The organism is Bacillus cereus group sp. BfR-BA-01347 (assembly GCF_022663835.1).
Taxonomy (GTDB): domain Bacteria; phylum Bacillota; class Bacilli; order Bacillales; family Bacillaceae_G; genus Bacillus_A; species Bacillus_A thuringiensis_K.
Window position 1 is genome coordinate 1 of the sequence record NZ_JAKUGG010000021.1, and the last position, 57,671, is coordinate 57,671.

Consider the following 57,671-nt stretch of genomic DNA (forward strand, 5'->3'; position numbering starts at 1 on the left):
TGTTAGGCCTGTTGCTCCTGTTGCTCCTGTTGGACCTGCTCCGGTTCCTGCTGGGCCTGTTGGACCTGTTGGGCCTGTTGGGCCTGTTGGACCTGCTCCGGTTCCTGCTGGGCCTGTTGGACCTGTTGGGCCTGTTGCCCCTGGAGTAGCATTGATTAATTGAATTAATAAATTAAAAAGAATTTGTAAAGTTGCAGGGTCGACATTTGAGTCGCAGGATATAGGGATCAGATCTAAAGCGAAGAAGAATTGTGCAAGTGCGCTATAAAATTGTTGCAATAATGTTGACAATTGACCTAAATTAGGAGCTGGAGATTGTAATAAAACTAAAATACTTTGAGTTAATTGTTTCAAAAAATTAACTTCTGGGGAAGGTAATAAGGAATTTAAGAAAATTAAAAATTGATTAAACAAATTGAATAACGCTACTCTGTTTGCATCACTTGGATTTGCAAAAAATGCTGAAATAGCTGATACTAATGAGTTTAGTAAAGTAATTAATTGACTTAATTGTTCCCTAGTAATAGGAACTGACTGTGGATTTTTACAACAATCTGCTGAAAAAACAATCGGATTGCAGTTATTATGATCAAAACAATCATTATGTTTCATTTATTTCCTCCTTATTTAATAATTTTGAGAGAATATTCTTATACTAAGAAACACTCAATTGTAATGGTGTTGAATATTTTTAAATATCCATTTTTCTTAGAATAAAAATAGTTACTAATAATTAAACTATAAAAATTCAGTTTAATTACATTCACAACTCACATAATATAAGTATACGCATCTATTTATCTAGTGCTTAGATTAATTCCCTAATGAAAAAGCGTATTTTTAAAGGAATACGTTATTACTCCTATCAACGTGTTTATTTTGTCAATAAACGAAAAGGCATATTAATTTATAAGTTCAATAATGCCATTCTAGAGTAATACCAAATGAAGTTTTTTGAAAAACTTTAATCTTCACAACCTAGTTGTTTATATCATGAGTTTCTAATAATGCATTTCATTTTCCATTAAGAGCTAATCATTTTGCTTTTGCTGACTAATTATTTCTTTGTAACAACTTATACTCATCTTACATACATTATCTTGAATCCTTACTTGTTAAACCATTTAATTGTTCATGACTCACAAACATCAACAATATATAAATGGTGTACTGATTCATAAAAGAGTACCATATAATGAACTGCACCCCAATTGTTAGACACAGTCTAACAATTGGAGGTGCAGTTTTTCTATGGCTAAATTTACAGCGGATGAAAAAATACAAATCGTTCTACGTTATTTGAACGGAAATGAAAGTTATCGAGAAATGGGTAGATCGCTCGGTATAAGTGACACAATCATTTTGAATTGGGTAAACCAATATAAACAGAATGGTCTGGAAGCTTTTCTAAAACGATGTACAAATTACACACAACAATTTAAACTAGACGTACTAAACTTTATGATTGAAAACGGTATGTCCTTATTTGAGACGGCAGCTATCTTTAATATTCCTGCCCCTTCAACGATTTCTGTTTGGAAAAAACAGCTCGAAACACAAGGAATTGATGCCCTTCAATCTAAGAAAAAGGGGCGTCCATCCATGAAAAAAGATTCAAATAAACAATTAAAACAACCTTTAGCTGAAGGGTCAGTTGAAGCACTTGAAGCACGTATTAAACAGCTTGAGATGGAAAATGAGTACTTAAAAAAGTTAAATGCCTTAGTTCAAAACAAGGAAAAATCACAAAACAAGACAAAGCGCAAGTAGTCTATGAATTAAGGCATAAATATTCGGTGAAGGCACTCATGGAGCTAGCTACTATTCCTCGAAGCACGTATTATGATTTAGTAAAGAAAATGAATCGTCCAGATGTAGATGCCGATTTGAAAGCTGAGATTAAAGCGATTTATGAGGAAAATGAAGGTCGTTATGGTTACCGTCGCATTCGTGATGAATTAACGAATCGTGGTCAGAAAGTGAACCACAAGAAGGTTCAGCGCATTATGAAAGAGCTTGGGTTAAAGTGTGTTGTGCGTATGAAGAAATATAAATCCTATAAAGGAAAAGTCGGTAGAATTGCACCTAATATTTTAGAGCGTAATTTTCATACAGATGCACCGAATCAAAAGTGGGTAACAGACATCACAGAGTTTAAATTGTTTGGAGAAAAACTGTATGTATCACCTGTATTAGATTTGTATAATGGTGAAATTATTACCTATACAATTGGTTCTAGACCGACGTATTCGCTTGTTTCAGACATGTTAGAGAAAGCATTGGAACGTTTACCTGAAACCCACCAGCTACTGATGCATTCGGATCAAGGATGGCATTATCAAATGAGACAGTACGTCCGTACACTTGAATCAAGAGCTATCGTCCAGAGTATGTCTCGAAAAGGCAACTGTTACGACAACGCAGTAATAGAGAATTTCTTTGGGATTATGAAGTCTGAGTTCCTCTACATAAAAGAATTTGAAAATGTAGAGCACTTTAAAATAGAATTAGAAAAATATATAGATTATTATAATACGAAACGGATTAAGGCAAAATTAAAAATGAGCCCGGTACAATACCGGACTCACTTTTATCAAGCTGCCTAATGAAATAACCGTGTCTAACTTTTAGGGGTCACTTCATAATGGTGCTCTTTTTTATTTTTTGTAACAACTTACACTCATCTTACATACATTATCTTGAATCCTTACTTGTTAAACCATTTAATTGTTCATGACTCACAAACATCAACAATATATAAATGGTGTACTGATTCATAGAAGAGTACTATATAATGGTGCTCTTCTTTATTTTTTTATAACGATTTATACTCATCTTACATACATTATCTTGAATCCTTACTTGTTAAACCATTTAATTGTTCATGACTCACAAACATTAACAATATATGAATGGTGTACTGATTCATAAAAGAGTACCCTATAATGAACTGCACCTCCAATTGTTAGACTGTGTCTAACAATTGGAGGTGCAGTTTTTCTATGGCTAAATTTACAGCTGATGAAAAAATGCAAATCGTTCTACGTTATTTGAACGGAAATGAAAGTTATCGAGAAATGGGTAGATCGCTCGGTATAAGTGACACAATCATTTTGAATTGGGTAAACCAATATAAACAGAATGGTCTGGAAGCTTTTCTAAAACGATGTACAAATTACACACAACAATTTAAACTAGACGTACTAAACTTTATGATTGAAAACGGTATGTCCTTATTTGAGACGGCAGCTATCTTTAATATTCCTGCCCCTTCAACGATTTCTGTTTGGAAAAAACAGCTCGAAACACAAGGAATTGATGCCTGCAGTGACCCCTGTCAAGTAGACAGGATTTAAAAAGCGCAACTAAGTAACCTGAGTTCTATATTTATATGGACTCAGATTATTTAATTTCTTTTGAAATCTTTGATGCCTAATTGATTCATCAATCTTTGTATGCACTTATGGTTCAAATGAAGGTTATAGGTGACTTTCAGTCACACTTGCACTCCTCTATATCCATAAATCCCTCTTAGTTTTTTATGACACTTCAATATCTTTTTCTTGGTTTTAGCGTCCTCTAGTTGTTTTTCAGAAGGCACTAAGTGCCGCTTTGTCCACTTATATACCCACTTCTAGTTACACCAGCGATGGCACATAATAGGCTAACCGTATACCCCTTTTCTAACATCTCAAGTATAGCTTCAAACTTTCTCGTTTTGGATATAGCTTGCATACCTCCTTTTACATCCCTAAGAGCTTTTTTAACATTTCATTCTCGGCTTCTAATCGTTTAATCTTAGCTTCTGGATCTTTTGGTTTTGTTCTTCCTATACCTGGCCCTTTCGCTTTTCCACGTTTTTCTTCTAGTCCTTTGATACCTTCAGCTTCAAAGTATTTCACCCAACGACTACAACCGAGTGATGAATACCTAATTCTTTCGCAATGTTTTTATAGCTCATGCCTTCTTTTAAGTATAAATCTATAGCTTTTTTCTTAAATTCTACATCGTAAGTGACTCTAATTTTCCCCATAAAAAAATCCCCTCCATAGTAAACAGGTTAATGCGCTTTCTTTTTCCTGTCTACTATAAGGGGATCATATCAAGATCTCGTCCTCTTTTTGTTTTAGATATGCTCACCATGATCAATATAAGTATCGCCGTATTCGTATGCCGGCGCAGGTGGTCTACCGTGATCAAAATCGGCCACATTAGAAATATAATCTGGTCTTTGTGGTGCAGGTGGTCTACCATGATCAGCTTGTGATGTAAAAGATTCTGTAAAACTTCCAATAGTTAAAACAGCAGCAAAACTAAAAAAACCTATTAGTACTTTTTTCATTTTAACGCACTTCCCTTCTGAAGTAATTCTTTAGCATCATAAGATATATTAAAGTATTGGCTAGCCTTCTCATGATTACCTTCTTGATAAAGTTTTTTCGCTAAAATTCCAGAGTACTCTTCCATAAATCCATAAAGTTTTTGGGATTCAAAGTAATCTAGTCCATCTGCAATCGTTGTTTCTAGATTCTGCTTATAATTTTCATCGTATTGTGCTCGAAGTATTCGTAAATGATGTGTATATTCAACATCAGCTAATTCAAAGCCTTGAGTCAAAAATTCTTGTGCTTTTTCAATTTCATTTACTTTGAAATGTTCTCGAGCCAGTAAGAATACAGTTTTATGATATGGTTTTTCAGATTTATACACATCCATTAAATGTCGAATTGCAGTTGCGGATATACCTTGTTTTGCATAAAGAAAACCTAAGTTGTATTGAATTAAGGTAATTAGTCGAGTACAGTTATGTTTTTTAGCCATATCCAAGCACTTAACAAAAAGCTCTTCTCCTTGTTCAAACTGACTTAAAGTGACACTTGCCAATCCTAGGATTGTATCGCATTCAATTTGATTTATTACATAATCTTCATGTTTTTTGTATATGTCTTTTGCTTTCATAACATGCTTAATTGTTAATAAAGGTTGTTGAAGGTGGTAATATAGTTCACCAAGTTTATAATTAAATTCAGCTTTTTCAATGTCATTAGGAATATACTCTAAAAGTCGTTCAGCTTCTTCAAATTGCTCCATCGCTTCCATATAGTTAGCAATCATAGTGTTATGCACAGCTTTATAGAAATGGTAGTAGTATCTTAAATACTCATCAATAGTTTTTGTTGTAAGTTTTTCAACTGCATCAAAATCACTACGAGTTACATATGATTTATTTATTAACACTTTATAACTATAATCCAATAGAGAATAGTACAATAAGAGATTTTGATCTTGTAAATCTCGATTTTGTTCGACCATTAAGACACTAATCTTTTCATCAACTTCTTCTTTCATTCTTGTCGCCTTTGTTATTTGTTTAGATAGAATAACCTTATACCATTCATTTAATAGTTTAGTAACTTTTTCATTATTCAGAATTATCATATCACAATCTCCTTTATTTAGTTTATATAAAATCAATCATAACAAAGTTTAATTGTAATAAGTTGTAAAAAACAATTTTATAAATAATATTCAGAATATTTAATTTTATTTTTATCAATTGACGTAAAAACATCGGTAAATCGTTAGATTGTAAAGAAAGAATTATCTATATAAAACTAATTGTAATGCTAGTAATGGTATAGCGTGAACCTTATTTGTCGAAAAGTTTTGGTAATTATTTGGTTTATAAGTATTTATTTCCCATTATTTCGGGGTTAATATCTGAATTATGCTAACAAATAAAGGTAAATTAGCATGATATTGTCTTAATTAATATTTTAGGAGGTATGAAAAATGAAAAAGATTAGTAAAGTTTTAAGTGTTGCAGGATTATCTCTTGCTATGTTCGGAGGAGGAACAATTGCAAGCGCAGCTGAGAATAACACAGTTGATTCTACTATAAAAAAAGGTAATGTATTAGATTTAACAGATCAATCGAATGTACAAATAGGTGAGGTACTAACGTTTGGGGAACTTGTTAATCAAATTGCTGCAGATACCAATAAACCTAGAGAAGAAATTTCTCAGCAACTCATGGCTCAGGGGAAAGCTCGTGGACAATCATCTGCTGCAACGCTTTCCGCTACGTACCGAACACTAACAACCAATTTTTCAGTAACACCTTTCTATAGCCCTTCATTAAGGTTTTATTGTGAAACAAATGAATGGGGTGGAAGCTTCAGGGGTATTAAGGAAATAAAACATATTAATATGAATAGAGATGCAAATGGTCTTTCTAAAACGTTCAGTGGTACAGTTCAAGCAAATTTAGAGGATCCTAACAGAATTTTCTATATTGTTAATGGTGATTTTCATAATAATGGCACAACTACTTTTAATGGCAATGTATCCATTACTGTAGGGAAGACAGGAAGTGTAGGTTTTAATGCATCTTATGCGACGAGTCACTATAAATATACTTATAAAGAAGGATATGTATATTTTTAAAGTTGATAAATTTTTAAATGATCGATTACTTCTTAATTACATGTTAAGTTCATTATACATGCTAATTTAATGGAGGTGATCTCTCTGCAACCTAAATATATTCTGTTCATTCAAATTCTAATAGGAATACTAATAATCATGGCACCAATTATTATTACTGGTGAATTATATGATGTTTCAAAGACTATGGGTGATTTGCTAGTTGCTGAATTAATAATAAGAACACTTTCTTTCATAATAGGACTTGTAGTTATTAGCAAGGGGTTTGAAAATTATTCTAAATAGTTATTAGTACGTTATTTTCTAGAAACTTATAAAAAAGGTCTACTCATATTAATCCGTACCCTTTGTAAAGGACATTTTGAAAAAAGTTAGGCAACATCAAGAAGATGATTTCTGTATCCAACAGGAGTCATCTTTTTTAAATTCCATTGATATCTATAATGATTATAATACGTCATATATTTCTTAATCTCTTGTTTCAATTCATTAAAGGACACGCAAGGTTTTATATGAGCTTCATCTTTCAGATGACCAAAAAATGATTCTTGTGGGGCGTTATCCCAACAGTTTCCTCTTCTTGACATGGATTGTCCAAGGGTTAGCTTTTTAACTAGCTTTTGATAGGTAGGGCTTGTGTAGTGGGAGCCTTGATCTGAATGAATATAAGCACCTTCAGTCAATCGAATCCGCGGATTCCTTTTTAGTTTATGGAGAGTTGTCGTTACGAGCTCTAATGTCATCTGTTCTGAAACATGGTAAGCTAAAATTTCATTAGTTGAGCCGTCTAAAATTGTAGATAAATAGGCCCTTTGATTCTTACCGTAAACTAAATAGGTGATATCTGTAAGAAGTGTTTTCCCTGGGGTATTTTGTTTAAATTCCCGATTTAATTGATTCGGTACTATTCGATGTTCTTTTGTAGCTTTAAGCATTCTTTTATAAGGATTCGCTTTGCGAACCGGACAGATAATCTCGTATTTCTTCATAATTCTACGGATACGCTTTAAATTGTAGACAACTTGAAACTGACCCGCCAATGTCATCTTTATCTGACGAGCCCCCTTGTGTCTATTTCTAAATCGAAGTGCTTTTAATATGGTTTCCTTCAAGATTTCATCTCGATCACTCTTTTGTTTCCGTTGTTCTTGAGATGAAACTGAAAAGTAATTATAGTATCCCGAACGGGATACACCAGCTACTTTACACAAATGACTGACCATATTCCTTAAGTTGTATTTCATGATGACAGAACGAATCAAGATGAATTTCTGACTAGGTGGTAGTGTTATTTCCTTCTCATCCTCCCTTCCATAAGTTTGATTTTTTTAGCAATTCGTTTTCCGCCTTTAGTAAGTTTCGTTCGGCTTCTAAACGGGCATACTTTTCTTCTAACGTAAGCTCTCTCTCAAGAGTTCTGCCAGCGTTTTCGATACGTGTATCCCTTAAACCCAATACACCATTTTTTCTATAAGCAGCACGCCATCTACTTCCCGATGACATAACTCGTTTCATTCCAATCATATCTATATCAAAACCACATTCTTCAAAAATATTTCGAGGTAGCTTTCCTTTTTCATTTTCCTCAATAAAAATATGCTTAAATTCCTCTGTATAAGTGATACCTTTCTGACTTACAGATTTTACGTATAGGTTATTTGATAGAATTTGAATTTCTCTTTCTGTAAATAGTTTTTTTGTCATTTTCAACATTCTCCGATCCCAATTTTCCTTTTATTATACAAGAAATACCCTATAGAATAGACTTTTTTCAAGTGTCTATTCTATAGGGTACATTTTATTTAGGCAGTGTTTTTTATTATAGACATATTGAATCAATTATAGAGCTTGCTGGGAATGATGTATTGGTTAAACCTGTTGGTATTTGGCCAGTCACTTGCCCTCCAATGGTGTAGTTTGTTATAAGCATAGGAAATATACTTCCGCCTACATTAACTAATGTCCACTTATTAACACAACCTGGTCCACCAAATCCTCCTAATGACGGCGGCCTATTAATTTGTGTATATGGTTGTGATTCATAATAAGGATAATACATACATTAAACCTCCCCTTCATATACGAATAAGATATCGTATGTATAAGGGCAAATCCCATGCCACAAACCATTTGCCTATTTTGCAAAATGCATCTTTACATCAAATGAACATTATAAACTGAAATCTTCTAATGATTTATCTATCTCATCTTGTTGGATTCCTATATAACGTAATGTAATGGATGGAGCAGAATGATTAAAGATTGTTTGTAGCATTACTACATCTTTTGTCTTTTGGTAGTAATGGTATCCAAAAGTTTTTCTAAGAGTATGCGTTCCAATTTCATCAAGTCCTACTTTTTCAGCAGCAGCGTTCATGATTCGATAAGCTTGAATTCTCGTGATCGGTTTCCCTGTCTTTTTAGAAGCAAATAAGCAATCTGTTTCGTTCATTCCATTTACATACTCATTTATTTTTTCTCTTAACGTTGTATTGATAATGAAACGTTTCTCTTTTCCAGTCTTCTGTTCTTTAATAACAATGTGAGTTCTTTCTTTCACATCATTTACATGTAACTTTAATAAGTCACTAATTCTTAGACCTGTATTGATTCCCATTTCAAATAAAAACAAATCACGATAAGATTGGCGACGTAAAACCTCTTTCACTTCTTCTAATTTTTTCTTATCTCGAATTGGTTGCACAAACTTCATTCCTTACCTCTCCATACATTATGTTACATTATATGTATCTTTATTATACAATATGTTACATAAAATATGGTAGTTATTTTTACAAATAGACAAAAACGTTGATATAACAGCATTTCTATTCATAAATCTAATGTAACAAAATATATGATGTGTTACATTAGATGATTTTTAAATAACTTTTACAATATTTGGTTTGTGTTGAGTTTGTTTTGTTTGTAAATAGCCATTCTTTTTTAGTTCTTACAGTAGCTGATATCGAAATTGCTGGGCTAGAGATTTCTCTTCAAGTAGCATTAGCTCTAAGAGTACTTGAAATACCGATTTGTGATTAATTAGCATATCAAAAGAAAAAGCACCTGAATGGATGCTCTGGTATCAATTATTTATTTGTATTTCAATTACGGTAAATGAAGTTTTCTCCTTCTTCCAATCACCTAATATTGCTGCATCAATTTGTTTTCACATTATTAAGTAACTGGAAGAAGAGCAAAAGCTCTCCTTAATAACGGTATCATTCAACCACTACCATCTGCTGGCTTCGGATTTTATGTGCCGTCATTACGAACCGTTTAGAATTTTAGAAACAACATAGTGAGTTGTGTTTCCCGCCACTTCCCACAATACAAATATAACACGTTAATTCCAAAATAACCGACATATTTCCTGCCAAAAAGCGGTCACGACTCTGCCAACTTTTTTCATAGTTCAAATTTTTTCACTGCATCTGTTAATTCCACTGGTACACCGAATATACTTTTTTTCATTTCTGACATTTTCTTTTTAATAATCCACTCCGGATATTTCAATTCTTCTAGAATATTTCTAAAATAATTTGGATTTAGCTTTAACATATCAGGATTTCTTCCAGTATTCCTTTTGTATTTAATTATTACTTCTAATAGTTCTTCATTTAACATGAATCACAATTACCTCCCCCTTGCATTTTATATTTATGTATATACACCATTCGATACCTTGATACTGCCACTTACCCATATCTTATATTTTGTGTAACTGCACCTGTCGCTGAAGTCCTTGATATTCATAGCTTCATAAAACTTTCTCTTTTGGGTTACACAACACAATAAAAATGAGGAACTGTATACAATTAAAACGTATATTGGGCCAAAATCCTTCACTTTTAAAATGTAGTACAAAAAAATAAAGGCTGCCACATATTATCCATCGCTAATACGTGGCAGCCTTTGCGTATTGGTACTTTTAAAAATTCATATTGATATTTAACCTAGTTATATATGAAATAAAGGAGCTTATTCTTATTTGAAATTAGGCAGACTATTTAGATTGTGATTTAATATTTGTAAGATGAACATCAAACATATCAATTATTTCAAGAAACCTATCAGCCTCACGGAAAACATGGTCTGCTAATAATGGATGAATGATACTCTTTATTTTACATTGCTCAATTAAATCACGTGCCGTTTTCTTAAAATCCCGGAGAGATGTGACTGACACACGATTTTGATCTAAAAACTGATCTAAAAGAGGAACTGTTTGAGATTGTGGTTTCATAGATTCTAAGTCAACTGCTTGATACATCAATTCATCAAAATCATTGCTAAAATTCCGAGCTGTATCTACAAGCTTTCTTTCCGATGGATCAAGAAGATGACCAATAAATTTAGCATGGTCTGCCATAATCCTTAAAAAGAAAACATTCTCTTTAATAATAGCATCAGGAAGTGCATCTAATTTACCTTCATTTAATTCAATTAAACGTTTTCTAAAATAATCAGCTTCCCTACTTGTATGGTCAACTAACAGCGGAAAATTGTTTTGTCCTGGCAATCTACATGTGAGAATTAATCCTAGAATTTTTCGTTTAAATCCCCAAATATTAGTTGCAGCTTGTTGTACTTCTGTATTAAATCTTTTTATTTGCCCAGGATCTGTTTCATTTGTATAGGAATACGCTATTTGTTCGATATGTTCAAACAATCGATAAAATTGATTAGCTTCTTCGATTAGTTGGGTATCCTCACATCTAAACCCCAATCGAAGAAAAAGAGAATGCTCCTTCATGATTCTAGACCAAAAACGAATTTCATTTAATGATCGTTCAACAAACATTACAGACGTAACACCCGTATCAGGGTGTAATGAGGTTTCATCCCTATTCATTCGTAATCCCCCCAGTAAATGCTAACCTAGTTTCATTCTTATGAGTAAATATATATATAAATACCATCAATAAAAATTCATGATGAATAAATGATAAATTTCGTATACATGTAAAATTAACCTAATCTATCATTATTGATAGCCCCAAAAAGCTCACCCCTTATCCATTTATATTTATGGAATAAAAATTAAAAAGAAAAAAGCAATGATTAGATTTTAAACCTAGTCATTGCTTTATCCATTGCATCTTGATTTACTCCTATATATCTTAACGTTACCCGTTCACTTGAATGATTGAATATCTCCATCAGCAAGGCTATATTTTTCGTCTGCATGTACATATGATATCCGAATGTCTTACGTAGTGTATGCGTCCCAATCTCATCTAAACCAAACTCTGCTGCTGTACTGCTAAGTATTTTATACGCCATGCTCCTTCCAATTGGTCGATTCGTTCCTTGCCTACTCTTAATTAGATACTCATAATCTTCCATACCTTCGAGATACCATTTTAACTCTCTTCTTAATGCTGCAGTAATTTGAATACGTTTCTGTTTACCTGTCTTCATTTCACGCATTGAGATATGGCTTCCCTTTAAATCTCCAACCTTCAGTTTTAGAATGTCACTAATGCGTAGGCCTGTGTTAATTCCCATTACAAACAAGATATAATTACGTTCGCTCTTTACTTTTAAATACTCTTTAATTTGTTGTATTTGCTCTGGATCACGTATCGGTTGAACAAAATTCACTATTCATTACCTCCAGTTTCTTCTGTCTCGTAAACTTCTAATCCCAGCGCAAAAGCAAGTTTATAAAACGCTTTAGACTTCCAACGTCGGTAAGTACGCTCTGACATTCCGATTTCGTTATAAACCATGTAATCACACATATCCTCTTCTTCTAAATAACGTTTACAAATAATATCCCTTTGAATACTTCCTGCACGTCCATTTCCTAATCGATTTAGAAACTGATCAATACCTAACGACATACCTTCAAGCCATTCTTCTCGTTTACTTTGTTGAATATTTGCTATAGCAACATCTTCTAACGGTTTTTCGACTGCATGTGTAGGACCATGCTCACGTATTTCATAAGAAGGAGTGACTTTCATTTCTTTACGCATCATCCCAAACTGTCTATGTATACGTACGCTTTCCAACATACCTTCTAATTCCTCTTGTGTTGCTGTTCTATCAATTTTTGGTAAGAAAGATAATTGTTTAGTCATGTAAGACCACTCCTTTTTATTTTTAAATTACTTTTGTCTTAAAGCTCCACGTCTACGTTCATAACGTGGACCACGAATTCCCATTAAATCTTCAATGTCACGAGTGCTTAGTTTTTCTGTTCGTTTTTTCTTGTTTTTCTTCTTAGCTTGTTTTGATTGCTTTTTCCATTTGCGCAATTGATCTCTTAGCACCTTCATTTCCCCATCTCCCTTTTCAAAATAAAAAGGACACCTATCCCTAAAACAGCTTTCATTGCCGCTTTAATGAATTGGTGTCCTCTAGTTTTCTAGCCGGACTATATTCTGTTTGCTTTCACTTTAAAAGAATTATTGTTTTAACTGTTCTATTAAATTACTCTATTCATCGTTCCCTTCCAATTCCTCACTCTCTTCACGTATTTGTCCAATTAATGAAATTACAGAACCAACTGCTTGAACCCAACTTCCTATAATATCTATTAGCTTTCCTTCTTCATTTTCATTAGTTTCGTTGTTTACCTGAGTGTTTGTATCTTTCTCCACATCATTTACATTACCTTCTTTATTAGACTGGTCCTTATTTCTGATATTTTTTAATTCGTCAATACCCCCTATTGCCTGTAATGAATTCCCAATTGATTGTAATAAGTTTCCTATAATATTTAAGGTTTCATCTTTATCGGATGTATCCTCAAATTCATCTGCTAATGCTGTAAGTCCACCCAAAGCCTGTGTCCAATTCCCGGCAATCACTAATTTAATTTGTGTTTCTTCTTTAAAATCGATAATCAATCCAGATATTACAGTGACATTGCCAATTGATTGGATTTCATTACCGATTTTTTCAAGAGACACTTCTTCTTGACCATCAGCCTCTAAAGCATTTCCAACAGCCTGTAATACGTTTCCATAAACATTTAAATCCTTTCTTACATTACTGCTTATAAAATCAAAAGGCGTACTTCCAATAGCGGAAGTAATTGTTCCTATTGCTGCAACCCATGCACCAAATATCTCTTTAAATTGATTCTCCATTTAAAACATATCCCAGCATTAAGTAATTAATATAATCCTATTCAATTACTCATCTCACTGTTAATAATTTTAAATGTCTCTTTGCCATCTCCTTTTTATAATAATGTCTTATAAAAGTATTTTTTAGGAATTATACGTATTTGTTAAACGTACTTCTATATTGCTTTTATACATATTACTGAACCAACTTTATAAACCGACTACATCTTTGAATTTATTAAAATACTCAAGATTCATTATCCGCTCCGCATAATGTAAAATGTTCAAAAAGCTCATATTGATCAGTGAAACATTTTGGACAGATATACATTTGTATCACCACTTTCTTTTAAAATAAAATTTTTATTAAGTTTTATTCCCATATAACTCTTCCGATTCCGTTTATACTCTAACTGTGACTTTAAGTTACATACCACTTCTATTAAAAGGAGGATTTTATTATAAATTAACAAAAGACAACTCAATTGAGCAATCTATATCTAAAAGGAGTAATTATGAAAATTTTGAAATACATATTACTTAGCATTGGTTGGATTGGATTATTCGGAATATGGTGGGCTACATTCTTTCATTAAATGCATCTACCCACTGAATAAAACTCAATATCCCGTTCATACTATAGATAACCCATCTTTAATGTGCTGTAACCAGTTAGATCTTATTTAAGACTAAGCAGTTAGCTTTTGCTAGCTGCTTTGTTTGTTAATCATTCTTTTAAGAGGAACAATTTATTTGCATAATAACTCAAACAAAATCCATACTATATTTAGGTTAGGTCTTAAAATCTAAAACCCTTATTTCAAACTTAGACCTAATATATCGCTCCTCTCCCTTCCCTGGGGCTCAGTAGCTAGCTTTTGCTAGCTGCTTTTTTATTAAAACAAATAAAATTCGATATTCTAACAATACTAATCACAATACAACTTGCTTCTTACCCAAGTTGTATCTACTTGAGCAGTTAACTTTTGTTAGCTGCTCTTATATTGAATAAATTTCTAAAACATGTTTACAATATAGATACACCAAGGTTGAATACGAATGACCATTTCGTTCTTCTTATTCACAGAGCAGTTAGCTTTTGCTAGCTGCTCTTTTAGTTATTAGGAATTTATAAGTAATTCAAATTTTCATTCCCTAGAATAAAATCCAATATTCCGTTAATACTAAGTACAAGCTGCTTTTTCCCCAAAGTAGTCCATTTTTGCAGAGTTTGTGAGAGCAGTTAGCTATGATAACTGCTCTTTTTTAGTTTGTTCGAATAAAATTCTAAATTCTGTCCAATACTATAAATGGGCTGATACAGCTTGAATTCACAGTGACCTCTGTAATTTTCTTTTTCCCTTTCTCTGAGGGCTGAGCAGTTAGCTTTTGCTAGCTGCTCTTTTATATTGAGTTAATAATAAAATTCTGGTCTTATTTCTTTTTTTACACCATATACTTCTAACCTAGACCCAGCTCAAAGTGTTACCTCCTATCTTAAAGAGCACTTATGCATAGTGCTCTTTTTTAGTTTCCTTATTTCTATAAAATGAAATTTTTGTTTAGTTTTCTTTCATTTCCGAATAATATTTTCAGCCCTGTTCATACTATTTTTGTAACTATTAGTTACGAACTATTTCTGTAAACGCAGCGTTTCTTTTGTACAACGAGCAGTTAGTTTTATTAACCAGCTGCTTTGTTGTATTAAATTTCAACCTAAGTACATGCTATTTATGAAATGCTTGATTGATTGTCATTTGAGATGCACTTCAAATTCAAAATTCCCGCTCCTATTTTACATTTAGTTTCCATCATAAAATAAGAAAATCATAAATTATTTTGAATTGATCTCTTGTTATTATTGAAGCTCATCTTTCAAGAGCATTTACAAATAATGCTCTTTTTTGCTATAAAATAAATTCTTTATCTTCCTTTACATATTTTTCAACTAAACTACACACGATACTTCTAAGCCATTCGAACTAGTGGCTTCACTCTTCTTGTAAAAGGATGGGAAGGCGTTTCATCACAATTGGCTAACTCATTCAATCCACAAGCAGGCAAAGTTTCTTTGCCTGCTATTTTTGTATAACTTTCTTAATTTGAGTCATACTATGCAGGAACCTGTTTACCAATACGAGTCAATTTGGTGTTTTGAAATTTCCTCCTTCTAGGACAAGCAAAATTGCTTGTCCTATTTTTGATTAAAGTACTATTTATATCCCTCTCCTCCCTAGTCTTTAAATTTTATTTTTTTAGTATCAAAAATAAGAATTTGTACATTATAAAAATGTTCCACACAATAATGTGGTTACATAAGGAGGAGTTAAAAATGGACAAACGTACTGAGAAAAAAGTTGAAGCAGTGGCACGTAAAGCTGCTGATTTAGAAGTTTCACAAGAATTAACTAATCTTAAAAATCAAATTCAACAGTTACATCAATCTTTATCTCAAGCATCTCAAGGGCAACAGCAAGGAGTACAACAAAATCAACAAATGGGTGGCCAACAAGGAGTACAACAAGCTAATCAGTTAATGCAACAACTTCAACAATTTAGTCAACAATCTCAACAACAAATGCAACAAGCTGATCAACAATTACAGCAAACAATTCAACAAGCTATTCAAACATTAAACCAAGGATTACAGCATCTACAATCTAATCAAACGTTAAGTCAAATAAATCAAGCTATTTCTCAAGCTCAAGCACAAGTTGATCAAGTGAGCCAACAAATGGGTAATCAACAAGGTCAACAAATGGGTAACCAACAAGGTCAGCAAATGGGTAACCAACAAGGTCAGCAACAATTTCACTAAGAATATTTACAGTAATCCCAGCCGTAATAAATTTTCCGCAACTTATATTACAGTAAGCAAACTCCAATTTCTTTTTGTTAGTTATTATTAAAATTAAGTAAATCCTGGATAAAATTTTAAATTCCGTTCACACCATAACTGTAACTTGAAGTTACATATTATTTACTTGTATGCGTGAACTTCTTTTTCAACAAACCGCAATGGAGCAGTTAGCTAATCTGGCTAGCTGCTTTGTTGTGTCAAATGCAGTTTTTGTCCAAGTTTTTCACCATTTGATAAAATAAGCATAATAATAGTTAATGAAAAGGCATTTATATTCAACCTCCTGAGAAGCACTTTAATTAGGTGTTCCTTTCTACATATACAATTTAGATACCAAATAGCGTTTTTGTTCAAATACTTCACTTCCATAAAAAATTACATTTGGTATCACATACTCTTTTACATTAAAAGTTTTAGTCAGAAGAGCACTTATATATGGTGCTCTTTTTGGTATGGAATGTGAAATAGAGGCTTGCTCTTAAAACCTTTCATATGATTTTTATAGTTTTACCTTACACCCATATGTCTGCTTGCTCATAAGTTGTTAAAGTATAAATATAAATTGGCTAGTTAGTTTATAACGGAGGTGTAAAAATGAGTAAATTTAAAAAGAAATGTCACATCCCATTTCCATGCGCCTTTCCGTTGCCTCAAATCGGGTCTACTGGATTAACCGGTGCTACTGGGCCTTCGGGACCTACTGGAGCTACCGGACCTTCAGGTGGACCTCCGGGACCTACCGGGCCTACTGGAATTCAAGGTAACCTGGGACCTACTGGTCCTCAAGGTATTTCTGGACCTCAAGGGATTCCTGGGATTTCTGGATCTATTGGTCCAACTGGACCTTCTGGAATTCAAGGTATCCAAGGCATCCAAGGCATTCCTGGCATTCAAGGTCCTATTGGACCGACTGGAATAACGGGGGTCACTGGAATTCAAGGCATTCAAGGCATTCAAGGGATTCCTGGCATTCAAGGGATTCCTGGCCCGACCGGCCCTCAAGGGATTCCTGGCATTCCTGGTTCTGTAGGTCCAACTGGACCTTCTGGAGCTGTTGGCCCGACCGGACCTTCCGGGGGACCACCAGGACCAACGGGCCCGACTGGACCTTCCGGGGGACCACCAGGACCTATTGGACCTATCGGCCCGACTGGACCAACTGGGTCACCAGGACCAACCGGACTTCAAGGTATCCAAGGTATTCCTGGCCCCACTGGACCTCAAGGAAGTCAAGGGATTCAGGGGATTCAAGGTAATCCGGGGCCTATTGGTCCTATTGGACCCACTGGAATAACTGGGGCGACTGGAATTCAGGGTATCCAAGGTATTCAAGGTAATCCAGGACCTATTGGACCTATCGGCCCGACTGGCCCAACTGGGCTTCAAGGTATCCAAGGCATCCAAGGCATTCCTGGACCTACTGAACTACCAGGAACCGCTGGAGCTACCGGAGCTACTGGGCCTACCGGCCTTACAGTATCTGGATTATCTCAATACGCTTATATTTTCAATACAGCAGCTCAAGTTGTTGCCTTAGAAGCACCTATTCTTTTTAGTTCGAATGGTTTAATGACACCTGGTATTACTCATACTCCTGGAACTTCTCAGATTATGGTTATTAATGCAGGAGATTATAAGATTTCTTTTTCTGTATCAGGAGTTGAACCTAATCAATTTACGCTCTTTTTAAATGGTGCTCCAGTTACCAACGCAGTTTATGGATCAGGTGCAGGAACTCAGCAAAACACTGGGCAAACAATCCTCTCTTTAGCCGCAGGTGATGTTCTTACCCTTCACAATCATACTTCAGCTGCTGCGGTCACTTTGCAAACTTTGGCAGGTGGAACACAAACAAATGTAAATGCTTCAATTGTAATTGAAAAGTTAGATTAATTTAATCATTTGTTTCTTGAAACTCTGACAGTAAATAACCTGGTGTAGATTCCTTTTTTTCAATGAGCAGTTAGCTTTTGCTAGCTACTCTTTTGTATTGAGTTGAAAATAAATTTTAGGTCTTATTTCTTTTCTGCGCCATATAATTTTAACCTAAACATTCAGCTCAAAGTGTTACCACCTATCTTAAAGAGCACTTATGCATGGTGCTCTTTTTTATTTTGTTTTCTTTCATTTCTGAATAACATTTTTAACCCTGTTCATACTATTTTTGTAACTTAAAGTTACAAACTATTTCTGTAAGCGCAGCGTTTCTTTTGTACAACAAGCAGTTAGTTTTATTAACTAGCTGCTTTGTTGTGTAAAAGAAAGATTTTGTTTTAAAGTTACACATAGCTAAAAAACATACATATAATATCTTGGGTATCCTTTTTCAATATTAGTTTTGGTCAGAGTGCTCTTTTAAGAGTGCTCTTTTAATGTATTGCAATGTATCACGTTTTACATACAATAAACATAGAATGCAATGGGCACGCAAGACATAGTTTCTATATAATCGTGTACATTTTTCGTACACGATTTTTTTATTAAATAAGAATTCTGTTTAAAATTCATCAACCTTATTGATTCCTTTGCATACATTATTATCACAAGGAATTTCACAGGTTTCTCTGGTCCAGTTTCCTTGAATTCCTTGCACACCTCATCGAAATAACCTACTTTAAGTAGTGGGTTATTTTATTTTTGGTCATAAAAAACTTTTACTTAACTTTCATTCATTTTTTTTGCTTATTTTGAATACATTACTATTAAGCCAAGAAGTACACAGGTTTCCCTGGAGTGGTTTCCTTGTATTCCTTGAACTCCTTGTACACAGAACCTGTTATTACTAACAGGTTCTTTAATTTTTGTCATTATACAATAACTATTTTATTATGTTTCCTAACTTACAGTAATGTCCTTGAAAAACATTCATATATATTTATCGAATGCACTTTGAAATCCCTAGAGTATCAAATACTTTTAAGAATTGACTGAGCAATACTATTCGGCTAAATTTTACAAACTTATTAAAAATAACATAGATACACAAAAAAGCTACGTTTTATATGAGATAAAAAATTATCTTACACAAAGGAGTTTGATTATTTGTGAATTACCAAAATGATAACAACTCTAACATTCACAAACCTTGCACTTGTCCATCCCCCACGGCTAACAGTTTAAATGTTGTTCAAACTACCCCAACAATAGTTTCTGTAAATTCTGCGATCCCACTAGATACCGTGGTAAATTCTAATGGAACCGCAATCTCATTCACACCACCAACAACTGTTTTACTTGAAGGTGGAAGAACCTATTTGGCAATCTATGAAGTGCAAGTTATTATTCAACCAGGAGGTAATTCGGCAGGTATCACTATGTATCTGAATAATAATCCAATCATTGGCTCAGGTACTTCTCTTGGATATACTGCAGGATTCACTTCTGTATCAGCACCCGCAATTTTCACTACACCTTCAGGTATAACAAGTACTCTTACTGTTAATGTAGGACCATATTCTAATACATTAAATACGTTGGGCTTAACTCTTGCTGTTGTAGCATTAACATAATAAAATCTAATACTCTCTAAACTGATTTTCTTTGTCCTTTAACTGTGGTTTTTGAGCTAGCCTCTAGGAACTCAACATAAATACATATAGAAAAAGAACATTATTTGGATCGATAGTACTGGGTGACTCGGCTGGCACACTTGCTGAGTCACCTATTTTCCTATAATAAAATAACGCTTTTATGAAAATTCCATTATCTAATTCCTCACTTGTCCATTTCGCTTTTCTCTATCCCTGCATTTACTATTAGTAATACTAACTATTCAGAGGTGAAAATATAATGGACGAGTTTTTATCTTCTGCTGCAATAAATCCTAATTTAGTTGGACCTACTTTACCACCTGTTCCACCATTTACACTACCGACTGGACCTACTGGGCCGACTGGACCTACTGGGCCGACTGGACCGACTGGGCCGACTGGACCCACTGGACCTACTGGGCCGACTGGGCCGACTGGACCTACTGGACCTACTGGACCTACTGGACCTACTGGATCACTATCAGTAGCTTACGGAACTTTTTGGCAAACGGAAATCATTACAGTCCCTTTCGAATCCCCTTTTTCTTTCGATCAGGCTGACCCTATGGTAGGGGGAATTTCTCTGTTAAATCCAACCACAATTAATATCACACAAGCTGGGGATTATCGAATTTCTTTCATTTCCTCGATTAACTTGACTGTAGCCCTTTCATTCCCTTATTCGCCTACCATTTCTATACTATTAAATAACAGTCTAATTCCCAATTTCAAAGCTACTTTTGGTCTTTCGATACTAGATTCAGAGGATGTAGATTGCACTCAACTCATTGGGGACACTATTTTATCAGTCCCAGCCAACTCAACACTTCAACTTATAAATAATAGCTTTGTAGGCGAAAAAGACATTCGTACATGCGATAATGGAATAAATGCTTTAGAATTAAACATTATCAAATTAAACTAGTATCAGTACTCCTTTAAAACTAGGCGCTATTATGGCATCTAGTTTTCAGTTTCTAATGAAATTTTTATACAAAGAATACACCAAATATCAAAAATAAATTCATAAAATATTTTATTTTCTTTTTAGAATGGATAGTCTTTACAGAGCACTTCCCGAAGTGCTCTTACATTTACATATCAAATAATTTTTTTAAATTAATTACGAGAGCGGATTTTATTATTTTGTACAAGCACTTTATGCTTTATTTTATAAAATATATAGATATCTCAAAGAAAGGAGAGCGACATAAGTATGGCTGATTATTTTTATAAAGATGGTAAAAAGTATTATAAAAAACAATTGTACACTCACCATCAAAAAGATAACTGTTTTATCGAAACCCATACAATAACTGGTTCGAATACAGCTTTAAATTTCAACGTACCAGCTAACACTACAAGAACTGCTTTTGAAGATTCCACCAATAACCACAATAAAACATTACTTGATCTTCGCATTCCCGGTACTTCCCAACCAATTGAAGTAACTATCCGAACAAGAAGTTCTCGTCTGCCGATTAATGTAACAATAGTTGCAGGTGAAACCAGGGTATTCCAAGTAGAGGATTTCCATAGCCTCACTCTCACAAATAATACTAATATCAATAGCAATATTGGTATATTCATTCAAAAAACATTTTGTATCTGTTGCAATAATCAAAATGATTCTCGTAACAAATATTATAAAGAACAATTAAATTCTCACTATCAAAAAGATAACTGTTTCATCGAAACTCATACCGTAGCTGGTTCAGAAACTACCCCAACCGAAAATGCACCTTTAACTATTATCGTACCCCCTGACACTTCAAGAAGAGTTTTTGAAGATTTAACTAATAATCACAACAAAACATTACTTCAAATATCTGTTCCCGAAGATGTCTCCCCCATCGAAGTCACTATTCAAACAAGAAAATCTCCTACACCAATTATCGTGACTCTTGCTACAAATGAAACAAGAGTATTTCAAGTAGAAGATTTTCAAAGCCTTACTCTCACAAATAATACCGAATTCCTTAATTTCATTGAAGTATTGATTAAAAAGACATTTTGTATCTGCTGCAATGATAGAAATGATTCGTGCGATGAATATTACCGTGATTACGAATGTGAATGTTAGATTGACTCCCCAAAAGAATCCTTATAAAGGGTTCTTTTTCTTTTACCTTAGTATCATCTAATCACTCACATTTGTTCAACATTTCATCTCTTAACAAAATTCCGATTTAATTAATATCCTACAAAATAATACTTTCATTAAAAAATCATTTATATTTCATTTTACGAATAATCTTTTTTATATCGTACATACTATCTGCAAGCCGATTTCCCAAGGCTGTACTCTTTCCAAACGGAGCTCTCTCCTCCGTACCACTTGAGAACAGGCGGGTAACTTAATTAGTTGCCTGCCGTTTTTACGTATAACCGTAAAACTTCTTGTCCATACTTTTTAGAGAAAACATCTTATGCCATTTGGAGCAACCTCCAGCACATGATATTTGTACGGCCGTTCCTATAAAGGAGCGGTCTTATTTTATCTTTGCTTGCCCCTTTTCTATTCAAATAACGCTTTGTTTTAGTTTTCTTCTACAGGTTGCATTGCTTCTAATTGAACTGACATAACTACATAATGTTGTTCATTACATTTTTTACAAAAGCCATGATAATGTTCATCATTAACGTTCCCTTTTGCACGTACCTCTGTACGGTTAAAAGAATCACAATGTTTGCAATACCACTTCACTATTATTGTTTCAATCACTTAAATCTCCCCTTTTTAATAAAATTCAAATTTGATTAAAGTAACTGTGTTTTTCGTTCTTCCATACGAATTACTTTTCCACTTTGATATACAAATGATTGTTCACCAAATCCACCTTGGGGTGGTTCTATTAGTTGGACCTGACCATTTTTAACAACATATATTCCGTTTATTTTCAAATCTATTTCAGCTTTCATTTCTACAAGATTTTCTTTAATACTTCCCACTAAGACCACTCCCGTATATTATGATTATTTTGTCGCAGCAAGTCGGGAGCAATCTCGACTTTTTTATTTTGTTATAGATATTCCACAACATTATCGGGAATAAATGATTGTTCTAATGATAAATAAAGTCGTATTGAAATCGGTTCTTTATTATCTCTCGCAGACTTGCAAAGCTCCACCGCTTCTTCCCAATCGAACTGCTTATCTTCCACTCGCTTAAATCTCCAAATTCCAATTGTATATTCCTCAAATAATTCATACTGATCATTTGGCGCTGTTGTTGGTTTTAATTCATCAGTAGCTCTTACTTGTTTTGGCACTTGAACAACTACATCCGTAAAACGAACTTTAGAATTTAATCGATGAATGTGTGCTTTCTCAGTATCGAATGCTACTACAGGCTCAACATCAAATATTGTTAACTGCTTTGGCATTACAATCCTCCTAAGCCTCTTTTTTATATTTAGATAACACTTGTTCTAAACGTTTACGTTCAGCTTCTAATTCGGTTTCACTACGCTCTACTGACTGAGAATGTGTTTCCGTATCTTGGGTATGTAACCAATCAGGAACAATTTCATTTCGAGCATTATTTCTTCCACCACGAGAATGGTATTTCTTACGGAATTGAGTTTGTGCAGCTTCAACATCAGTAATACTCTTATACCCCTTAGCATGCCAATCTCTTAAAATACCTTGTACATAAGACATATTAGGTGCATTCTTTTCTAGAGCTATTTTCATTGCTTTAATAACAAGCTGTGCATTCAAATCTTCAATCCATGCATTAATACCCTCAGCTACAAATGGTTTAAGAACTCCAAAATTTTGTTCATAGAATGCTATTGGATTTTCTTCTGCAACTTTTTTATCTCTTGAGCAGCTTGCTGCTTCTTCTTTTGTTTTTGTTTCTTCTTTTTCTTTTGTTTCTGTTTTTGTTTCTTCTTTTTCCTTCATAGGGTCTTCGAAGCCCCTTATAAGCCACTCAAAACGAGCTTGGAAGTATTCCTTAATACGGGGAATTTTAAAATCTTGCTGCTGTTCTAAATCTAAACATGTCTCATAAAAATCAATTAAAAAATCTTCACACTTAATATTTTGGATTTCTTTTAACACACACTTTTCAATATTCATATTTGTAATAGCATTAAATTTAAGCCAATTAAGCAACATAATTTCTTTCGTCTTTTTGTTGTAATGAATTTTCCCGTAATCAGCAAAACGCTCTAGCAACTTCTCAACCGTTTCACGGTTATACCCTGTATCCATTTCTATCACTCGTAATGGAAGCTCATAGATACCACTCTGAGAAGTTTTGCTATTAGTCATTAAGTATAAGTAGAAGTATTTCTCCTCCGGTGTAAGATCTAAAACGAACGCATCTTGCCAATATGAAACTTGAACAGGTCTATAAACTGCCATATTATTCATCCTCCATTGTTTTACTTGATTTGCTTTGATATACTTAATCCAATTCAATTTTTAGAAAGACTCTCTATAAGAGTCTAAAATCTATCACTCTGCCAAGTGATAGATTTTTTATTTTCTTCGACTAACTACTGATGCATTGATCCCCTGCCCTTGAAGGCTTTTAACAACTACACAATAACTCTTTGATACATCGTGATCCTCTTTTTCATTACGAAGGCTCTTGAATTCTTTTGCGCATCTATTTAATTCCTTCTCCCAATGATTTGCTTCATCTAATGAACCAGCATTGAACATGTTATGAATACATGTCACCATACAGTTATGTAATTCATTTGCAAAGGTAAAATCCCCTGGTAGAACTAAATCAAACAGACGATTACATTCTGATTTCATGACTTACTCCTTATTTCTAGTAATTGATACTGTACGCATCGTTATGAACAGAAAGAAAAAGCAGAATCTATTAAAAGATAGGGGTACTCAGCCTTTCTGATCATAACGACAAGCACAATTACTTGTCGCAGTAAATTGAAGTATGCTATAATTCATATGTTAATTTTCTTGGCTATCGCGGGCTATGCGGTAGTCTTTTCTTTTTTATTTTTGTTTTTCAAAACGAAAGCTGCTTCTATAATTCGAATTCTTATCTCCATTAATTTCTTCTCTTGTTTTAAATCCCTAGCTTTCATATAGTCCCCACAAACTGCTGCAATTCGAATATCACCATATAAATTTGCTTCCTTACGAATTAGCGTTTTATATTGATTTAAAGTTGGACTTGCATAATCAATTGTCATAACTTAAACCTCCCCAATAAAATAATTAAATTAAGCTTTTATATACTTCCTAGCTCGTAATGATACTTTCCAGTACTTAAAGACTTCTTTCATTGAAATACCATATTGATCACATAGGACCGCTACGAGGCTCATCATTGAACCTGTAGCATCCAAGATTTCATGCATTACTTTTTTCAAATCCTCTTTCTCACTTTCAGACCAAGTTTGTGAAGGCTTAAACCAACATACCCTATCGAGTTGTTCCAAAGCTTCATTTGTTTCTTGCTGGACCATGTACCTCATGCTTGTAGGATGAAGATCAATATGCTCTCCATTAAAGAATGGGACACTTACATGACCTGTTGCTTCATTCCACATTTTAAAAAATAACTGTGGATCATCAATTCCTTCAGTAATGCATTTTCGTAAATCTTCTGGTAATCGTCGCTGTTCAGTTTCATATTTTGCTAGTGACTCACGACTCACGGGGATTTCTAAGGAGAGTTGTTCTTGGGTGATTCCCTTTCTTTTGCGTGCCATAGCAACTTCTTTTCCTATGGACATCGTTTACTTCCCCCATTCGTACCTAAAGCATTATTTATTTGTGACAACTTACTATGGTAATTTGTTATTAGACGGATTCTTTGAATAGATTGTAATACTCCGTATTGTTTTCTACCCATTCAGTGTGATTCTCCATCCACTTAAAAAGAAGGTGTGTAGGAATAAGAACCCCGGCTTCACGACATACTGGAAAATCAGAACGGTTTAATAACTCAGATGCTTTGGTACGTTTAATATGTAATAGTTCCATTAATTCTGTAATAGTTAAAAATGGTGGTAATTCTTTCATTGGCTGAAGATGTTCTGTTGCTCTTTGTACTTCTTCTCGGATAATTTGACGAAATGAATCGATATCAAAGCTAATCATATTTATCACCCCTTCACTCCGACATGTTCCTTTAAGGAACATGTATTTTCAAAAAAAATGGTCCAATTGAAGTTCAAACTTCTCCCTAATTTTTTAGCAATTAGAACTGAGGGTGTTTTAGTCCCATTTTCGATATGTGTGTAATAACTTCTAGACATATTACACTGATTTGCAACCTCTTCATGAGTATAACCTTTTACACATCTATAATCTTTTAGCCATTTCCTCATATCAATACTCCTCTCTATTCCTAATTAATTTCTTAATTTAATTATATGTTCCTTAAAGAAACAAGTCAACAATTAATGTTCCTTTAAAGAACTTAAATAACAAGTTACTATTAGTAACATGAAAATTGGTTTATAATTAGAGTAACTATTTTAACTCGATGGTGGTGATTATTTTGAAGACTTTTGGAGAGCAATTGAAATGTTTACGGGAAGAAAAAAAGAAGAAAGAATCTACTTGGACACAAACATATGTAGCTAATAAGTTAGGCGTTGCCCGTACTACATATACTGCATATGAAAATAATACAAAACAACCGCCTATGGAAACTATCTTAAAAATAGCAGATCTTTTTAACGTTACAACTGATTTTTTACTAGGTAGGGAGTCCATTTCTAATCGAATAGAAACATCTATGTTAAATATAACAACACACGATCCAGAACTAGGACTCTGGTTTAAAGATATTAAAGACGCATCCCCTGAGAAACGTGAAGAATTAAAACGTTTTTGGGAATTTATAATGCAGAATGAAAAGGTTAAACAAAATGAAGATAAATAAAATAAACAATATATAACACAACAATTACACTTGTTGTGTTATATATTGTTCCATCAATAGATTATTTTTACTAAATAAACATGGTGAATATTCCACCTTTGATTAGTAAGACGAAATTTTAGAGATGAAGATATTTGAATAAAATAAGGAAAATTTTTAGTTATCATTGTATAGCAGGATGTGAAATCTTAGATATGTACAACATCTTCTGAATATAAAAAAGCCCTAAAAAGAGCTTTTTATACTACTTAAATTTTCAAAAAAAATTTAAGTAGTATTTAATATTTAAAACCAAAGAAACGATTTTCATCTTTATCCTTCTTTAAATCTGCTATTACTAAACCATTTGCTTTAAAATATTCTAATGCCTCATCAGTTAAATCTTTTCTATTTAGAGTTACTATATATTGTCCCCTTTTAAACTTACTTAAAGTTTCATGTATAAACTTTAGCATTTTATACGCTGCATGATTATCGGTAGCCGAGAAAGAACCATCATGAACTAAAAATTCGATTGGTAATTCATTCCTAACCCTATATATTAACCAAGTTAGATCTATAGCTCTGATTTTCGAGTTATGACGTCCATATGAATCTTCTTCCGGAATAAAACAATCTATCTTTATCCGACCAGGTGAACCCTTCGTACTATTGTCAAATGAAAACGTTAAATATCCTGAATTATCATCATAAGTTTTATTTATAATTTCTGAAAAGATATTATTTAATTGACTTACCTGCTCATTAAATGATTTAAATTTGTTATGTAATTTAACAATCTCTCTAGACCGTTCTAACTTCTCTTCTTGGATTTGCACATTTAATTCATTTATCTTTTCAAGACCTTTAATTCTAACATTTATTTCTGCTAATTCTGTTTGAAGTAAATTTAACCTTCTTTGTATATGAGTAACATCATTTATAAAATTAGTTTCTTTTAAAACACTCGTACACTCAGCCAATCTCTCTTCAATTTCAGTATTTTTCTTAGATAATTTCTGTAATTCTAATTTTGCTGTTTTAATCTGTTCTGTAAAGAAATTTCCTCTATCGTCTTTCATAAGGCGATAAAAATCTTGTATATCTTGGTAATTTTTCCTTATATATCTAGGGAAATATATGTTAATTTGTTTATAGAATTCCTCTAACTCATCCAATTTTTCTAACTCAGTTCCCTTTGTTTCTAAATTCTTTATGTTTTTTTCGTACTGCTTAATATTAAATCTTATTTTGAAAATTTCACTTTGTAATTTACTCTGTTGAATTTTCAACCTTGAGTATTGGTCAGCCTGACTAGAAGTAAATTCCCCTAAGTTAATTTTTGAGATTTGATTTTCTAGTTGTTGCACTTCTTTTAAAATTTCTTGTTTTTTAATCTCTAATTTCCCAGATGATTGATTATACGAAGAAATAAATTTTTTTTCCTTTTCTAATTCTTCAATTGTTTTGGTTATCTTTTGAATCGATTCCTCAAAATTACTAGGTAAGTTAAAAAGTGAAATGTAAGTCTTATACTGTTGTAGTCTATTATAACTAGTATTGACTATTGAGCTAAATCCTTTTTTCTCATCTCTAATTATATAATCTCTTAAAGCAGCAAAGGTTACATTAGATTCATTACTATGATTTAAAATGTCGTTAATACTTTCTCTATAATCTTTGTTTTTCAATCTCATCCAGCGACCGTCTAAATCATAATCAAATTCTTGATTTTGAAGTATATATCCATGCTTCTGATCCGTAAATAATCTAGCTAAATATATATTCGAGTTATTTATTTCTATTTCTAGACAAGTTAATATACTATTCTCTAATAAGACTCTTGGGATGTTTTCTTTTGAAAAATCTCTTCCCAGTAAAAAATGCATATGTTTCACAAACGATGATTTTCCCACCCCATTCGTATCATCATCATCATCACTACGCTTATCTCCTAAAATAACATTTAGGCCATATTTTTTAAATTCATATGTTTTAACTATTGTTTTACTATCCATATTATGGATACTTAGTTTTTTTAGTATCATTCCTAAAACACCTTCTTTATAATATGGTTAGAAATTTCGATTTTATCCATGCTGTATAAAAATATTAAACTAGAAAAAAGAAGATTTTCAATATTGGCACTAAATTCTTTTTTCTGTACCTCATAATATATCATAAATAACTCATCTATATGCATTGGTTTCTCTAAGCATTGAAATAATACCTTAGATGTATAGAGAATATTTTCTTCAACTGTTTTATGTTTAGTCATTAAGAAATAATTCACTCATTCTTCAACTCACTTTTATTATTAGATTATTCTAAAGGGTCATCAAATATATCACATTCATTGATTACCCATGCTACAAAAATTGTTATATAAAACCGAAGTCTATCACTATCTATAGAGGCCACCTTACTCTCATATAAAACTTGTACATTGTCAATTAACTTTTCAAACACATGGTCTCCTTTTTTAAATGTAGCCAAGTCCATTTTACAAAACTCTGCCACAATTAAATCTGTTATTAATTCCTTCTTATCACTTTGAATATAAGTTTCCGTATTAAGTATCTCTGTAATTAAAGGAAACCGAACAACAAAGCGTTTTTCAAATCTCCTTTGCATTGTCCCACTACATTTCATATCTTCGAATTTTTTTCTAATCTTTTTAAACTTAGAATACTTATCTTCTTCCTTAATTTCTATAGGTGTAAATTCTGGTGATTTTTCATGAAATTCTATAATAAAATCTCGAAACTCATTTGCTTCTTTATCATCTATTTCAAAAATACCTCCCTTCACTTCAAAAAGAGACTCAAGTCGTTCTTGCTTAACTTTTTTTTTTAGAGTGACCAAACTATCTAATAAAGTTTCTATGTTAGCCCAATTCTCAATTTTAATTTGTTGAATATATTTACACTTATTTATTACTTCAGATTCTTCCGTTGTAATTAAATAATGAGTATTACCATACCCATTAAGTATTTTATCTATTTTATTAAACAGGTCTTTTACGTATGGATCTGCAAAACTAAAACCGACAAATAGAAATGTATAATCCTGAATTAGACCTTCCATTTTTAATATTGCAGCGCTTTCTTCTGTATATATTCCATCATATTGTTTTCTGAACAATATACATTTATCTGGATCATTTATACAACCATGAAGTTTTAAAATGAATTCATCTTTCTCTTTAATCCCAGAAATATGATATAGATTATCATATGTGAAAATATGACGTATTTCTGAATTATGTTCTAAAAGTCTATCATAATTCGTAGTAATTAATTTTCTGCTTATATTTAATAATTTCTTATGTTTTTCTGAATAAACAGCTTCTTTTATGTGCTTCACTAAACCATCCATTATATGTCTTCTTTGCACTTTCTTTTCAATAACATCTAGCACATCTAGAACTTCCATTGTGCCATTCTTTAAAATAGCTTTAAATGGTAAGTAAGATTCATCACCAGTTTCTGTTACTATGTGTTCTATAATCCCTATAACTAAATTTATCCAATTAGGATTCCCAAGATCTAAAGAAAAACCAGACCCTAAAAATATAATTACTTTTTCATCTTGCAAACTTCTCTTTAAGGTAGGTATTTTTAAAAATTCTTCCTCTGTTATCATTCGATTAAATCTTCCCTTCAAACAAACTATAAAGACTAATTAACTTTATAAATAAACCTTATCTATCTATTCTATTCCGTTCAATAGAATAACTTTAATTGTCTCTATCTGAATTTAACTGATCTATTACACTTTGCAGTCTATCTGTAGCTTCCTCATTTCGTGTAGAAGAATCCACTTCAGTATTTTCATTTGCATTTCCCCCCATATAAAATGCAAATGCTTCTATCAATGAATTCACATTATTATTTAAACGTATATTCTCATTATTTAATGTTTGGATTTCTCTATGGCTAAATCTCTTAACATATAAAAATACTAAAAATCCTGTTGAAATAATACTGATAAATATGAAAACATTATTTAGTATACTATTCCCTTTTTCTTCTTTTACATTAACCAAATCCTGACTATCTTTATCATCTGCATAGCTAACCTTAAATAAAGAATCACCATTTTTCATCCATACTTTTACTTCAAGGTTGGCATTTGCTGATAATCTGTCTAAACTTATTTCTAATGTCTTTCCATCTATTTTTCTTCCTTCTTTAATATTTTCTGTACTCTCCATCCGATGATCATATATTTCTCCATCTGTTTTTAATACTAATTTTAAATTTTTAGATGGATTAGATCCCTCATTTTTTATTTCAACTACCCGAACAAAATCTGGTAGATTTGAACTTCTCTTAATTTCTCCATCACTTTCTTTATTTGGGGGATTAGCATCTATCTTTGTAGAAACCATGCTTAATTTTGGACCAGAAAATTTACCTACAATATCATCTCCAAATATTAAACCTATTACAGAAACAATTACAGAAATAATAGATATAAAAAAACCGATATTTGAACTTCTCTCATCCATTACAGCAATCCCCACTTTACATTATCTAAGTTAATAATATTCGCTTCTTTTGGTATCTCTCGATCTTTAAATCTTGAGGTTTTAATATATTGAAGACTATTATTAATAGCTTCTTCATTTATTAAATCAGTTAATCTATCTTCCATGTTCCCCGAAAAATTATAATCTATATCGTCAAATATCAAACCACTTCCATTATGGCTCTCATCATATCCATGTCTCATCAAAGCTATCATAAAACAGAGACTTCTAGCCTCATTTTCTCCTCTTGAGGAAAGTGATGATGTATGATCAAATAGTTTGAAATTATACATCATATCTTCTTTTATATATTGAGAATGATTTATGTAAGAATCTACTCCAATTCTCTTAAGTAAATCAGAATAATAATCTTCAATTAATGACATTCTCTCTTTTTGATAGAGTTTCTGTTCATTAATAATCTTTAAAACTGCATTTTGTGCTTTATCTAAAAATAACCGTTTTTCCATAAACCCTTTTTCAATTTGCGTGTATTGCTGATTTATAATATCACTCATAATATTTAAGTTTTCTTTATCTAATTCTTCTTTTTTTAGTCCCTCGGATAAAACACCTTGGATGAAACTTCCAATTGATTGCTTTATCATTTCTTCTTTCTCGACGTCTTTTTTTATAACCTCTAAATCATTTTCTAATTGCTTTGTATATCGCTCATCTATTCCTAATATAGTATTTATCAATTCTTTTCTTCTTATATGGGTTCCTATTGATGAGGTAGCTTTCATAGGAGAAAGAAATCCAAAACTCAATATGTTTAATCCTGCGTTTTTTATTTTATTGCCCTTAAAAAAAGGTTCCAACAAAATATTATAATACTCCTTTAGCTCTGTTGAATTTGCTTTTAACTCTATGGTAGAATCTGTTTCAAAAACAATTCTTTTAGAACCATATTCTCTTATTATATTTACCTCCTTATCTCCAAAGTTACATACTAAGGATAAGGAGTATTTACCTTTTAATTCCAAATCTCTTTTTATCCCTAAAATATACTTAATTATTCGAAAGAGGTTGGTTTTTCCTGTTCCGTGTTCTCCAACTATGTAATTTAATCCTTTATTAAAATGTATTGTTTGATTATTAATACTTAACTCTTTTAAAATAACTCGATTCATAAATACACCCCAAAATTCATATGTTTTTTATATGGATAAGACTAATTAGTTACAAACTAAATTAAAATTTATAATTGTTTTTTTACTATATTCCCCCATATTAATCAGTGATTATATATATATATTGAAATGCTCCATCATTTGTTTTTCTTTTATACTTATTTTCATTTCCAAACTCTCTCAATCTACTTTACCATATATTTCATTCATATATTACCGTATCTTTACATTTTATCCTGACAAGAGGTTAATCATAAAATGTTTATTTTAATTTTTATAAATCTTTCTTATTAAAAATCATTAATGCCAATTTCCCCTTCCATCCATCTCTTTTTTATTATATTATAATTATGCAGAACGCTTGTTCTGTATAATTATGAATGGAGTGAAAATATGTTTCAATCGCAACCCTACTATACTACACAACTCGAAGACTATATCCAGCACTTGTACCAATCCTTATCTATAATTGTTCCTGAACAAATTGATATGATGGAGATTGCGAAAAAGCTAAACATTTGGCTGTACTTTGCTCCGTTTGGAAGTCATGCAATGGAAAGAAATCAAATAACTAACTTAGTTATTGATAATCGTATCTCTCAGAAAGAACAATGGGAGGATTTTGGTCATGAGACCTGTCACATCCTATTTCATTCTGGTAATCAATTATTAATGCACCAAATGTTTCTGGATTATCAAGAAGCAAAGGCTAAAAACTTCGCGCAACAATTTTGTGTACCTACTTTTATGTTACGAAAGCTTCCTCCCCTACAGTTAAACGCATATATAATCTCAGAAAAATTCAATGTAACAACACAATTTGCTGAAAAAAGACTTTTACATTATGAAAATCAATTATTAGCAAGTAAATTACAGAATCAAATATCACAATACTGTAATTTTCAAAAATAACGATTCAGGAGGTATTGAATATGAAAGGAAGTTTTCGTAAACGTGGAAATACGTGGTCTTTTACAATAGATATCGGTATAGATCCAGCAACAGGAAAACGCCAGCAAAAAAGTAAAAGTGGATTTAGAACAAAAAAAGAAGCCCAAAATGCTGCTGCAACGATGATTACAGAGATAGAGAAAGGAATATATTTTGATGACAAACAATTAACTGTTTTAGATGTATGGGAAAAGTTAAAGCCTCTTCGTAAAGCTGAATTAAAAATTACATCTTATGAAAAAGACATGAGCTTAGTTAAACTCTATATCCTTCCCCCATTTAGTTATAAAAAAATTAAAAGTATTAAGTCCGTAATGATTCAAAGCTACTATGCTGAACTTAAAGAAAAAGGCCTGTCAAATGGTACAATCAGCAATATCCATCGCTGCTTCAGATGCATATTCAAACATGCAGTAGAATGGGAAATCATACATGATAACATAATGAATAAGGTTAAAAAACCACGTGAAGAGCAAGGTGAGATGAAAACATGGTCTAGCGAAGAATGTAATCGATTCCTCCAGTATTTAAAAGAAAAAATATTAAATACCATATGTTCTTCTTACTTGCAATTTATACAGGTATGAGACGCGGAGAATTACTTGCACTAACGTGGAAAGATATTGACTTTGATAATAAACGTATCCTGGTTAATAAATCGCTTGTAAAAACAGAAAAGGGACTATTTAAAGCTGCTACAAAAACTAAGTCTTCAAATAGAAGCATTAGTATCTCTTCTTTTGTTATAGGGAAGTTACAATCCTACTACTCCTATAAAAAGAAAGAATTTTTCCGCTGGGGTATACACTTGAATGAAGAGGCATTTATTTTCACTGGCAATACGATACATTCGCCCTTACATATAGATGCTCCTCATCGCTTTTTGAATGATCACTATAAAAAAGCTGGTGTTCCTCGAATTCGTATACACGACTTACGACACACTCACGCTACACTAATGCTTCAAGCTGGGGAACACCCTAAAATCGTACAAGATCGCTTAGGGCATTCATCTATTCAAATGACTTTAGACAAGTATAGTCACATCACACAGAACATGCAGCAACAAGCAGCGGAAAACTTTGAGAGCATAATCAAATCTAATGAAAACACCTGATAAAAAATGAAAAGATTTAATGTGAGCAAAATGTGAGCATCGAGGGAAATCACCACTTAGAAACCTTGATATAATAAGGGTTTCCATACTACCTCGTTGAATCTTGGGAGAAGAATGAGCAGTTTTAGTGTTGTTTATTTTTAAAAACATCAAAAATGCCAAATCTCTTATATCACAAAGGATTTGGCATTTTTAAGTATCTAGAACACCTGCTAAATTTAAGGAGAAATTAACAGACATGCATCCGGTATAATGCCGTTTCCACACCCAAGGAGATCGGTTACATAAAATAACGTATCTAACATGGGAAGTCTATTGGCCTTTTCCACTTATAGTAACACTCTCTTCTACTAAGACCTTTTCTTTCTAGGACCTACAATTAATTTAATCGCTGTTCTTTCTTCATTATTAATAGAAATCTCTTGAAATGCTGGAACAAAAGCTAAGTCAATACCACTTGGAGCGACGAACCCTCTTGCAATCGCAATGGCTTTAATCGCTTGATTTATAGCTCCAGCCCCAATCGCTTGAATTTCCACATTACCACTTGTTCTTAGTACACCCGCTATTGCACCCGCGACTGAATTTGGGCTTGATTTTGAAGATACCTTTAATATATTTTCCATGTAAGTTGCTCCCTCTATTATTTAATCTCTCTTTCGTTACAATTTTAAATATTTTAGCGTATCTTTAATTACTATTCACACCAAAAACAAACGATGCTTCATATGTACATTATTCTATATTTTCTGACTTCTTCCTGCCCAGCTACGCAAATAAAAAAATAAACTGAATAACCTAATATACATACAGTTAAATGTCATAACTTCACCAAATGATAACATCCATACAGCTAAAGATAATATTGCTGTTTTGTCAGACTAAATAAATATAGTAAATTGAAATTTTAATGAGTGGGGGTTTAATTCATCCCCCACCTAACTTCTTTGCTTTCGCTGAATTTTGAGATGGGAGTCTTACTGCTCGGAAAATAGCGGGATAAACGTTTCCTCGTTACTTCAATCTATTTAGAAATTCCATTTATTTTTCTATCAAATTATGAACCTCATCATCTTCAAAAGGTGTTACAGGTAATACCCAAATACTACATTTCATCATTTGACTACTTTATATTCCACATCTATCTCCTTTTATAGTACAAGCATACACGCCAATTGTGATTCATCTTCATAAACTACTATGTTGTTTAAATTTATTAAGAATAGGAGGTAATATATTGGGTTCATACTATCATTCTTCAAACTCGTATAAAAAATGCTCATGCAAATCTTCTTCCAATTCAAATAAAAAATGTTCATGTGACCATCTACATAAACGCAGCTGTCCTGCATACGGAACTTTTTGGCAAACTGAATTTATAACTGTTCCTTTTGGCGATCCTTTTCCATTTAATCACGTTGGACCTTTAGCAGGAGGCGTTTCCTTACTAAATCCTACTACTATACACTTTAGACAATTTGGTGATTATAGAGTTTCGTTCATTTCCAGTATTAATACTACTTTAAATCCTGTATTTCCACATATCCCAGTCATAACTATATTTTTAAATAACAATCCACTTGCTAATAGTCAAGGTGACTTCGCTATTCAAATGAATACTTCATCAAATAACGAATGTCTTCAACTCGTTGGCGAAACGATTGTTACAGTGCCTGCTAATTCAACTCTTCAACTTAGAAATAATAGTGGTTTTAATCGTCAAAGTATTGTAACTTGTGACAATGGTATAAATTCAGTTGAATTAACAGTTACAAAACTAAGTTAAAATTATTTCTTCACATTCAGATGCTATTTCAGCATCTTTTTTATTGAATAACAGTTTTTTTCAACTTTTATTATCTCTCCCCACATAAAAAAGTGCAGAATTCTTTCTAACACAAGATTTCTGCACTTTTTTATTATGCTTATTTATTCTTCCTTATTTCTCTACATAAACCGACTTAACAATCGTACGATTATATGGTTTTCCTTCTTTATTCATCCCTTTTATATCCATCGTAACGTTATATACTCCCGGTTGTTTTATATCTTTCAAAGCACCTGAAAATGTATTCGTATGAACATTTTGTAATTCATTAAATTCAGAGACTAACTTACCTTCTTTATTAACGACTCTTACTGTTATGGAAAGATCCCCTTTCATTTCAGGTGCTACAGGTGATTTTTTGAGTTTATACTCAAGTTTATTTACTTTAACTTTTGTAGGCATTCGAAGAACAAATGGTGCGTCATCCTTGTAATCGCTTACAACTAAATATGCATCTTTCGACTGCTTCGCCATCATTTTGATTTTCCATTCGCCTACTTCCAATTTATCAAACTTAAATGTTCTAATTGTCGCCCCATTAAAGAAAGATTCGCCTTCACCAGTAGTTATAGCGCTATCTTTATTTGCATAGATTTTTCCTTTTGGAGATACCATTTGTACTTCTACATCAGAAGAAGCAGTTAGTACAGAAACTATTCCTTCAGCCTTTTTATCAACAGAAATACTTTGCTCTATCCACTGATTTTGTGGTAATTCGCCTCCTAAAATATTTTGATTTGAAGTTGTATTTAATTGTTCTAGATTTTCATTTGAACTATTGCTGGGTGCTACTAAAGCTGGTAATCCCACATTTGTCGTACGTAAATATGGTTCAATTCGTGCAAAAACAGCTGATCCTTTTCTTATATTGTCATGATCAAATCTGGAATCTGTAAATAAATGTGTACCGTACGATAGCTTCGCACTCCATTCATTTACTAGTCCGTCATTTGAACCGTACGATGATAAATATAACCCGCCCATAGATAATGCAGAAAATGTTGGTCCCCAGCTAGTTCCAGTAGCCGTATAGTAACGGTTTAATTTAGCTGCTGGGTTGTTATCTATTATTGAACGAAACTTTGCCATTTCACCTATTTGTAACGAATACGTACCATCATCTTTTTGACCTAATATAGAAGCAAGCCACCCTGCCCACCAACTATATGACAAATCTGCTAAATTTGAGCCGTGATGCGGTGTAGCAAGTGTAATAACATTTCCAACAAATCGATTCGCATCATATTCAACTAATGCGGCTTGTGTATCAATACCACCTTTACTATGCGCTACAATATTAACTTTTTTACCGAAATGATTATATATCTCTTCAAGTTTTTGTGCTAACAATTTTCCATTATCCCACTGACTAGCCGAACCTTTCCCCGCTGCATCATACAATTGTATAAACACTGTTTGATAGCCTGCTTTTAAAGCATAATCATACATATCATTTATATCATGATATACTGTCTTTCCATACCAACTATCAGCATTACCATTTCTTCCTTGTACAAAGAGAATTGGCGGTTTATTCTCATCATAATTAGCTGGTTTTTGGCCTAAAAACCATTCTCCAGGTGTGAATACTTCTGTATCAGGAAACCCCTTTCCAAGCTCTTTTACAACTTCTGCCTGTACATTTGTGCTAATCGTTGGAGCCATGATAAAAAATACAATTAGTAAGGCCACACATCTTCTCATCAGTCGCATATTACTCCCCCTATTTTTTTGAAAGAAGGTGTTCTTTATAATATTTTATATTTTCCCTTCCTTAATAATAGCTAATCTTTTATTTTAAAAAGATGTTAGCCCTATTTTTAGAAGGTTACTAGTTGTATACCCTCTTCCTTAACTCTCGTTATTCTCTTTGTTTCTACCTCTTCCTTTTGATAGAATACGACAAAAAAGTTTCTCAATAATTGTTAACTTCGCTACACTCAGATATTTTTTAAATCATTATTGTTTATATAAAGCATACAAATCTTGAAAAAATTTTAGTGAAAAAATATTTTATTACTAGTTAGTTATTGAAAAATATAATAAAGATATGTACTTTCTTTTCATTAAATACAAACTAATTTTAAAGGAGCTTATATTATATGACTTTCCTACGATTAAAAATTAAACTGAAATTTCCGAATAGAAAATCATATTTCCAGAAACATATATTATGATAATTTCCGTGCACTTGAATTAACTTTTTAGAAGTACTAACCTATCGGTGAGCAGAAGAAAATTCTGTTAAAAGAAAGGAGAATACTTTATGATGACCAATTTACAAAAGGAGTTTTTTAAACGCTTAAAAATTCCTGCAAAAGAAATAACATTTGATGATTTAGATGAAATTCTGTTAAAAATGGGAATGATTCTCCCCTATGAAAATCTTGATATTATGGCTGGTACTATTAAAAATATCTCAAAAGATAACTTAATAGAAAAGTTACTTATTCAAAAACGAGGTGGACTGTGTTATGAATTAAACTCCTTATTGTATTATTTTTTAATTGATTGTGGGTTTCAAGTATACAAAGTAGCCGGTACTGTTTATGATCTGTACGGTAATAAATGGAAACCCGATGATGGTCATGTCATTATCATATTAAGTCATGAGGATAAAGATTATGTTGTGGATGCAGGTTTTGCATCTCATCTCCCTTTACATCCAGTCCCTTTTAACGGAGAAGTCATCTCCTCTCAAACAGGAGAATATCGAATTCGTAAGCAAAATACTCGAAAAGGTACGCATATTTTAGAAATGAGAAAAGGAGCTAACGGGGAATCTACAAGTTTCTTACAATCTGAACCTTCAAACGAATGGAAAATAGGCTATGCTTTCACTGTAGATCCAATAGATGAGAAAAAAGTGAATAACATTCAAAAAGTGATTGTAGAGCATAAAGAATCTCCTTTTAATAAAGGAGCTATCACTTGTAAATTAACTACTTATGGTCACATATCATTAACAAATAAAAATTATACAGAAACCTTTAAAGGCACCAAAAATAAACGACCAATAGGATCTAAAGATTATGCTCGCATTCTTCGTGACTCTTTTGGAATAACGCAAGAGAAATATGTAGGAAAAACACTAGAAAGAGGCTAGTTGACTACAAGTATTTCATAATAAAGCAGATTCTATATTTAGAATCTGCTTTATTTTATATTTTGTTATAAATTAATTTAATTTTGTTGTTACCCTTTAATTTTCAATTATATACTCATCATCATATTTATCGTATTGTAGCCCTTCCCCTATCTTTGACTCCGTAACTTGATCTCTTAAAAACGGTGCAGCATCCATTTTGCTAGTTGCAATTTCAATTCCATATTTTTTCGTTAAATGAGCTAACTCTATTAAAAACCACTCTCTTCGCAATGTAACTGGAATATCCAATGTTTTTCTTTTCATATATAATAGCACCTCTTTTATTTTCATAGCTTAAAAACATCACTGGATGCACTTATTAAAACTACCTTTCACCGCTAACATCCAATGAAACATTATAGTATATGCATGTCCATTTCAAACGTGCTATCACAAATATGATATTTAAGTTTACATAATTATATTATGTAATAATAGAAAAGGAAGGCATGTCCCTTCCCCTTCTACTATAGAGATTTAAATTAAGAACATCTTGGTACACCTAAAGCTAAGAATAAACCTGCTACTCCCGCAGTAATCGGTACTTTTAACGTAATAACATCGTCTACCTTCGTTACTAAAAAGTAAGCATTACCTTCTTGTAATATACAAGTTACCAACAATTGAAATTCCATTCAAATCTCCTCCTTTCAATCGATATACTATAATTTATGAAATCTCTTTCAAAAAGTAATAGGAAATACATCTATTTTTCCTTATATACAAAATAAATGTTTATAAGTTTAGGAAAAATATTAATTTTCTAAATTTATATAAAACGTGTAATATCCAATAAGTTCCTATATAATCAATAAGAAAAATCTTACAAATGGAGGTATGAAAATGGCGATTTTGAGTAATATTGGTGCTGCTTTATTTTTTATTGCTTTTATTCTTTTAATTTTATGTATCATTTCATTCTTTAAGAAAAATGGAAAAGCAAAACAATATGGTCGTCCTGCCGTTATTCTTTTTATGATTTCGATTGTATCAATAATAACTAGTGCTGAAACTTCTAATAACCCAATTGTTGAATTCTTTTCTATTTTAAGTTTTGTTTTATTTATTTTCTTCCTTGTGCTAGCAATCTTATCTGTTATTAAGAAAACAGGTGTAGCGAAAAAACAATTTATTATTACAGCCGTATTATTTGTCATTTTTGTTGCGTTATTAGGTATTTCAGCTCCTTCTTCTGAAAAAACGACAGCAACTAGTACAAAAGTTGCCTCTAACAATGAAGAGCAAAAAGATAGCGAACAGAAAAAAGAGCTAGAAAAGAAAGCGGCGGACGAAAAAACTCAAAAGCAAGAAGATGAGAAGCGTCAAGCCGAGGAACAAGCTCGTAAGCAAGAAGATGAAAAACGTCAAGCCGAGGAACAAGCTCGCAAGCAAGAGGATGAAAAACGTCTAGCTGATGAACAAGCTCGTAAACAACAAGAAGAGCAAAAACGTCTAGCTGATGAACAGGCTCGTAAACAACAAGAAGAACAAAAACGTCAGGCTGATGAACAAGCTCGTAAGCAACAAGAAGAACAAAAACATCAGGCTGATGAACAAGCTCGTAAACAACAAGAAGAACAAAAACGCCTAGCTGACGAACAAAATCGGAAGCAACAAGAAGAGCAAAAAGCACAGCAAGCTCAAACACAACCAGCTAATGGTAATACTGATAGTGCATACTACAAAAATTGTGCTGCAGTTAGAGCAGCTGGGAAAGCTCCTTTACATAAAGGGCAACCAGGTTATAGCTCTCATCTTGATCGTGATGGCGATGGAATTGCATGTGAAAAATAATAATAAAAAAGAAGCTTTTACTAAGCTTCTTTTTTATTAACGTAAAATATTACCACTTATTACTTTCCCCCCTTATTTTAATAACATTCTTATTATTATTCTCAAAAATGACACAGAATAAGTGATTTCAATCACTACATAGATTTTAATTTATCGCTATTCTTAATTCAGATATTACATTTAAACTTTATGGAGGCATTCATATGGAACATACATTTACTGAAACTTCTATTGTCGGTGAGATTGTTACACAATTCCCGAAAGCTAGTGATCTTTTTAAATCATATAGAATAGATTTTTGTTGTGGTGGCAATAAACCACTTATTGATGCAATTCATGAAAGAAATTTATCAGCTACTGAAGTGCTTACAGAGTTAAATACGCTTTATAATAATATGAAACGATTAAATGAATCTGAAATTGATTGGAAAAATGCTTCTTATCGCGAATTGATTGATTATGTTATAAATAAGCATCATCGCTATTTAAATGAAGAGTTGCCACAATTAAGTCCGTATGTGACAAAAGTAGTACGTGTTCATGGGGCAAGTCAGCCTCATTTAGCTCAAATTCATAAGCTATTTCATGAACTAAAGATGGAACTAGAACAACATTTAATTAAAGAAGAAACAGAAAATTTTCCATTAATTTTAGAATTTGAACAAAATCCAACTGAAGAAAACTATGTGAAGTTACGTAAAGTAGTAGATGAGTTGGAAAATGAACATAACCACGCAGGCAACATTATTAAAGAGCTTCGTAAAGTTACAAATGACTTTACTCCTCCAGAAGGAGCTTGCGGCACTTATCGACTTGTTTACCAACGCCTTGAAGCACTAGAGTCTGATTTATTTGAGCATATTCATTTAGAAAATAACATTTTATTTCCACGTGCAATTACGAGAGTATAAATCAAGTGCAGGACATGAGTATACATACTTATGTCCTGTTTTTTCATTTGGTAAAGAATATACACATCCCTCTCGAATAAATCCGAATTTTAACAATTTGTGAATCATTATAAAAATGTGATAAATATCACATCTCCCTCTTTTTAAATTTTCTATAATAGAAATATAATCCTTTGTTCAATACTTCACATAAAAAGGGGAAACGAAAATGAAAAAACGTTTAGTTATGATCGGAAATGGTATGGCTGGCATACGTTGTATGGAAGAAATATTAAAACATGATAGTGATTCATATGAGATTACTATTTTTGGAGATGAACCACATCCAAACTACAATCGCATTATGCTCTCTCATGTTTTACAAGGCAAAACAAATATGCAAGATATCATTATGAATGAATATAGTTGGTATGAGGAAAATGAAATAACTTTGTATACAGATGAAAGGGTTCAAAGTATTAACCGAGAAGAAAAAATAATTATCACAGAAAAAAATCGTACTCTTACATATGACAAACTAATTATCGCAACAGGTTCTAGTGCTTTTATTTTGCCTGTAGAAGGTTCCACTCTCTCTGGTGTAACAGGATTTCGAACAATTGAAGATACACAATTTATGATAGACACCGCTAAAGAAAAGAAAAAGGCCGTTGTTATTGGTGGTGGGTTACTTGGTCTAGAAGCGGCAAGAGGTCTTATTGACTTAGGAATGGACGTACATGTTGTTCATTTAATGCCAAGCTTAATGGAGCAGCAACTAGATACGAAAGCTGCTTCTCTTCTGCGCGAAGATTTAGAAGTCCAAGGCATGAAGTTTTTAATGGAAAAGAAAACTGTAAAAATTCTTGGTACAGACCATGTTGAGGGCATTCAATTTGAAGATGGTGAAGTTGTAGATTGCGATTTAATCGTAATGGCTGTCGGAATACGCCCAAATACGCAAATAGCAAAAGATGCTGGTTTAATTGTAAATCGCGGTATTGTAGTCAATGACTATATGCTAACAAATGACGAATCCATTTATGCAGTTGGAGAATGTGCAGAACATAACGGTATCGCATATGGACTTGTTGCTCCTCTTTATGAACAAGGTGCGATATTAGCAAAACATATAACGAATTTACAAACTGATGGATATACGGGCAGTATCGTCGGTACGCAATTAAAAGTTGCAGGTTGTGATTTATTCTCTGCTGGCCAAATTTATGAAGATGACCAAACGAAAGCAATATCCATCTTTGATGAATGTAAACGTTCCTATAAAAAAGTATTAATTCGTGACAATAAAGTCGTCGGTATCGTTTTATATGGTGACACAGCTGACGGTACACGCCTCTTTAGCATGTTAAAGAAAGAAGAAGATATACAAGAATATACAGCCGCTTCCATTCTTCACAAAGCTGGTGAAGAAAGTGAACTTAACGTTGCTACTATGAGTGCTGATGACACGATTTGCGGATGTAATGGTGTTACGAAAGGCACAATCGTTCACGCCATTTTAGAACAAGAGTTAAAGACTTTTGAAGAAGTTAAAGGCTGTACGAAAGCCGCAGGGTCTTGTGGTAAATGTCGTCCGCTTGTAGAACAAGTTTTATCTCATACACTTGGAGATGCTTTTGATGCTTCTGTGCAGTCTACCGGTATGTGCGGATGTACACCTTTATCACGTGATAAAGTCGTAGCGGCCATTCATGAGAAAGGTTTAAAATCTCCAAAAGAAGTACGAAACGTTCTTGGTTTTGTACATGAAGAAGGCTGTTCAAAATGTCGTCCTGCTTTAAACTACTATTTACGTATGGCGATTCCAGAAGAATATGAAGATGATAAATCATCCCGTTTCGTGAATGAAAGAATGAATGGTAACATCCAGCACGATGGTACATTCTCTGTTATTCCACGCATGTACGGAGGTGTTACAACAGCTGATGATTTAATGAAAATTGCTGAAGTTGCGAAAAAGTACGATGTTCCACTTGTGAAAATTACAGGTGCGAGCCGAATTGGCTTATACGGTATTAAGAAACAAGATTTACCTAACGTATGGGCTGAATTAAATATGACTTCTGGATATGCGTATTCAAAATCTCTTCGTAATGTAAAATCATGTGTTGGCTCTCGTTTCTGCCGTTTCGGTACGAAAGATTCATTAGGACTTGGTATGTTGCTTGAACAATCATTAGAAATGGTAGATACACCTCATAAAATGAAGATGGGTGTAACGGGCTGTCCGCGTAACTGTGCGGAAGTACTGACGAAAGATTTTGGCGTTGTTTGTGTCGAAAATGGATACCAACTTTATATTGGCGGAAATGGTGGTACGGAAGTACGCGAAGCTGATTTTGTAATGATTGTCCCTACTGAAGATGATGTCCTTCGCATCGCTACAGCTTACATGCAATATTATCGTGAAACTGGTATTTACGGAGAGCGTACTGCCTACTGGACAGAGCGTTTAGGCTTCGATCACATAAAAGAAATACTGCAAGATGCAAATATGGTCACTACACTAAATGAACGCTTCCAAACAGCTCGTGGCACATATAAAGAAGCTTGGGGACAAGCAATAGAAACGAAGTCGTTAAAAGCGATGTATGAAGTAGAAACTGTGAAATAAGGAGCTGTGATTTATATGATACAAACGAAAGATAAAATAAAAATTATGCGTGCAGAAGACCTTCCTATTCAAATCGGTAAAGAGGTGCAAATGAAAGGTATATCTATCGCCCTATTCCGCCTTTCAAATGGCGATGTTCGAGCTGTAGAAAATCGTTGTCCTCATAAAAACGGACCGTTAGCAGAAGGAATTGTGTCTGGCGAATTCGTCTTTTGTCCACTACATGATTGGAAAATTTCATTACTAACAGGTGAAGTTCAAAAACCTGATGACGGTTGTATTCAAACGTATGAAGTAGAAGTTATTGACGGGGATATTTATATATACATGTAATTTACGAAAGGAAGCCTCCCCCTGGCTTCCTTTTACATAAAAATAGATGAGGTGCGATTATGAACGGATATGTATATTTAGTTGGTGCAGGACCAGGTGATGAAGGGCTTATTACAAAGAAAGCGATAGATTGTTTAAATCGTGCAGATATCGTTTTATATGACCGTTTATTAAACCCTTTCTTTCTTAGTTATACAAAAGAAACATGTGAACTTATTTATTGCGGAAAAATGCCAAAGAATCATACTATGCGACAAGAAATGATTAACGCCCACCTCCTTCAATTTGCGAAAGAAGGAAAAATCGTAGTCCGCTTAAAGGGCGGAGATCCATCTATTTTTGGCCGTGTTGGTGAAGAAGCAGAAACTTTAGCATCTGCGAACATTCCATATGAAATTGTACCAGGCATTACATCTAGCATCGCCGCTAGTAGCTATGCTGGCATCCCCCTCACCCACCGCAACTATAGTAATAGCGTCACTTTATTAACTGGGCATGCGAAAGGTCCTTTAACCGATCATGGAAAATATAATTCATCCCACAATAGCGACACAATCGCCTACTACATGGGTATAAAAAACTTACCTACAATTTGCGAAAATTTACTACAAGCAGGCAAAAAGGAAGATACACCAATAGCAGTCATCGAATGGGGTACGACAGGGAAACAGCGCGTTGTCACAGGAACACTTTCAACTATTGTTCCTATCGTCAAAAACGAGAATATTTCTAATCCTTCTATGACAATTGTTGGTGATGTCGTTTCCTTACGTAATCAAATCTCTTGGAAAGAACGCAAGCCATTGCACAGCAAGAAAGTTTTATTTGCATCTGCAACAAATAAAAAAAGCGCAATAAAGCAAATGTTACAAGAGTCCGGTGCAGAAATATATCAAATTCCAACTTTCAAAAAGAAAGAATACACATTAACCTCTGAACAAATCAATAAGATTTTTAACGTTGATCGTCTTGTATTTTGTTCCGCTGACAGTGTAGACATCTTAATGCAATCATGCAGTAAATATTATAAAGATATTCGTTCCTTACAGGCAGAACTTCAGTATATGAACCTTTCTATTCAAGAAAAGCTCATGCAATATGGATTGTTCAGTAAACCTGCGCAATTTTCTTCGAATTCAACGATTTATTTAGGACGAAACATTAACCGAATTGCTGTTATTCAAGAAAAAATTGGTGCTGGTTCCTATATGATGACTCATGAGTACACAATTGATCATCGCTTCGATGAAATTCATTCACGTATTCTTTCTGAATTCTCATGGGATAGCATTGTATTTGAAGGTCGTGCTTCTATTGATACGTTTCTAGCAGAAATAAAACGCCTTGGCTTTATCAATATTCTTACTCTCCCATTCTCGTATACCGACGTTCCAACTTTACACTATGCAAATAAAGTTGGGTTTCATAACGTAGATCATCAATTACAAGAAACTCTTATGAAGAAAGACATGGTGAGACAATGAAAGGAATTGTATATGTTGGACATGGGAGCCGGCTACAAGAAGGTAATGAACAATTCATTCAATTTATTCAATCTGTTATGAAAGAGCGAAACGAAAGAATTCAAAAAATAGCTTTTCTAGAACTAACGACACCTACTATTTCGGATGCAGTTACAGAAACGATAATAGAGGGAGTAACTGAAATAATGATTGTACCTGTTTTATTATTTGCAGCAGCTCACTATAAACGTGATATTCCTTTTGAAATAGAGCAACTACAAAAGAAATATCCACAAATAACATTTTCAGTTGTACCTCCTTTTAGTACACATCCACATATGGTGGAACTTGTAGTAAAAAGAATACGTGAAACGATGCCAATGCAAGGTAGTAGTGTTTTACTCGTAGGGAGAGGTAGTAGTGATCCACAGCCGATACATGAGTTACAACAAATCGGAGCAGCTGTCGAACGAAAACTCGGTATGCCAGTATCCTGTTCCTTTTTAACGAAAGGAACTCCCTCTTTTGCTGCTGAGCTCAAGGCTATAACATCGACTGCGTCCCATGTATATGTCATGCCGTATCTTCTCTTTACCGGATTATTACTTCAAAAAATTAAGTTGCATACGAAAAAATATAATCATGTTACGACTTGTAACTGTCTTCAGTTTGATACATATATGAAACTAACATTGTTAGAACGAATGGAGGAATGCATATATGTATAACATGTACCCTCTTATGTTTAATCTACAAAATAAAGTGGTCATTATCATTGGTGGAGGTAAAATTGCATATCGAAAAGCGTCTGGATTAAAAGATACAGGCGCTTTTGTCACCGTTATCAGCCCAGAAATTTGCGAGGAAATGAAGGGACTTTCTTATATTACTTGGAAGCAAAAAGCTTTTAGTAATGATGATATTAAAGATGCTCACCTTATTTATGCAGCTACAAATCAACACGCTGTAAATATGATGGTCAAACAGGCCGCTCATGATTTCCAGTGGGTTAACGTTGTAAGTGATGGTACAGAATCATCTTTTCACACACCTGGCGTTATAAGAAATAATGAATATGTTGTCACTATTTCAACTTCAGGTAAGGACCCATCGTTTACGAAGCGTATGAAACAGGAATTAACTTCTGTCCTTGCTAAACTTATAAAAAGACTTTCTCGTACTCATAAAATGTAATCTATCACTTAGCTAAAATAGTAATTAGCTTTGAACAAACGTTTTTTAGGATCAGACAAACAATTGGACAAGAATCTGTGAAGAAAAATAACGGCAACAATTACGGACAAAAAAAGCAGTTGCTTGAGGGCAACTGCTTCAATACAGGTTTTATATTGGATATTCATTCAACCAAATTAGCGCTTGTTCATAATCATCAAAAAATCTCACAGATTCTTTCGTATTAGATTGTTGTAAATAATCCATTATCTCCCCCTCTTCAAGGAGAAATGCAATTGCCGTACTGTTATTCAAAATGATTTCATTGAAGAACTTCTCTTTCCATACTTTTTGAACAGAAAAATGATTTGGCGTGTATCCTTTTCTATCCACCAACAATTTGTATTTCCGCCCTTCAGAAATGAATTGCTGACAAACCTGCTCAAAACCATTAAACCATTCATACACATCATCTGTTTTTATATTTCCAACTAGATGGGTAACAATTATATCTCCTGAAACTGTTGTGCTGATATTCTGTTTACTCAACTTGGAATCCCCCCTTAGTTACAATTTTGCGAAAAAACCGCATAAAATCAATAAAGAAAAAATTCTTACTTGACACTCCCACCCCATCGCTATCAAACTAAGCTCACGTAACGTCAATTATAAGCGAAATTATGTCTTTTTTCGCAAGTCTATATGCAGATGCTTTAAAGATTTTCATACGAAATAACCCGTAACGAGTTTCCTTTTTTTGAATTAAGCCACTTGATTATCAGACACGGTACAATTGTAAACGCCCCCCAATATATCATAGACTGTTTTCTTCTCATATCGATGGGATTTCCGTCCATCATTTACCGCCTCAAATCTATTCGTTTTTGCACGTATATTCAAAACAAAATATATGAAAAATAAATAACGACAGTTACTGTAATCATGCTGAAAAGTGTTGAAAATAAAACGATTTGTGCATGTAATTCAGGCTCTATTTGATATTCCATAGCAATGGTTGATGTATTTCTTGAAGTCGGAAAAGAACTTGCAATAAATAACGATTGTGCAACAATACCATCGATGTTTAGTATGTATATTACGGCAAGTGCTAATAATGGTCCCAACAGTAACCTTCCAATTAAAGCCCATGTTATGACTCGATGGAAAAAATTAAGTTTAATGTTGGATAATTGTGCCCCTAGCAATATGAGTGTTATTGCAATAAAACCATTCGCAAGCTGATTAAGAGGTAGCAAGATAGAATTAGGTATTTGAATTTTAAAAGATTGAAAGAGAACCCCTAATACGAGCGCATGAAATACGGGCAGTCTTAGAAATGATTGAATAATACCTCCGATTGTTTTTGTTGCTGATAGTAAGTTATATATCCCATATGAATAAGTTAAAAGATTCTGGAAAATCACAATAAAAATCTGAATGGAAACCCCCACTGGATTGTGACTGAAAATCAATTGACTTACTGGTAACCCATAATTACCGGAATTCATTAACGAAATGCTATTTTTTAGAGCTGCACTTTCTCCTTTTTCTAACTTTAATGTTTTTGAAATGAAATGACTTACTATGATCAGACTCAGACTATAAAGCATTAAATAGTATATTATCTGGAGCAACAAACTTGTCTCTATACTAATATCATATATATTCACAAATACAGCCGCTGGCATTAAGCAATAAGTAATAAGTGTAGAAAGCTGCTTTAAGTTAAATTGGAACTTTCTTTGTAAGATTGCACCAATTAGCATCAATATTAATATTGGTAATATTACGTCTAATATAATAAAAACAAACATTTAAAACCTCATTCTACATATATTTTAGTTGGATTAAACGCTTTACTAAATATGGACCACATTTAATTCATCGGAAAACACCCTTAGTTCTCAATAATCAGAAAACTAAAACCAATAATATGAAAATGTACATCAAAAATTCTTATTTCATTTCCCTCTCCTCTCTTTTCTTTAACATATCAAATATAACTCATAAAGAAAATTATGGATTATTTATACAAATTCATAATTTTATCTTATTGACCTAAACTATCTTCTTTATTTTAAGTATACTTTTTCACAATATCCATTAGCCTTACCAAAAAATCTGACCCTAAAAAAATCTGATACTGCAGTTACTATGCGAAAAATACTTACATCAATTCCATACTTGTCGCTTGAGTCACCTAACACACCTGATACTTGTTTATCTTGAGTGGACTTATATTTTTTTCATCTAAACATCCCGATTCAATTAAATATTTGCATTCTAAAAATGAGTTCGATCTTTAGAATAGATTTAAGATTTCCTTAACTAATCTGCCCTTTAATTGAATAACTTTTGACATCTTCATTTTAAAAGCACATTCTTATAGAAAATAAGCGTTTGTTGAGAGATCAATAAAAACATGTTGAAGCCTATTACTAAAAGAACCATCCCAAAATACTTTGGGATGGTTCTTTTTCCTTATTAATGATTCTTTAACATCACTAACAGCTTTTCTTGACTATACATCCACACTGTAATGATTAAACAAGCAAGCGCGACTTCTGATAATGCCATAAATCCAATTGCATAATGACCTGTTAATTGGAATAGTAATGTTAAAATTAGTGGCGGGAAGAATCCTCCTAGTCCGCCTAAAGCTGAAACGAGCCCATTTACAATACCGGCTTGTTCTGAGAAGTACATTGGAACGAGTTTGAAGATTGTACCATTTCCAATCCCTGCACAAAATGCGACTAGTAGGCAACCAAATGTATACACGTTCATACTAGGCATAAATGATAAAATAATACCTGAAAGTGTTAAACCGATAAATACGAAGATTAATATTTTAAATGGATTAAACTTATCACCGAGCCAACCACCAATCGGGCGCATAATTGTTGCGAGTACAATGAATCCGGCTGTCCGCATACCTGCATCTACTTTCTCTAATCCGAAGTGAGATACTAAAAAGTTTGGTAAGTATACTGTAAATGCGACAAATGATCCGAATGTTAAAAAGTAAAAGATACATAGAAACCAAAGTTTTTCATTTTTATATACACCTTTTATTTGTTCCATTAATGGTGTATTCACCTTTTTCTCCTTACGATCGCCTAATAAAAAGTTCATAAGTGCAAATGCTGCGAGTAAAACTAAATAACACTGTACTGTCGTTCTCCAGCCAACTGAAGTTGCGATAACTGGTGCTAAGAACGAAGTAATTGCTGTTCCTGCGTTACCGACACCGTATATACCATTTACAAAACCGTGACTCTCTTTCGGAAAGTATTTCGGTAAAGAAGTTACGCCTACAGAGAATACAGCACCACCGATTCCGACAAATAAACCACCAATAATTAAATCCATCATTGAATTGGCAACACTAATATAAAAGACAGGAAATAATAATAGAATAAAACTAATAAAGAATAATTTTCTTGCTCCGAAACGATTTGTCCAATAACCAATTGGAATGCGAAGAACAGAACCTAATATAACCGGTACTGCTGTTACCATAGAAATTTGTCCCGCAGTTAATGGAATATCCGCTTTAATATAAGGCATTAATGATGATAAAATGACCCATACCATAAACCCGATAACTAGATTAGAAGTTTGTAAACTTAATTGAAAATTAGGACTTTTCATCCTGTTCCCTCCTATGTATGCATAGTTATATTCATTCCCTCCAGCCTAATCACGTCCTAACATGATTAGGCTGAAAAGAATCAACCACCACTCACTGGCGGAATCATTGCTATAACATCGCCAGTTTGAATGATGTCATCCTCATTTGCATACTCTTCATTTATAGCAACCATAATCTCACTTGAAATCGCTACGTCGTATTTCTTAATGAGCACTTCCTTAAGTTTAGCAACCGTAATATTTTCACAATCTATGTGTAATGCTGACTTACTTACTTCTTCTTGTAAATGTGCAAATAATAGTACTTCAATCATATTCTCATCCCCTTTCCAGGCTCATCATTCTCATATGCTACCTTTTCTAACTGATCACCTATCCATGATTCACCATCTTCCCAAAATTCTTTCTTCCAAATGGGAACGATTTGTTTTATACGCTCCATAATATATTCGTTCGCCTCATAGGCTGCTTTCCGGTGTGGTGTAGAAACAGAGACGACAACAGCAAGATCACAAATTTGTAATGTACCAATGCGATGTGTAATGGCGACAAATGTCCCAGGCCACCTCTCTCCTACTTCAGTACCAATTTTCTCAAGCTGTTTTTCTGCCATTGTTTTATATGCTACATACTCTAAATATAGCGTACGACGGCCTTTCGTAAATTCTCTAACAGTACCAATGAAAGTAGTAACTGCGCCGCACTCACGACAAATTACTTTGTTTGTAACTTCCTCAATTGAAATAGGTGTATCAATCACTTCATAATACGTATGTGTCATCTTGCACCTCTTATCTTCATATAAGTTAGCAATCTATTTTTCTATCATTTGTACGACCGAAGTGGTTCTTCCCATGGCCACTCACTTCCAGCGTTTGATTCTAATAACAGTACCGAAACAGTTATTCCTGCTTCAAATCCCCTTGTTCCTCCCGGCAGGACAATAAATGCGTTCGCCTCTGCAAGTGAAGAAATTGCACTAGATTTATCTAAACCAACTGGTGTCGCTTGCAATTTTCCATTTACAATTTCCACTTTTCCTCTTACAAAACGAGTGAATGGGTTTGCTTTTGGAAAGTCTTTTTGTAAAATCGCCTCTGCACGAAATACATGCGAATCTTTTCTATGCAAGTATGTTCGAATAACTGGCCGAACAAATAATTCACAACCGACATAACAAGCAGAAGGATTACCAGATAAACCAAATAGTAGTTTTCCTTCTACCTCAGCTACAGTTGTCACACTTCCTGGTCGCATCGCTATTTTGCTAAAAAGTACATTTGCTTGTAATCTCTCATAAATAGCAGGTAAATAGTCATAATCTCCTACCGAAACGCCACCAGTTGTAATTAAAATATCGACTTCTTTTATCGCTTTTTTTACAGTGTTATAACACGTCTCAATATCGTCAGCGAACTGTCCATAATACTGTACAACTCCGCCAGCTCGTTCAATTTGAGCAGCAATCATATAGGAGTTACTATTTCGAATCTTCCCTGGCTTTAAGTGTTCATGTACTTCAAGCAGTTCGCTTCCTGTCGTTACAATTCCAATAACCGGCTGTTTTATAACGTGTACAGAACTATAACCAAACGTAGCAAGAAGTGCTGCTACTCCAGGATTAATAACAGTACCTTTTTTCACAAGGACGGTATTTTGTTTTACATCTTCTCCTTTAAAAGAAATGTTATCCCCAGCAATAAAGGAGCGTTTCAATTTCATATAAGTCTTTTCATTTTCTTCAAACCCTTCCGTTAGCTCCAACATAACAACCGCACTACACCCTTTCGGAATTGCTGCTCCTGTCATAATACGGACAGCTTGAAACTCTTTCACTTCTTCTGTAAAAACAAAACCTGCTCCAATTTCGCCAATTACTTCAAACTGAATGGGGTTACTACTACTCGCTTCTTTTGTATCTTCCGCTCGAATCGCAAACCCATCGTACGGAGAGCGATTAAAATGCGGAACATCATGATCTGCAATAACATCTTCTCCAAGTGTTCTACCGTAGCTTTCTATAAGAGAAACCTTTTCTATTTCACCTTGGTAGGCATATTCCATTACACGCGCAACTGCTTCTGCCACTGGAATTGGTATACGTTTTTCTAACATTCTTTTTTCACCTCTTTTCAATAAGGTGACGCTCACTTTCTGTTCACCCTATATATGTTGCGTATAATCGTTTTGCTATTTTCACATCATTTGTCCCATGAATAAATGCCCTACCGTCTATAAATAAAACGAAACGATATTCATCAATTAAAAATGATAGTAAGTAAGGTGTTTTTTTGACATGTACACTCTTTTGTAATCGTTTTTGAATTTCGGTTAAATTAAGATTTCTCTTTATTCCTGAACGGATTTGAACTGTATTCCGTCCGCATAACACTTCCGTTTTCATTTGTGCTTCAAATGTTAAACTTGGATACGTTCGTAATTTCCCACAAGATGGACATGTACTTTTTTTCTGTCTATTTACTTTTAATGAGAGATATTGATTGTTCCAAATATCAAATGATAACATCGTCCCTCTTAACGACTCATAATCATCCACTAATATTTTCATCGCCTCTGTTATTTGGTGAGCAACGACCATTTGTACAGCTGGCTGAATGATTCCAGCTGTATCGCATGTTGCACCGCTCATAGGATGATCCATCAGACAGCGAAAACATGGTGTTTTCCCAGGGAGAATTGTATACGTTACACCGTAACTTCCAACGCAACCACCGTATATCCAAGGTATATTTTCTTTTTGTGAAATGTCATTTATAAGTAGGCGCGTATCGAAATTGTCAGTCGCATCTATGATGAGATCCACTTCTTTTGTTAACTCTTCTATTTCTCGCATTGTGACATCTGTTACAACTGGTACAATTTCCACTTCCGAATTAATCTTTCTTACATGTTCTGCTGCTGCAATTGCTTTTGGTTTGCATTGCTTTGCATCTTCTTCTGTATATAACTGTTGCCGCTGTAAATTACTCCATTCGACGTAGTCACGATCGGCAATTGTCAATTTCCCAATTCCCATCCTAGCAAATGCTTCTGCATTCGCAGCTCCTAGTGCACCCGCACCGATTAAAAGTACATGCTTTTCTCTTATTTTTCTTTGACCCATTTCACCTATTCTAGAAAACAATACTTGCCTTGAATATCGCTCTTGCATAGGAAATCCTCCTCTCGCTATCCGCCAATGTAAGACATTTCAACTTTTTGACGTTTATTTGTACTATCCGCCGTTCTTTCATCTGAATATCGATCTGTTCTATATCGCCACGTATGTTGTAAAATTTTTAATAGTGATGCATCAGAAATATTTTCTCGAAGAAGCGTTCGCAAATCCGTTCCTTTCGTTCCAAATAGACACGTAAAAAACTTACCGTCTGCCGAAATACGAGCTCTCGTACAAGAAGAACAAAATGACTCTGATACTGAAGTAATAAATCCAACTTCTGCATCGCTCCCTACATATCGATACAATTTCGCAACTTCTCCAAAATAACGAGGTGTAACAGGTTCAACCGGATATACGCGATTAATCTTCTCTATTAATTGTTCCTTCGTAATCACTTGTTCAAAATTCCATCCGTTCGTACTGCCTACATCCATAAACTCAATGAAACGGAGCTGAATTTCTTTTTCTTTAAAATAACGAGCCATATGAAGAATTTGACTATCATTCATTCCTTTTTTTACGACCATATTTACCTTTACCTCTAATCCAGCAGCCTTTGCTGCTTCAATTCCTTTCAGTACAGGTTTTGTATTTACATTTCGTCCATTAATTTTTTTAAAGACATAATCCTCTATCGCATCTAAACTAATATTTACACGTTTTAATCCCGCTTCTTTTAACGCCTTTGCTTGTTTTGCTAAATGAATACCGTTTGTTGTGAGTCCAATATCTTTTAAGCCTTCTAACTTTGCAAGTCTTGCAATTAACATCGGTAAGTCTTTACGCAATAACGGTTCACCGCCAGTAAGCCTAATTTTATTGACTCCCATACTTATAAATACTTTCGCTAATCTTTCTATTTCATCAAAAGTTAATAAAAGCTCTTCCTGTAAAAAAGCATAATCAGGTCCGAACACTTCAGCAGGCATACAGTATGTGCACCTAAAATTACAACGATCAATAACTGAAATACGTAAATCTTGAAGTGGCCGTTCTAAAGAATCTTTCATGTTCTCGTGCATCTATATCCCTTCTTTTCTTCTGTAATCCTTAGTAAGCTTTTATTTTTTTATTTGCCTTCATTATAAAAAAGAAGCTACATATTCAATGTGACTTTTCTCACATTAATTTCCCCATTCAAAAACTTTTCACAAATCCGTTCGAATTTTGTTCACATCTTCATTCCCTATTCCTTACGGTCATTGAAATTTAACTTTATTTTTGAAATAGCTCTTGCATTTTCATCATACTTACACTCAAAATAGGAAATGTATTGCTTATAAGAAGAAAGGTGATCACTGTGGCAAACAGTATGACATTATCTCAAGATTTAAAAGAATTACTTGCATCTGTTGAATATAAAATGCAAATTAAAAAAGGTAGTTTTATTTTTCAAGAAGGTATGGAGGCAACAGAGCTCTATATCATTCACTCAGGAAAAGTACAAATTAGTAAACTAAGTGCTGACGGACAAGAATTAACACTTCGAATTTGTTCAGAATATGACATTATTGGAGAATTAACATTGTTCACGGACAATGCGAAATACTTATTAAATTCAAAATGTCTTGAGGATGTGGAAGTAGGCGTTATAAAGCGTGAAGCGTTAGAAAAAGCATTACTCCAAAAACCTGCACTCGTATTTGAATTTATGAAATGGATTAGTGAACATTTAAGAAGAATGCAAACGAAGTTCCGAGATTTAGTATTACACGGTAAAAAAGGTGCCCTGTATTCTACCCTTATACGAATGACAAATAGTTACGGTATATTAAAAGAAAATGGGATTCTCATCGATTTACCATTAACAAATCAAGAACTTGCTAATTTCTGTGCAACTTCACGTGAAAGTGTAAATCGAATGTTAAATGAATTAAAAAAGCAAGGTACAATTTCAATTCATAAAGGAAAGATTACAATCCACGATTTACAATTTTTAAAATGTGAAATTGCTTGTGAAGATTGCTCTGCTTCTGTTTGTAGTATTGATTAGCATCTTATTTAGATGCTAATCTTTTTTCAATTTAAACTACTTATTAACGGTTATTCCCTATGTAAACAAAAACGAGGCCTTCCATATTAGACCTCGTTTCGTTTTAACCATTAGCTCCTATCCGTTTACAGCAGTATTATTTTTTCAACTCATTAGGAATACGTCTTCTATAAATTACATAACTACGGCTTACGTATTTAATTGGAGCACTAAATACATGTACAAGTCTAGTAAATGGCCATACTGCAAATAGCCCGAACCCTGCAAGAATATGAATTTTAAACCATACTGGTACTTCCATCATATATTCGACTTTCGGTTGGAAAATAAAAAGACTTCGGAACCAAGGACCGATCGTTGTACGATAATCAAACCCTTTTGAGTCGATATTTAAAAATGTTGAAGAAAGTCCTGCTAGCATTACGATCAGTAATAATATAAGCGCAATATAATCTCCCTTCGTACTCGTTGCAATGATACGTTTTACTGTTACGCGGCGATACGTTAATATAATTAAACCGATGATAGAAGCAACACCTGCCGGAAGCCCGAAACTAATTGCCATTATGTGATACGTATGCTCAGAAATTCCTATTGAACGGTATACAGCTTCTGGAATTAAAATCCCCATAACGTGACCGCCAATTACGAACATGATTCCAAAGTGGAATAATAGACTTCCGATTCGAAGCATTTTCTTTTCTAATAGTTCACTAGATTTTGATGTCCATCCAAATTGATCATAGTTGTATCTGAAAATATGTCCACCGATAAAGATTGCAAAAATGATATAGGGAAACAACACCCATAGAAATTGATCCATCATTTTGACAACTCTCCTTTCTAATTTGCCTGTACACCCCATGCTTCGATAGCGAGTAGAACAGCCGCAAGAATTGGTTCATACATACTGTCTGCTTCTTTTAATTGAGCGTGTAACGCTTGTATATTCTCCGTGTATTTGCTCATAATTGGTCCACTGTCTCTCTCATTTGCATTTGCAAAGAACTCAAGCAAGAGTGGTAAATAATCAGGTAGTTCTTTATCTGTTACTTCAAAA

The 57,671-nt window shown here is 33.4% G+C and carries 61 protein-coding genes and 3 pseudogenes (1 of these 64 running past the window's edge); 23 read left to right on the top strand and 41 right to left on the bottom strand.

The features are described from left to right. The coding region (locus MR143_RS24610) for a collagen-like repeat preface domain-containing protein (RefSeq protein WP_242281051.1) at window positions 1-612 on the bottom strand (612 nt) is incomplete at its 3' end. A gap of 639 nt (window positions 613-1,251) precedes the next feature. Between MR143_RS24610 and MR143_RS24615 the strand changes: the two genes are divergently transcribed. Together MR143_RS24615 and MR143_RS24620 are read left to right on the top strand one after the other, a co-directional pair. Continuing rightward, window positions 1,252-2,606, top strand: a protein-coding gene (locus tag MR143_RS24615; protein WP_085965018.1) for an IS3 family transposase whose coding sequence is annotated in 2 segments (ribosomal slippage) — window positions 1,252-1,705 and window positions 1,705-2,606 — 1,356 coding nt in all. Because the reading frame shifts where the segments join, the coding sequence is not laid out codon by codon here. A 396-nt stretch (window positions 2,607-3,002) separates the two neighbouring features. Next, window positions 3,003-3,323, top strand: a pseudogene (locus tag MR143_RS24620) (transposase); the annotation flags it as partial. 277 nt (window positions 3,324-3,600) lie between these two features. Here the strand turns inward: MR143_RS24620 and MR143_RS33050 are convergent. From MR143_RS33050 to MR143_RS24635, 4 genes and pseudogenes are all read right to left on the bottom strand, one after another. Then, entirely contained in the window at window positions 3,601-3,735 is a 135-nt protein-coding gene (locus MR143_RS33050; RefSeq protein WP_255255609.1) for a hypothetical protein, read from the bottom strand. Between the two features lie 8 nt (window positions 3,736-3,743). Continuing rightward, window positions 3,744-4,033, bottom strand: a pseudogene (locus MR143_RS24625) (transposase). 93 nt (window positions 4,034-4,126) lie between these two features. After that, entirely contained in the window at window positions 4,127-4,342 is a 216-nt protein-coding gene (locus MR143_RS24630; protein WP_000756629.1) for a hypothetical protein, read from the bottom strand. Beyond that, complete coding sequence (locus MR143_RS24635; protein WP_000584823.1) at window positions 4,339-5,439, bottom strand: response regulator aspartate phosphatase; 1,101 nt, start codon at window positions 5,437-5,439, stop codon at window positions 4,339-4,341. Before MR143_RS24635 ends, MR143_RS24630 begins: the two co-directional genes overlap by 4 nt. Window positions 5,440-5,793: 354 nt before the next feature. Here MR143_RS24635 and MR143_RS24640 point away from each other — a divergent pair, with 354 nt between their 5' ends. Then, window positions 5,794-6,447: a hypothetical protein gene (locus tag MR143_RS24640; protein WP_000724009.1), complete on the top strand. Its 654-nt coding sequence runs from the start codon at window positions 5,794-5,796 to the stop codon at window positions 6,445-6,447. A gap of 69 nt (window positions 6,448-6,516) precedes the next feature. After that, window positions 6,517-6,732 (top strand): hypothetical protein, encoded by a 216-nt coding sequence (locus tag MR143_RS24645; protein WP_033665752.1) that lies wholly within the window; start codon window positions 6,517-6,519, stop codon window positions 6,730-6,732. 86 nt (window positions 6,733-6,818) lie between these two features. Here MR143_RS24645 and MR143_RS24650 read toward each other — a convergent pair. The 3 genes from MR143_RS24650 to MR143_RS24660 all read right to left on the bottom strand — a co-directional run bounded on the left by MR143_RS24650 (window position 6,819) and on the right by MR143_RS24660 (window position 9,160). Then, window positions 6,819-8,160, bottom strand: a protein-coding gene (locus MR143_RS24650) for an IS3 family transposase (RefSeq protein ID WP_242281052.1) whose coding sequence is annotated in 2 segments (ribosomal slippage) — window positions 6,819-7,776 and window positions 7,775-8,160 — 1,344 coding nt in all. Because the reading frame shifts where the segments join, the coding sequence is not laid out codon by codon here. A 106-nt stretch (window positions 8,161-8,266) separates the two neighbouring features. Then, window positions 8,267-8,506: a hypothetical protein gene (locus MR143_RS24655; RefSeq protein ID WP_000291767.1), complete on the bottom strand. Its 240-nt coding sequence runs from the start codon at window positions 8,504-8,506 to the stop codon at window positions 8,267-8,269. Window positions 8,507-8,617: 111 nt separating this feature from the next. Then, window positions 8,618-9,160: a site-specific integrase gene (locus MR143_RS24660; protein WP_000673905.1), complete on the bottom strand. Its 543-nt coding sequence runs from the start codon at window positions 9,158-9,160 to the stop codon at window positions 8,618-8,620. A gap of 188 nt (window positions 9,161-9,348) precedes the next feature. Here MR143_RS24660 and MR143_RS24665 point away from each other — a divergent pair, with 188 nt between their 5' ends. Next, window positions 9,349-9,492 (top strand): DUF3956 family protein, encoded by a 144-nt coding sequence (locus MR143_RS24665; RefSeq protein WP_080029641.1) that lies wholly within the window; start codon window positions 9,349-9,351, stop codon window positions 9,490-9,492. A 366-nt stretch (window positions 9,493-9,858) separates the two neighbouring features. Here MR143_RS24665 and MR143_RS24670 read toward each other — a convergent pair whose 3' ends face one another. The 6 genes from MR143_RS24670 to MR143_RS24695 all read right to left on the bottom strand — a co-directional run bounded on the left by MR143_RS24670 (window position 9,859) and on the right by MR143_RS24695 (window position 13,553). Further along, window positions 9,859-10,077: a hypothetical protein gene (locus MR143_RS24670; RefSeq protein ID WP_000930968.1), complete on the bottom strand. Its 219-nt coding sequence runs from the start codon at window positions 10,075-10,077 to the stop codon at window positions 9,859-9,861. A 379-nt stretch (window positions 10,078-10,456) separates the two neighbouring features. Further along, complete coding sequence (locus MR143_RS24675) at window positions 10,457-11,305, bottom strand: DUF2935 domain-containing protein (protein WP_001078042.1); 849 nt, start codon at window positions 11,303-11,305, stop codon at window positions 10,457-10,459. Between the two features lie 209 nt (window positions 11,306-11,514). Further along, window positions 11,515-12,057 carry a site-specific integrase gene (locus MR143_RS24680; RefSeq protein ID WP_001012143.1) on the bottom strand — a complete coding sequence of 181 codons (543 nt, stop codon included), beginning with the start codon at window positions 12,055-12,057 and terminating at the stop codon, window positions 11,515-11,517. Further along, a complete protein-coding gene (locus tag MR143_RS24685; RefSeq protein WP_000166164.1) occupies window positions 12,057-12,539 on the bottom strand; it encodes an ArpU family phage packaging/lysis transcriptional regulator in 483 nt (160 codons plus the stop codon). Before MR143_RS24685 ends, MR143_RS24680 begins: the two co-directional genes overlap by 1 nt. A gap of 27 nt (window positions 12,540-12,566) precedes the next feature. Beyond that, window positions 12,567-12,737, bottom strand: coding sequence for a hypothetical protein (locus MR143_RS24690; RefSeq protein ID WP_000866515.1), 171 nt, complete (start codon window positions 12,735-12,737; stop codon window positions 12,567-12,569). 159 nt (window positions 12,738-12,896) lie between these two features. Beyond that, window positions 12,897-13,553 carry a DUF6944 family repetitive protein gene (locus MR143_RS24695; RefSeq protein WP_000431213.1) on the bottom strand — a complete coding sequence of 219 codons (657 nt, stop codon included), beginning with the start codon at window positions 13,551-13,553 and terminating at the stop codon, window positions 12,897-12,899. Between the two features lie 2,311 nt (window positions 13,554-15,864). On the opposite strand from MR143_RS24695, the gene MR143_RS24700 reads away from it, so the two are divergent. From MR143_RS24700 to MR143_RS24720, 5 genes are all read left to right on the top strand, one after another. Next, window positions 15,865-16,350: a hypothetical protein gene (locus tag MR143_RS24700; protein ID WP_242281053.1), complete on the top strand. Its 486-nt coding sequence runs from the start codon at window positions 15,865-15,867 to the stop codon at window positions 16,348-16,350. A gap of 636 nt (window positions 16,351-16,986) precedes the next feature. Continuing rightward, on the top strand, window positions 16,987-18,285 hold the full coding sequence (locus MR143_RS24705; protein ID WP_242281054.1) for a BclA C-terminal domain-containing protein: 1,299 nt from the start codon (window positions 16,987-16,989) through the stop codon (window positions 18,283-18,285). Window positions 18,286-19,436: 1,151 nt separating this feature from the next. Continuing rightward, window positions 19,437-19,901, top strand: a complete 465-nt coding sequence (locus MR143_RS24710; RefSeq protein ID WP_002163978.1) for a hypothetical protein — start codon at window positions 19,437-19,439, stop codon at window positions 19,899-19,901. A gap of 280 nt (window positions 19,902-20,181) precedes the next feature. Continuing rightward, window positions 20,182-20,847 (top strand): exosporium leader peptide-containing protein, encoded by a 666-nt coding sequence (locus MR143_RS24715; protein WP_242281055.1) that lies wholly within the window; start codon window positions 20,182-20,184, stop codon window positions 20,845-20,847. 291 nt (window positions 20,848-21,138) lie between these two features. Continuing rightward, a complete protein-coding gene (locus MR143_RS24720; protein WP_000796371.1) occupies window positions 21,139-22,005 on the top strand; it encodes a hypothetical protein in 867 nt (288 codons plus the stop codon). Between the two features lie 456 nt (window positions 22,006-22,461). Here the strand turns inward: MR143_RS24720 and MR143_RS24725 are convergent, their stop codons facing one another. The 9 genes from MR143_RS24725 to MR143_RS24765 form a co-directional block, all read right to left on the bottom strand. Continuing rightward, the gene (locus MR143_RS24725) at window positions 22,462-22,647 is read right to left on the bottom strand and encodes a hypothetical protein (RefSeq protein WP_000573309.1); all 186 of its coding nucleotides are present in this window, start codon (window positions 22,645-22,647) and stop codon (window positions 22,462-22,464) included. 35 nt (window positions 22,648-22,682) lie between these two features. Beyond that, the gene (locus MR143_RS24730) at window positions 22,683-22,874 is read right to left on the bottom strand and encodes a DUF3954 domain-containing protein (RefSeq protein WP_000534814.1); all 192 of its coding nucleotides are present in this window, start codon (window positions 22,872-22,874) and stop codon (window positions 22,683-22,685) included. Window positions 22,875-22,945: 71 nt separating this feature from the next. Next, window positions 22,946-23,308 carry a hypothetical protein gene (locus tag MR143_RS24735; protein ID WP_001125989.1) on the bottom strand — a complete coding sequence of 121 codons (363 nt, stop codon included), beginning with the start codon at window positions 23,306-23,308 and terminating at the stop codon, window positions 22,946-22,948. A gap of 10 nt (window positions 23,309-23,318) precedes the next feature. Continuing rightward, a complete protein-coding gene (locus tag MR143_RS24740) occupies window positions 23,319-24,296 on the bottom strand; it encodes a DnaD domain-containing protein (protein ID WP_000312157.1) in 978 nt (325 codons plus the stop codon). Between the two features lie 117 nt (window positions 24,297-24,413). Further along, the gene (locus MR143_RS24745) at window positions 24,414-24,698 is read right to left on the bottom strand and encodes a hypothetical protein (protein ID WP_000834163.1); all 285 of its coding nucleotides are present in this window, start codon (window positions 24,696-24,698) and stop codon (window positions 24,414-24,416) included. Between the two features lie 182 nt (window positions 24,699-24,880). Further along, on the bottom strand, window positions 24,881-25,102 hold the full coding sequence (locus MR143_RS24750; RefSeq protein ID WP_000151153.1) for a hypothetical protein: 222 nt from the start codon (window positions 25,100-25,102) through the stop codon (window positions 24,881-24,883). A 30-nt stretch (window positions 25,103-25,132) separates the two neighbouring features. Beyond that, window positions 25,133-25,648, bottom strand: coding sequence for a helix-turn-helix domain-containing protein (locus tag MR143_RS24755; protein WP_000022023.1), 516 nt, complete (start codon window positions 25,646-25,648; stop codon window positions 25,133-25,135). A gap of 67 nt (window positions 25,649-25,715) precedes the next feature. Beyond that, the gene (locus tag MR143_RS24760; RefSeq protein WP_242281056.1) at window positions 25,716-26,015 is read right to left on the bottom strand and encodes a helix-turn-helix domain-containing protein; all 300 of its coding nucleotides are present in this window, start codon (window positions 26,013-26,015) and stop codon (window positions 25,716-25,718) included. 5 nt (window positions 26,016-26,020) lie between these two features. Continuing rightward, a complete protein-coding gene (locus tag MR143_RS24765; protein WP_242281057.1) occupies window positions 26,021-26,245 on the bottom strand; it encodes a helix-turn-helix transcriptional regulator in 225 nt (74 codons plus the stop codon). A gap of 173 nt (window positions 26,246-26,418) precedes the next feature. On the opposite strand from MR143_RS24765, the gene MR143_RS24770 reads away from it, so the two are divergent. Further along, window positions 26,419-26,805 carry a helix-turn-helix domain-containing protein gene (locus MR143_RS24770; protein WP_242281058.1) on the top strand — a complete coding sequence of 129 codons (387 nt, stop codon included), beginning with the start codon at window positions 26,419-26,421 and terminating at the stop codon, window positions 26,803-26,805. Window positions 26,806-27,083: 278 nt separating this feature from the next. On the opposite strand, the gene MR143_RS24775 is transcribed toward MR143_RS24770, so the two are convergent. The 4 genes from MR143_RS24775 to MR143_RS24790 all read right to left on the bottom strand — a co-directional run bounded on the left by MR143_RS24775 (window position 27,084) and on the right by MR143_RS24790 (window position 32,451). Beyond that, window positions 27,084-28,832, bottom strand: a complete 1,749-nt coding sequence (locus MR143_RS24775) for a DUF2326 domain-containing protein (RefSeq protein WP_242281059.1) — start codon at window positions 28,830-28,832, stop codon at window positions 27,084-27,086. 274 nt (window positions 28,833-29,106) lie between these two features. Further along, window positions 29,107-30,429 (bottom strand): SIR2 family protein, encoded by a 1,323-nt coding sequence (locus MR143_RS24780; RefSeq protein ID WP_242281060.1) that lies wholly within the window; start codon window positions 30,427-30,429, stop codon window positions 29,107-29,109. A gap of 94 nt (window positions 30,430-30,523) precedes the next feature. Continuing rightward, the gene (locus MR143_RS24785) at window positions 30,524-31,297 is read right to left on the bottom strand and encodes a hypothetical protein (protein ID WP_242281061.1); all 774 of its coding nucleotides are present in this window, start codon (window positions 31,295-31,297) and stop codon (window positions 30,524-30,526) included. Next, window positions 31,297-32,451: an AAA family ATPase gene (locus MR143_RS24790; RefSeq protein WP_242281062.1), complete on the bottom strand. Its 1,155-nt coding sequence runs from the start codon at window positions 32,449-32,451 to the stop codon at window positions 31,297-31,299. The genes MR143_RS24785 and MR143_RS24790 overlap by 1 nt, the downstream gene beginning before the upstream one ends. 393 nt (window positions 32,452-32,844) lie before the next feature. Here MR143_RS24790 and MR143_RS24795 point away from each other — a divergent pair, with 393 nt between their 5' ends. Continuing rightward, window positions 32,845-33,363, top strand: coding sequence for an ImmA/IrrE family metallo-endopeptidase (locus MR143_RS24795; RefSeq protein ID WP_088063176.1), 519 nt, complete (start codon window positions 32,845-32,847; stop codon window positions 33,361-33,363). Window positions 33,364-33,383: 20 nt separating this feature from the next. Next, window positions 33,384-34,519, top strand: a pseudogene (locus tag MR143_RS24800) (site-specific integrase). A 350-nt stretch (window positions 34,520-34,869) separates the two neighbouring features. Here MR143_RS24800 and MR143_RS24805 read toward each other — a convergent pair. Further along, window positions 34,870-35,145 (bottom strand): stage V sporulation protein S, encoded by a 276-nt coding sequence (locus tag MR143_RS24805; protein ID WP_000427801.1) that lies wholly within the window; start codon window positions 35,143-35,145, stop codon window positions 34,870-34,872. 611 nt (window positions 35,146-35,756) lie between these two features. Between MR143_RS24805 and MR143_RS24810 the strand changes: the two genes are divergently transcribed. Further along, a complete protein-coding gene (locus MR143_RS24810) occupies window positions 35,757-36,305 on the top strand; it encodes a preprotein translocase (protein ID WP_199717885.1) in 549 nt (182 codons plus the stop codon). A gap of 153 nt (window positions 36,306-36,458) precedes the next feature. On the opposite strand, the gene MR143_RS24815 is transcribed toward MR143_RS24810, so the two are convergent. Further along, window positions 36,459-38,060 carry an esterase/lipase family protein gene (locus MR143_RS24815; protein ID WP_001238694.1) on the bottom strand — a complete coding sequence of 534 codons (1,602 nt, stop codon included), beginning with the start codon at window positions 38,058-38,060 and terminating at the stop codon, window positions 36,459-36,461. Window positions 38,061-38,613: 553 nt separating this feature from the next. On the opposite strand from MR143_RS24815, the gene MR143_RS24820 reads away from it, so the two are divergent. Then, window positions 38,614-39,453 carry an arylamine N-acetyltransferase family protein gene (locus tag MR143_RS24820; protein WP_151521997.1) on the top strand — a complete coding sequence of 280 codons (840 nt, stop codon included), beginning with the start codon at window positions 38,614-38,616 and terminating at the stop codon, window positions 39,451-39,453. A gap of 96 nt (window positions 39,454-39,549) precedes the next feature. Here MR143_RS24820 and MR143_RS24825 read toward each other — a convergent pair whose 3' ends face one another. Both MR143_RS24825 and exsG read right to left on the bottom strand, forming a co-directional pair. Then, window positions 39,550-39,759, bottom strand: coding sequence for a hypothetical protein (locus MR143_RS24825; RefSeq protein ID WP_000824206.1), 210 nt, complete (start codon window positions 39,757-39,759; stop codon window positions 39,550-39,552). A gap of 218 nt (window positions 39,760-39,977) precedes the next feature. Next, window positions 39,978-40,130, bottom strand: coding sequence for an exosporium protein ExsG (gene exsG, locus MR143_RS24830; RefSeq protein WP_000395679.1), 153 nt, complete (start codon window positions 40,128-40,130; stop codon window positions 39,978-39,980). A 208-nt stretch (window positions 40,131-40,338) separates the two neighbouring features. Here exsG and MR143_RS24835 point away from each other — a divergent pair, with 208 nt between their 5' ends. From MR143_RS24835 to MR143_RS24865, 7 genes are all read left to right on the top strand, one after another. Continuing rightward, entirely contained in the window at window positions 40,339-41,289 is a 951-nt protein-coding gene (locus MR143_RS24835) for an excalibur calcium-binding domain-containing protein (protein WP_199717886.1), read from the top strand. 203 nt (window positions 41,290-41,492) lie between these two features. Continuing rightward, window positions 41,493-42,200: an iron-sulfur cluster repair di-iron protein gene (gene ric / locus MR143_RS24840; protein ID WP_199717887.1), complete on the top strand. Its 708-nt coding sequence runs from the start codon at window positions 41,493-41,495 to the stop codon at window positions 42,198-42,200. A 208-nt stretch (window positions 42,201-42,408) separates the two neighbouring features. Further along, window positions 42,409-44,814 carry an NADPH-nitrite reductase large subunit gene (gene nirB / locus MR143_RS24845; RefSeq protein WP_199717888.1) on the top strand — a complete coding sequence of 802 codons (2,406 nt, stop codon included), beginning with the start codon at window positions 42,409-42,411 and terminating at the stop codon, window positions 44,812-44,814. Window positions 44,815-44,829: 15 nt separating this feature from the next. Further along, window positions 44,830-45,147 (top strand): nitrite reductase small subunit NirD, encoded by a 318-nt coding sequence (gene nirD / locus MR143_RS24850; RefSeq protein ID WP_000616667.1) that lies wholly within the window; start codon window positions 44,830-44,832, stop codon window positions 45,145-45,147. 59 nt (window positions 45,148-45,206) lie between these two features. Then, window positions 45,207-46,631: a uroporphyrin-III C-methyltransferase gene (locus MR143_RS24855; protein ID WP_199717889.1), complete on the top strand. Its 1,425-nt coding sequence runs from the start codon at window positions 45,207-45,209 to the stop codon at window positions 46,629-46,631. Further along, complete coding sequence (locus MR143_RS24860; RefSeq protein ID WP_242281063.1) at window positions 46,628-47,338, top strand: sirohydrochlorin chelatase; 711 nt, start codon at window positions 46,628-46,630, stop codon at window positions 47,336-47,338. The genes MR143_RS24855 and MR143_RS24860 overlap by 4 nt, the downstream gene beginning before the upstream one ends. Next, a complete protein-coding gene (locus MR143_RS24865) occupies window positions 47,331-47,804 on the top strand; it encodes a precorrin-2 dehydrogenase (RefSeq protein WP_000282585.1) in 474 nt (157 codons plus the stop codon). The genes MR143_RS24860 and MR143_RS24865 overlap by 8 nt, the downstream gene beginning before the upstream one ends. A 150-nt stretch (window positions 47,805-47,954) precedes the next feature. Here MR143_RS24865 and MR143_RS24870 read toward each other — a convergent pair whose 3' ends face one another. The 8 genes from MR143_RS24870 to moaA all read right to left on the bottom strand — a co-directional run bounded on the left by MR143_RS24870 (window position 47,955) and on the right by moaA (window position 55,640). After that, the gene (locus tag MR143_RS24870) at window positions 47,955-48,332 is read right to left on the bottom strand and encodes a hypothetical protein (RefSeq protein ID WP_002181618.1); all 378 of its coding nucleotides are present in this window, start codon (window positions 48,330-48,332) and stop codon (window positions 47,955-47,957) included. A 347-nt stretch (window positions 48,333-48,679) separates the two neighbouring features. Beyond that, window positions 48,680-49,597 (bottom strand): AEC family transporter, encoded by a 918-nt coding sequence (locus tag MR143_RS24875; RefSeq protein WP_199717891.1) that lies wholly within the window; start codon window positions 49,595-49,597, stop codon window positions 48,680-48,682. 670 nt (window positions 49,598-50,267) lie between these two features. Beyond that, a complete protein-coding gene (gene narK, locus MR143_RS24880; protein WP_000841864.1) occupies window positions 50,268-51,437 on the bottom strand; it encodes a nitrate transporter NarK in 1,170 nt (389 codons plus the stop codon). An 80-nt stretch (window positions 51,438-51,517) separates the two neighbouring features. Beyond that, the gene (gene moaD, locus MR143_RS24885) at window positions 51,518-51,751 is read right to left on the bottom strand and encodes a molybdopterin converting factor subunit 1 (RefSeq protein WP_000573686.1); all 234 of its coding nucleotides are present in this window, start codon (window positions 51,749-51,751) and stop codon (window positions 51,518-51,520) included. Further along, window positions 51,748-52,218, bottom strand: coding sequence for a molybdenum cofactor biosynthesis protein MoaE (locus MR143_RS24890; RefSeq protein WP_000149953.1), 471 nt, complete (start codon window positions 52,216-52,218; stop codon window positions 51,748-51,750). The genes moaD and MR143_RS24890 overlap by 4 nt, the downstream gene beginning before the upstream one ends. A 44-nt stretch (window positions 52,219-52,262) precedes the next feature. Further along, window positions 52,263-53,552 carry a molybdopterin molybdotransferase MoeA gene (locus MR143_RS24895; RefSeq protein ID WP_061884107.1) on the bottom strand — a complete coding sequence of 430 codons (1,290 nt, stop codon included), beginning with the start codon at window positions 53,550-53,552 and terminating at the stop codon, window positions 52,263-52,265. 43 nt (window positions 53,553-53,595) lie between these two features. Further along, window positions 53,596-54,609, bottom strand: a complete 1,014-nt coding sequence (locus MR143_RS24900; RefSeq protein ID WP_001158152.1) for a molybdopterin-synthase adenylyltransferase MoeB — start codon at window positions 54,607-54,609, stop codon at window positions 53,596-53,598. Between the two features lie 17 nt (window positions 54,610-54,626). Continuing rightward, a complete protein-coding gene (gene moaA / locus MR143_RS24905; protein WP_199717892.1) occupies window positions 54,627-55,640 on the bottom strand; it encodes a GTP 3',8-cyclase MoaA in 1,014 nt (337 codons plus the stop codon). A 278-nt stretch (window positions 55,641-55,918) separates the two neighbouring features. Between moaA and MR143_RS24910 the strand changes: the two genes are divergently transcribed. Then, window positions 55,919-56,611 carry a Crp/Fnr family transcriptional regulator gene (locus MR143_RS24910; RefSeq protein WP_000013865.1) on the top strand — a complete coding sequence of 231 codons (693 nt, stop codon included), beginning with the start codon at window positions 55,919-55,921 and terminating at the stop codon, window positions 56,609-56,611. Window positions 56,612-56,747: 136 nt separating this feature from the next. Here MR143_RS24910 and narI read toward each other — a convergent pair whose 3' ends face one another. Both narI and narJ read right to left on the bottom strand, forming a co-directional pair. Beyond that, window positions 56,748-57,437 (bottom strand): respiratory nitrate reductase subunit gamma, encoded by a 690-nt coding sequence (gene narI / locus MR143_RS24915; RefSeq protein ID WP_000969217.1) that lies wholly within the window; start codon window positions 57,435-57,437, stop codon window positions 56,748-56,750. A gap of 17 nt (window positions 57,438-57,454) precedes the next feature. Next, window positions 57,455-57,671, bottom strand: partial view of a nitrate reductase molybdenum cofactor assembly chaperone gene (gene narJ, locus MR143_RS24920; RefSeq protein ID WP_196478587.1) — the 3' end only. It continues 314 nt past the right edge of the window; only the last 217 of its 531 coding nucleotides appear in the window; the start codon falls outside the window, past its right edge; its stop codon occupies window positions 57,455-57,457.

Excerpts from the sequence above, each read along its gene's own strand:
- MR143_RS33050 (WP_255255609.1), bottom strand. The coding sequence starts at position 3,735 with ATGCAAGCTATATCCAAAACGAGAAAGTTTGAAGCTATACTTGAGATG.
- MR143_RS24630 (WP_000756629.1), bottom strand. The coding sequence starts at position 4,342 with ATGAAAAAAGTACTAATAGGTTTTTTTAGTTTTGCTGCTGTTTTAACT.
- MR143_RS24635 (WP_000584823.1), bottom strand. The coding sequence starts at position 5,439 with ATGATAATTCTGAATAATGAAAAAGTTACTAAACTATTAAATGAATGG.
- MR143_RS24640 (WP_000724009.1), top strand. The coding sequence starts at position 5,794 with ATGAAAAAGATTAGTAAAGTTTTAAGTGTTGCAGGATTATCTCTTGCT.
- MR143_RS24645 (WP_033665752.1), top strand. The coding sequence starts at position 6,517 with ATGGAGGTGATCTCTCTGCAACCTAAATATATTCTGTTCATTCAAATT.
- MR143_RS24655 (WP_000291767.1), bottom strand. The coding sequence starts at position 8,506 with ATGTATTATCCTTATTATGAATCACAACCATATACACAAATTAATAGG.
- MR143_RS24660 (WP_000673905.1), bottom strand. The coding sequence starts at position 9,160 with ATGAAGTTTGTGCAACCAATTCGAGATAAGAAAAAATTAGAAGAAGTG.
- MR143_RS24670 (WP_000930968.1), bottom strand. The coding sequence starts at position 10,077 with ATGTTAAATGAAGAACTATTAGAAGTAATAATTAAATACAAAAGGAAT.
- MR143_RS24675 (WP_001078042.1), bottom strand. The coding sequence starts at position 11,305 with ATGAATAGGGATGAAACCTCATTACACCCTGATACGGGTGTTACGTCT.
- MR143_RS24685 (WP_000166164.1), bottom strand. The coding sequence starts at position 12,539 with ATGACTAAACAATTATCTTTCTTACCAAAAATTGATAGAACAGCAACA.
- MR143_RS24690 (WP_000866515.1), bottom strand. The coding sequence starts at position 12,737 with ATGAAGGTGCTAAGAGATCAATTGCGCAAATGGAAAAAGCAATCAAAA.
- MR143_RS24695 (WP_000431213.1), bottom strand. The coding sequence starts at position 13,553 with ATGGAGAATCAATTTAAAGAGATATTTGGTGCATGGGTTGCAGCAATA.
- MR143_RS24700 (WP_242281053.1), top strand. The coding sequence starts at position 15,865 with ATGGACAAACGTACTGAGAAAAAAGTTGAAGCAGTGGCACGTAAAGCT.
- MR143_RS24705 (WP_242281054.1), top strand. The coding sequence starts at position 16,987 with ATGAGTAAATTTAAAAAGAAATGTCACATCCCATTTCCATGCGCCTTT.
- MR143_RS24715 (WP_242281055.1), top strand. The coding sequence starts at position 20,182 with ATGGACGAGTTTTTATCTTCTGCTGCAATAAATCCTAATTTAGTTGGA.
- MR143_RS24720 (WP_000796371.1), top strand. The coding sequence starts at position 21,139 with ATGGCTGATTATTTTTATAAAGATGGTAAAAAGTATTATAAAAAACAA.
- MR143_RS24735 (WP_001125989.1), bottom strand. The coding sequence starts at position 23,308 with ATGCCAAAGCAGTTAACAATATTTGATGTTGAGCCTGTAGTAGCATTC.
- MR143_RS24740 (WP_000312157.1), bottom strand. The coding sequence starts at position 24,296 with ATGGCAGTTTATAGACCTGTTCAAGTTTCATATTGGCAAGATGCGTTC.
- MR143_RS24745 (WP_000834163.1), bottom strand. The coding sequence starts at position 24,698 with ATGAAATCAGAATGTAATCGTCTGTTTGATTTAGTTCTACCAGGGGAT.
- MR143_RS24750 (WP_000151153.1), bottom strand. The coding sequence starts at position 25,102 with ATGACAATTGATTATGCAAGTCCAACTTTAAATCAATATAAAACGCTA.
- MR143_RS24755 (WP_000022023.1), bottom strand. The coding sequence starts at position 25,648 with ATGTCCATAGGAAAAGAAGTTGCTATGGCACGCAAAAGAAAGGGAATC.
- MR143_RS24760 (WP_242281056.1), bottom strand. The coding sequence starts at position 26,015 with ATGATTAGCTTTGATATCGATTCATTTCGTCAAATTATCCGAGAAGAA.
- MR143_RS24765 (WP_242281057.1), bottom strand. The coding sequence starts at position 26,245 with ATGAGGAAATGGCTAAAAGATTATAGATGTGTAAAAGGTTATACTCAT.
- MR143_RS24775 (WP_242281059.1), bottom strand. The coding sequence starts at position 28,832 with ATGATACTAAAAAAACTAAGTATCCATAATATGGATAGTAAAACAATA.
- MR143_RS24780 (WP_242281060.1), bottom strand. The coding sequence starts at position 30,429 with ATGATAACAGAGGAAGAATTTTTAAAAATACCTACCTTAAAGAGAAGT.
- MR143_RS24785 (WP_242281061.1), bottom strand. The coding sequence starts at position 31,297 with ATGGATGAGAGAAGTTCAAATATCGGTTTTTTTATATCTATTATTTCT.
- MR143_RS24790 (WP_242281062.1), bottom strand. The coding sequence starts at position 32,451 with ATGAATCGAGTTATTTTAAAAGAGTTAAGTATTAATAATCAAACAATA.
- MR143_RS24795 (WP_088063176.1), top strand. The coding sequence starts at position 32,845 with ATGTTTCAATCGCAACCCTACTATACTACACAACTCGAAGACTATATC.
- MR143_RS24805 (WP_000427801.1), bottom strand. The coding sequence starts at position 35,145 with ATGGAAAATATATTAAAGGTATCTTCAAAATCAAGCCCAAATTCAGTC.
- MR143_RS24815 (WP_001238694.1), bottom strand. The coding sequence starts at position 38,060 with ATGCGACTGATGAGAAGATGTGTGGCCTTACTAATTGTATTTTTTATC.
- MR143_RS24820 (WP_151521997.1), top strand. The coding sequence starts at position 38,614 with ATGATGACCAATTTACAAAAGGAGTTTTTTAAACGCTTAAAAATTCCT.
- MR143_RS24825 (WP_000824206.1), bottom strand. The coding sequence starts at position 39,759 with ATGAAAAGAAAAACATTGGATATTCCAGTTACATTGCGAAGAGAGTGG.
- exsG (WP_000395679.1), bottom strand. The coding sequence starts at position 40,130 with ATGGAATTTCAATTGTTGGTAACTTGTATATTACAAGAAGGTAATGCT.
- MR143_RS24835 (WP_199717886.1), top strand. The coding sequence starts at position 40,339 with ATGGCGATTTTGAGTAATATTGGTGCTGCTTTATTTTTTATTGCTTTT.
- ric (WP_199717887.1), top strand. The coding sequence starts at position 41,493 with ATGGAACATACATTTACTGAAACTTCTATTGTCGGTGAGATTGTTACA.
- nirB (WP_199717888.1), top strand. The coding sequence starts at position 42,409 with ATGAAAAAACGTTTAGTTATGATCGGAAATGGTATGGCTGGCATACGT.
- nirD (WP_000616667.1), top strand. The coding sequence starts at position 44,830 with ATGATACAAACGAAAGATAAAATAAAAATTATGCGTGCAGAAGACCTT.
- MR143_RS24855 (WP_199717889.1), top strand. The coding sequence starts at position 45,207 with ATGAACGGATATGTATATTTAGTTGGTGCAGGACCAGGTGATGAAGGG.
- MR143_RS24860 (WP_242281063.1), top strand. The coding sequence starts at position 46,628 with ATGAAAGGAATTGTATATGTTGGACATGGGAGCCGGCTACAAGAAGGT.
- MR143_RS24865 (WP_000282585.1), top strand. The coding sequence starts at position 47,331 with ATGTATAACATGTACCCTCTTATGTTTAATCTACAAAATAAAGTGGTC.
- MR143_RS24875 (WP_199717891.1), bottom strand. The coding sequence starts at position 49,597 with ATGTTTGTTTTTATTATATTAGACGTAATATTACCAATATTAATATTG.
- narK (WP_000841864.1), bottom strand. The coding sequence starts at position 51,437 with ATGAAAAGTCCTAATTTTCAATTAAGTTTACAAACTTCTAATCTAGTT.
- moaD (WP_000573686.1), bottom strand. The coding sequence starts at position 51,751 with ATGATTGAAGTACTATTATTTGCACATTTACAAGAAGAAGTAAGTAAG.
- MR143_RS24890 (WP_000149953.1), bottom strand. The coding sequence starts at position 52,218 with ATGACACATACGTATTATGAAGTGATTGATACACCTATTTCAATTGAG.
- MR143_RS24895 (WP_061884107.1), bottom strand. The coding sequence starts at position 53,552 with ATGTTAGAAAAACGTATACCAATTCCAGTGGCAGAAGCAGTTGCGCGT.
- MR143_RS24900 (WP_001158152.1), bottom strand. The coding sequence starts at position 54,609 with ATGCAAGAGCGATATTCAAGGCAAGTATTGTTTTCTAGAATAGGTGAA.
- moaA (WP_199717892.1), bottom strand. The coding sequence starts at position 55,640 with ATGCACGAGAACATGAAAGATTCTTTAGAACGGCCACTTCAAGATTTA.
- narI (WP_000969217.1), bottom strand. The coding sequence starts at position 57,437 with ATGATGGATCAATTTCTATGGGTGTTGTTTCCCTATATCATTTTTGCA.